Source organism: Spirochaetota bacterium (genome assembly GCA_026415295.1).
In the GTDB taxonomy this organism is placed as follows: Bacteria; Spirochaetota; JAAYUW01; order JAAYUW01; family JAOAHJ01; genus JAOAHJ01.
Genome location: JAOAHJ010000020.1, coordinates 1 through 57,671 on the forward strand (window position 1 = coordinate 1; position 57,671 = coordinate 57,671).

Here is a 57,671-nt window from a genome sequence, read left to right on the forward strand (position 1 = left end):
CTTATATTCTTATTCTATTTCTATTTATAAAAACGTTTATTATGTACCAATCCGTTTTGTAAGCTTTCTTCAAAATTAAAGATTTATTTTTTAAAAATAAAAATTGCGAGTGGAGGGACTTGAACCCACACGCATTGCTGCACCAGATCCTACGACTGTCTTGACTTCCAATTCCACCACACTCTCAAATTAATTTAAATAAGAAATATTTTATTATAAAATTAACTTTGAAAAAACTAAAATTATTAAAATAACTAATTCTAATAATTTTTTAACTCAAAAACTAATATTTTAAAAACAAATGGGCTGCAAAGGATTCGAACCTTTGGCCTACTGATTAAGAGTCAGTTGCTCTACCACCTGAGCTAGCAGCCCATTTCAATATTACGCCTGGCAGGAATTGAACCTGCAACCTATGGATTCGAAGTCCACCGCTCTATCCATTTGAGCTACAGGCGCATTTTATCAAATAAATAGAAAAAATCAATATATATTTACAAATAAAAACAAATAATTTCTCTAATAAAACATTTTTCTCCCCTTATAATTGTTGAATAACTGAAAAAAAGTATTAAAACATAAATATTTATAAAAGCCGGATCTTTTGCATAATTTGAAAGAAAAAAAATATTTTTGAATAAAATATGATCATAGAGAAGCTTTTTTTATTTTTATAATTTATCAAAATTGTTTAATTAATAATTTCATAAAAAATAATTTACAAAATTTAAAATTAAAAACTTTTAATAATATATAAAAATCAATGGGTGGATGATGGGGCTCGAACCCACAGCATCCTGAGCCACAGTCAGGCGCTCTACCATTGAGCTACATCCACCACTTCAATCACTTTTAAAAATTATTAAAATATTTTTACTTAATACAAACTAAAAGAAACAAACCTAAAAATTATTAAAATTATAAACAAATAATTAAATAAAATTATAGTTAAAAATTAAAAATAAAAAAAAATACACCTGGCAGGATTCGAACCTGCGACACTCGGATTAGAAATCCGATGCTCTATCCTGCTGAGCTACAGGTGCATTTTTTATTCGGGAAGGGGAGGCTCGAACTCCCGGCCCCTTGATCCCAAATCAAGTGCGCTCCCAACTGCGCTACTTCCCGATTATTTATTCATCTAAATAAAATAAGATATTTTCACATTATTATAAATTATTATACTAAGCATAGATTAAACTTGCTAAAAAATTTATTATATTATTTTAAAATTTTGTCAAGAAAAATAAAATAATATTTGTTCTTAAGTCAATATAACTATTTATTAACAATTTATTATCAAAGATTTAAATAAAAATTTTCTATTTAATAAAATATAAACTTTATTAATAAATTAAATTTATTTTTTAGCTTTATTAAATTAAAATTAAAAAAGTTAATTAATTTTTAAGATTAAAAATAAAAAAATCCTTATTATTAAAAAAACTATAAACTTTTTACAACTCTTCTATGAAGCATTAAAAATGCAATAAATTGATATAAAAAAGCTTGAAAAATTAAAATAATAAAAATTTTTATGTCAAAAAAATTATTTATGAGTTGTCTTAAAAAAACAATTGGAAAATATAGTGGATTTAAATAAATAATTTTTTTTATAATTGGATTAAATATTTTTTCTGAAAAATAAACAGGAGAAAAATAAATAAGAACAGTTGATGAAATTGATAAAATCAAACCAAGTTTAGTAATATCTTTAATAATTATTGTAAGAATACAGATAAAACCTGTTAATAAAATAATTTGAATTAATATTAATAAAACAATATATATTAATCTGTAATCAAAAATTTTATATAAAATTAAATTAGATAAACTAAAAGATAAAAGCCCTAAAACAAATGATAAAAAATAGGAACTTATAAATTTCATTGAAATAACTTCTTTTGAAGAAAATGGTAATGAAAAATAGTAATTAAGTGATCCTATAGTCAAATCTACTGTTAAAAAAATTACTGCTGTTGAAGAAATTGATAATAATTGAGAAAATAAATATCCTGAAATTATGATTTTAGAATATTCAAAATACCCCATCTTAGAATATCCATAATAAAACATTAGGATAGGGATAAAAAGAGAAAATAATTGGGGTATTATTAACTCAGTTTTTTTAAAATTATTTCTTATCTCACTAAATATAAAATATAACTTTCTCATATAATAATTACCTTTAAATGAAAATTATTTTTTAAATAAATTAATAATTAAAAATCTCTTATAAAGAAATATTTTTATATATTACAGATTTTCTATCTAAATAATCCATAAGTTCTAAAAGAATTTTTTTTCTTTTATCCTTTAAAATCTTTAATTTTAACAAAAACTTTTTTTGGATAGTATTTTTTAAATTTAATACCTCCATTGATTTAACCTTTTTAGGATCTATTCCAGCTTTCTCAAGAATAGTGCTATAATCATTATCTTTATCTATATTAGAAGAATCTAATTTAATAGTTATTGCATTTGATAAATCTAGATTTCCTAATTTATCTTTTAATTTATCAAAATCTTTATTCTCTTCTTCTACTTCTTCAATTTGAGCATCAAGTACTCCATCAATAAGTTTAATTTCATTTACATCAATATCTTTTGCATTTTCAATTTCAATAGAAATAATCTCTTCCATTTTACTTACCTCCCATAATTTTTTATTTTCTAAAATATATTTTTTATCAATAATTGATTCAAAATAATCTCCATGTTCAATTATTATTATGCCTTTACCTTCTGATTTTAATCTTTCTATTTTTTTTAATACAATTTCTTTATTTTTTTTATCTATTCCTGCTAATGGTTCATCAAATAATAAAAAATCACTATTTACTAATAAAGTTTTTATTAACTCCAATTTTCTTTGTGTACCCCCAGAAAGTTGATAAATTTTTCTCTTTTGATCATCAAGTGATATATTAAAAAGCTCAAAATAATGAAATATTTCATCTTTTTTTATTTCTCTTCTAAAATATTTAATATATCCATAAATTGCTTCTATAGGATATTTTTCATTTTTTAGAGTCATTTGCTGAGAACAGAGGCTAACTGTAGATTTATAAAAGCTTGAATCTGGATTTATGACAGTTTTACCTTTATCAGTTTTTATATAAATCTTACCCTTATCTAATTTAGAAATACCTGAAATACATCTAAGAAGTGTACTCTTTCCACATCCATTGGAACCATCGATTTTAATTACTTCCCCTTTTTTAATATTAAATGAAATATTTTCAAATATTATTTTATTATTGTATTTTTTTCCTAAATTATCAAATATTATTTGATTTAATGCTCTCATATAATTCCCTTATATTTTTCCAAAAAAATTAAAAAAATTAAACATTTTAAATTATATATTATAAAATATAAAAAAAATATTTTAAAAAGTAAAAAAAAATCTCCTAGGAGATTAACTACTTGTTATTATTTATTATCATTTTATCTAGTAATTACAATTATTATTATTTTATCGTCTGTATCAACAATAATAACAATGATATCCATCTTTTCCCTCCATAATAACTATATTTGTATCTTGCAAGCTTGCAAATATATATATATATATATATTTGTCAAGAAAAAATTTAACGTTTTAATTTTTAAAAACCAAAATAGTTTTTTACATAAATAAGATTATATGCAAATCTATCTTCAAAAACTTTTCTCTCTAAATATTTGAACTCTTTATCCTCTATATTTTCAGGGAAAGAGATTCTATTTGCAAAAAGAAGTTGTCCATCTATTTTTAAATTCCTTTTTAACATTTTATTCTTTTCTTTTTTACCATACTTATCATCTCCGATAATAGGATAACCTGCATGAGAAAGACTTACTCTTATTTGATGCATCTTACCTGTCTCTATTAAAATCTTAACAAATGAATAATTATCATTATATTTAATTGGTTCTACTATTGTTTTTGAAAGAATACCGCCTTTACCAACAAAAACTTTTTTTAATTTCTCATCTTTTATAAGGTTCAAATTTAATTCTATTTTTTTTTCAAGCTTTCCATAAACAAAAGCATAGTAAATTTTTTCAATTTTTTTTTCTTTAAATAAACTACTTATAAAACTATGAGATTTATAGTTTTTAGCAAAAATAACAAGACCTTCTGTATTTCTATCTATTCTATGAACGGGGGAAGGGACAAAATTATTTATCTTTGGATTATATTCATTTTTATCTATTAAATATTTTATTATAAATTCTTGAAGTATCCAATACTTTTCATTTTGATCAGAATGAACAATAACTCCTTTTGGCTTATAAACTACAATGATATTATTATCTTCATATATAATTTTCAAAAAATATTCTTCTACCTTATAGAATTCTGTAACCTCTTTTTTATTTTTCTCTAATAATTCATCTGAAATATATATTTTTATCTCATCTCCTTTCTTTAATTTATAATAAATATCAACTTTTTTATCATTTACTTTAACTTTCTTTTTTCTTATAATTTTATAAATAAAATTTTTAGATGCATTGTTAAAATATCCTATTAAAAATTTATCAAGTCTCTTTTCTTTTGTAAAATCATCTATAATAATTTTTATCATAATAGTGTCCTTTAAATATATCTAATAAAATTTAAAACAGCATTAAATTTATATTAAGAAATAAATCAAAAAAAAATAAATTAATAATATATCCTTTTAATTAAACTAAATATATCAAAAAAATGAATATAAAAAATATTTTTTAATAATAATAAAATTTAATAATTTATTTTTTCTTGAAACTTTTTACTAAACATTTAAATTTATTTAAATTATTAAAAGAAAATTATTATCAACATAGTATTTTATATATACAATCTAATAATTTTTTTAATAAAAATTTAATTATAAATATATCTTTAATTGTTAAAAAATATAAAAAATAATAAAATAGGAGTTTTTAATGAAAATAATAATAAAAAATAATTCCATGTTAAATATTGTAATTTCTCTTTTTATATTTCTATCTTCCTCCTTTTTAACTGTATCATGTACAAAAAATAACACTTCAAACGGTCCAAAAGAATTCACATATGAAGGAAAAGAGATGGAGATAAAAGGTTTAGTTGAAAAATATGAAAATGAATCTTTAAAAACTTTTTCAATTGTTGAAAATCCAGAATCAAAATCAAGGAAAACCTATATATTAATTGGCTTAAATGATAAAGAATACAAAGAACTTTCTAAATACTTAAATCAAATAATAAAAGTTAAATTAAAGATTATACAACAAATCTCACCATGGACTTTTAAAGCAAAACTTATTAAAATTTTATAAATAAACGATATATAAATAATTCAATTTTCTTAAAATAATTCTTAATAATATAATAATAAAGATATATAAGTGGAGGTATATTGGGAATGTTAAGAAAATTTTTAAGAGTCAAAATACACAGAGCCACTGTAACATTTTCTGATTTAAACTATGTTGGTTCAATAACCATAGATGAAAATATTATGAAAGAAGCTGGATTACTTGAAAATGAAGTTGTCTCAATTTATAATATAAACAATGGAGAAAGGTTTGAAACTTATGTAATTAAAGGAGAGGCAGGTTCAGGAATTATAGGAATAAACGGTGCAGCTGCAAGAAAAGTTCAAGTTGGTGATAAGATTATTATTGTTAATTATGTATATTTATATGAAAATGAAATAAACTCATTAAAACCAAAAATTTTAATTATGAATGATGAAAATAAAATTGAAAAAATTTTATAAAAAATATTTGAAAAATTAAAAAATTTAAACTAATATTTTTTAAAATAAATTTCTTTATTGTTAAAAATTATTCTTATAATTTCCGATAAGTTAAAAAAATTATATAAGGATTTAAATTTTAATAAAAAGGAGTTTAATTATGAAACTAAAAAAACTCATTTTCTTGCTAGCAATTTGTTCTTTAATTTTAAACTTTCAAACTATAAACTTAAAAGCTCAACAAAACTTACAAAAAAATGAATTATTGGTTTCAAAAGTTTTAGAAGACTTTGAAACAAACGATAAAGATTGGAAAGCTGAAGGTTCTAAATATACATCTAAAGGGTATCCTATTGTTAAACCTAAAGTTGAAAGCTGGCCTGAAGCTTTATTCGGGAGAAAAGGTGATCCAAATAACAAATATTGTTTAGGGGTTAAAACTTCATATTTTAGAATGGGATACAACGAACTTAAGTTATTTCCCAAAGAAAATATTAGTGTTCCTGGAATAGCTAAAGCTTTTTATATCTGGGTGTGGGGTGCCAATTTTGCTTATGATTTAGAAATGCAAGTTAAAGATTATAAAGGAATAACTCACACTTTACCAATTGCAAGACTTGCTTATTTAGGGTGGAGATGCCATAAAATTGTGGTACCTGATTTTATTCCTCAACTTAAACAAACATTGCCAAGAATTCAAAATTTATTATTTGAAAGATTTACTATCTGGTCATTACCTGGATCTCAACTTGAAGGCTTTAATGCATTTTTTGATCATTTTACTGTTTTAACTGATGTAGCATATGAAACTTTCGATGGTGATGATTTAAATGATCCATCTATATTTGAGAAAAAATAGAGAATAAATGTTTTACAAGAAAGAGGAATTTATTTTAATATAAATAAAAGGAGTTACAATTATGAAAAAGCTAATAATTTTACTTATAATATTTGGATTATTATTTTTATTAAATATAGTATCAATTAACATTAAAGCTCAACAACAAAGCACTTCTCAAACAGATCCTGATGTTGAAAAGGGTGAGCTCCTAACAGACATTATTGTAACTAAATTTGAAGATGCAGAAGCATGGAGCGGCCAGATGCCTCTTGACCAAGGAACAATTTTATTAATGAAAAGACTTGGTAAACCTGCCGCTTTACCAGACAAAGATCCAGTTACTGGCATTGAAAATAAATTTGTTTTGGGTATAAAAGTACAGTTTAATAAAAGGGGATCTAATAGATTTATAGTTAAACCTCCAAAACCTATAAAAATAGTTGGAATTACTAAAACTTTATCAATATGGGTAGTAGGTAGAAATTTCAGCCATACATTGTACTATACTGTTTCAGATTTTTTTAATAGATCTATAAATATAAAAGCGGCTACACTTAATTTTTTAGGATGGAAAAAAATCACAACAATTGTTCCTCCTGATATTGTTCAAGATGAATATCACTATGTTCAAAATGAAGGAATTACTTTTTTAGGACTTCTTATTGAAACTAATCCTCCTGAATCTTATGGTACTTATTATGTTTATTTTGATGAACTTACTGCAAGATCAAATGTATTTTCACAATCTAATGTTGATATGGACGATATGGTAGATACATGGTAGTATTTATATTTTAGAACTATATACTTTATTTTTTAAGATTCCTTTAATTATTTCAGATAAATTAAATTAACAAATATATAGGGAGGTAAAACCTCCCTTTTTTATTGATTAAAGAAAAAACATTACAATATTTTTCTAATATATGATTTAGATAGGGTTCTATAATTAATTTAAAAATTTATTTATTTTATGGGATTAGATAAATTAGATAAAATAGTTTATAAAGAACAAATAATTAAAACCCTCGTTGAAAAGTTTTCAATTGAAAAACTATTTTTATATTTAATCAATAAAAATTTAATAAATAATCAAATAGATGAATTCATAAATAATAAAGAAAAAATTTTAAATCTTCTAAATTTTGAATTTTTTAATAATTTAAATCTTTTAGAAGATTACAAAGAAAACATTATTTTTAGTTTATTATCATTTTTATTTGTTTTCAAAGAAGAAAAAGCACTATTATTGTTTAGAGATAATTTAAAACCACCATATAATTATTATAGTAATATTTTTTATTTTGCTCTTCTAAATAAGTTTGACTTTTATTTATCTGAAATGAATAACCTTAAAAAACAAAATATAAAAAATCCATACATGCAAATATTTCATATTTTATATACATCAATAAATGAATTAAAAATAAATTATTCTCCTTTCTTTATATTATTAGATAATAAAAATATCAATCTTCCAAAAGAAGTAACAAACTTTTTAATTAATTTTTTAATTAAATCTCTAAAGTTTGGAACATTAAGTTACTTAACTAAAGAGTTTAGTACTTTTAAGTTAATTGAAAACGATATTATAAATTCAGTAATTAATTTAACTTGTTCACTCAATATCAAGGAATTATTAAAAATAGAATTTTTATATTTAAATGAATATTTAATCAAAATTCAAGATAACCAGGTAAATGATATTATAAAAATTAATATTCAAAATTTGAAAAATATTGAAAATATTAAAAGAGAAGCAATTATTTCAAAAAATATTAATATGCTGATTTTAAATAATAATTATTTTCCAAACATTAATTATATTATATTAAAATATAAAATTATTCAATCAGAAATCTTATTTAAAGATAAAGAATTAATAAAACAATTAAACACCATTTTATTAAAATTAATTTTTAATGATCCAGGTTATGAGCTATATTACACTTTACTTATATATCTTTATTCTATAACTAATCAAAAAGAAAAAGTTTATAATCTCTTTCAAAAATTTAACAAATTGTTCAATATTAATTTAATTGAAAATGAATCAAAAATAAATTTAATAAAAGCTTTCTTTATATTAAAGGATTATAAAATATGTAAGGACTTAATTTTAGAATTTAAAGAAGAACTCCCTGAAAATATAGCTAAAATAAAAAACTTTATCTTTAATTCCTAAAAATCACTGATTTATTTGTATTCAAATTTTATTATTGACTAAATTTTAATAAAATATATTCTAACTAAGAAGAAAGGACTTAGTAATGGCTAAAAATTTTGAAGATTTTGGCACATTTATTGGAGAAAAGTCTTTTTTTTCTGGTAAAATTTTGACTACAGAACAATTAAGAGTAGATGGCAAATTTGAAGGTGAAGAGTTAAGAGTTGAGCATTTAATAGTTGGAAGAAATGGTAAAGTTAAATGTAATATTATTGCAAATACTATTATCGTAGAAGGCATTATAATTGGCAACATATATGCAAGAACAAGAATAATGTTAATGCCTACAGCAGCAATATTAGGAGATATAAAAACCCCAGAATTAATTATACAAAATGGCGTTATTCTAGAAGGAAATTGTATAATTGCACCAGATCCAAAACATTACCCAAAAGAAATTATTGAAAAAAGATATGAAGATTAATTTAATTTTAATAAATAACTGCCATAAAAATATTAAAATTTCTCTTATAAAATCCAATTAATTGTATTATATATGGATATAATTATAATCACACAAGGTGATCCTGGAGGGATATCTTCGGAAATATTAATTAAATCTCTTATTTATAAATTTAATAACTGCCAAAACTTCTTTTTTAATAAAAAATTTATTATATTTGGTTCTATTGAATCATTTATAAAAAATATTTTAAATCTTATAATATTAAATTTAGAACAATTAAAAAAAGGACTTTACATTAATAACATTAAAGAAACCGAAACAATAAATAATTTAATTAAACTTGACAACTTTTTAGAAAAAATAACTTTAATTTCAGATATTAATTTCCTTTTTTCTATTAATAAAAATAGTTTGTCTTTGTTCTCTTTTTATGATCCTTTTTTTGAGCCAGTTATTAAAAATAATATATCTTTCAAAGAAATTTTCAATAATTTTTTAGAAAAAATTTTTGATACAAACATTCTTAAAATAATAATTGATGATATTGAAAAAATCAATTTCTTAATATATAATAAATTAGAAAAAATTTTAGATAATTATAAAACCTTTCTAAATAAAAACTTTTACAACTTTTATTTAGAAGATGGATTTGAAAAAATAAAAAATTTAAGTTCTTTTAAATATTTAAAAAACTATCATATACATAGTATTAAAAAAATAATAAATAAAAATATTTTTTATGTTCAATACTCAAAAAATCATATAACAAATGGATTGATGTCTGAAATTTATCTATATTTTTCTGCTATACTTTCTATTAATATAATAAAATTTGGAATTAAACCTTCAATTATTACTTTACCTGTTTCAAAAAAATCTATATCTCTTATCTTTAATAAATTTATAGGACAGACCGAATATTTTCAAAATTTTTTTAAGAAATATTATTATAATTTCTATTTCACTAATTTAAAAAAAATATTATTAAAGTTTAATTTATCTGAAAAAAATAAAGTAAATATGATATTTTATTCTGATAATTTTTCATTATTATTGGTTACAACACATGTACCATTATTAAAATTAAAAAATTATATAAATGAAAGAACATTTTCCAAAGCACTCATAAATGGAATAGAATACTTTAAAAAAATCTATGGAACTAATGGTAAAATAGCTGTTTTAGCTTTAAATCCTCATGCATCAGATAATTATATAATAGGAAAAGAAGAAAAATGGATAAAAAAAGTTATTAAAAAATTAAATGAAGAAAATAAAAAAAATAAAAATAATTACATTGAAATATTGGGACCATATCCAGCTGATTCTATATTTTCAAAATATTCTAACAATTATGATGATATTAAATTATTTATTTCTTTTTATCATGATCAAGGTTTAATCCCTTTTAAAATACTCTCACAATCTGGAGGAGTTAATATATCATTTGGATTACCAATTTTAAGAGTTTCTCCTGACCATGGAACTGCTTTTGATATAGTTTTTAAAGATAAAGCAAATATAGATTCTACATTAAAGTGTTTTGAAATAATTGAAAAATTAAATAATTGATCTTATATTTATTTTTATAATTCTATTTACAAGATTTTATAAATTTTTAATAAATTAAGAGGGGTTTTTATGTATTCTCTTGTCGAAATTAAAGATCTTTTATCAATAGTTATTAAGAATATTCTATTTGAAGAGTTTTCTCTTGAAATTACAGAAGAAGAGATATATAATCTAATTGAGTACCCAGAAAATCCTCAAAATGGAGATATATCTTTACCATTATTTCAATTCTCAAAATTATTAAAAAAAAATCCAATAGATCTTTCGCAGGTTTTAATTAATAAATTAAATAATAATAACATAATAAAAACTCACAAATATTTTGACAAAATATTTTTTTTATCTGGTTATTTAAACTTTTTCATAAATAAAATTGTGTTCGAAAATCTTTTTAATAATTTTATTAAAAATGGTTTTACAATCAAAATAACTCCATTTTTTAAAGATTTTAAGCTTGTAATGGACTACTCTTCACCAAATATCGCAAAACCTTTTGGAATTGGTCATTTAATTTCTACATCACTTGGAGAAGCAATTAAAAGAGTATATCAAGAACTAGGAGCAAAAGTTATTGGAATTAATTACCTAGGTGATTGGGGAACTCAATTTGGGAAATTAATTTATTCTATAAAAGAGTGGACTAACCTTTCTGATTTTGAAAATAATAAATTAAACATATATGATTTGTTCAATCTTTATGTAAAATATCATAAAGAAGAAGAAATACATCCAGAAATTACTGAAAAAGCAAGGGAAATTTTCTTAAAACTTGAACAAGGAGATGAAGAATATTTAAAAATCTGGGAAAAAATAAAGAATATTTCATTAAAAGAATTTCATGATATTTATAAACTTCTTAACATTGATTTTGATTTTATAGAAGGAGAATCAAAATACAAAGAAAAGGACCTTAAGAAAATATTAAATATTCTAGAAATAAATAAAATATTAAATTTATCTGAAGGAGCAAAAGTTGTTTACCTAAATGAAGTTTATAATGATAAAGAAATGCCCCCAGCAATAATAGTAAGATCAAATGGTACTTCAACTTATCTTTTAAGAGATATATCTGCACTTCTTGATAGATGGGAAAGGTTTCACTTTGATAGAATTCTATACATAGTAGGTGTAACCCAAGAACTACATTTTAAACAGGTATTTGGAGTAATAAAAAAATTAAATTTTCCATTTAAAAATAGAACTTTTCATGTTAGTTTTGGAACAATGAGATTTCTTGGGCAAAAAATGGCTACAAGGGAAGGAAATATTATATTTTTAAAAGATGTTTTTGATAAAATTTATGAAAAAGCATACAATCTAACAATTGAAAAAGGTATATCTAAAAATCCAGAGGATACTGCAAAAAAAATCTCTATAGGAGCATTAAACTTTTCCATATTAAAAAATTCAAGAACTAAAGATATTGATTTTAATTTTGATAAAGTTCTATCATTTGAAGGCGATTCTTCAATATATATTCAATATACAATCTCAAGATTAAATTCAATATTAAAAAATTTTTTTTGTAAATATCAAATTGATGAATTTAATCAAATAAAATTAAATAATAATAATGGAAATCTATTTAAAAAAGAATTGCTCTATTTCATTAAAAAAGAAAATATTGATTTAAATGAAACTGTTAAAAGTGTAGTTAATTTTATCATCTCAAATGAGCTTTTTAATAGTATTCTAAAAGAAACTCTTAAATTTGAAGATATAATTCTAAGTGCTGGAAAAATTTATGAACCTTATATTATAACAAGATTTACATTAAAATTATGTAGTTTAATTAATACTCTTTATAATAAAGAAAGAATAATAAATGAAGATAAAAATGAAAGTTTTATAAAAATAATAATAATATATTATATTAATGGAATATTAAAAAAATGTATAAAACTCCTGAATATCCCAGAAATAGAATCTTTATAGATTTTTTTATTTTTTATTTGCAATTTTAATAAATTTATATTAAAATAAATAAAAGGTGGGGAAAAAATTTGCCTCAACCCCTTGACTTTTTCAAAGGCAAATACCCCACCATTTTTTTTATTATCTTGATATTTTAATATAATTAACAAATTTTATAAATTTAACCAATTTGAATTATTTTATCTTATTCTTATAAATTTTAACTTTAAAATCAAAAAATGGGAGATGCATGATTTGAACCTACGAAGCCGTCTGGCAACAGATTTACAGTCTGTCCCCTTTGACCACTCGGGAACCTCCCCAAAAAGCTGGCGAAGGGAATTGAACCCCCAACCTGCTGATTACAAGTCAGCTGCTCTACCGATTGAGCTACGCCAGCAATTTATCTAAAACAATCTTTACCAGTTTAAATTTATTTGTCAAGAATTTTTTAAATCTAATTATTTTAATTATAATTTAAAAAATTCTTTAAAAAAATTAAATAATAATTAGAAAAAATAAATTTTTAAATTAAATTTTTTCTTTCATATTTTTTAATTTATATTAATTTTTTTTTAAATAACCGATTATTAAAATAGATTTCCCCTCCCAATTTTCCCTTTGGTCGTCCTATATTAGTATAGGGCGACCTTTTTTTTATTTATTAATTGTATTTATTACTTGACTTTTTTTAGATTAAATTAAATCTTTATTTTAGTTAAAAGAGGTTGATATGAAATTAAAATTTATAAATATTTTAACTATAATTTTATTTGCAGGAACTATTTTGGCTGGGATAACTATTGGGGTTGTTTTTGCATCTTTTTCTAGAATAGATATAGAAAAAATTATTACTGAGAAACAACTATCAATTCCTACAATTATTTATGATATTAATGGAAAAGTTATAGACGAACTTTTTCAGGAAAAAAGAGAAATTATTCCATTTAGAGATATACCTGAAAATCTCATTAAAGCATTTATAGCATATGAAGATAAAGATTTTTACAAACATCATGGTTTTAACACTAAAAGAATCCTTATATCAATGTTATATAATATAAAAAGAATCTTAACAAAACAAAAAGGGACAATAGTTGGTGGATCAACTATTACACAGCAATTAGCAAAAAGATTATTTACAGAATCTGAAAAAACTATATATAGAAAATTAAGGGAGTTATGGTATACAGTACAAATTGAAAAAAAATTTTCTAAAAATGAAATATTAGAATTTTACTTAAATGAAGTTTATTTTGGTCATGGTGTTTATGGAATTAAAACTGCTTCAGAATTTTATTTTGGTAAAAATGTCAAAGACCTTACCTTAGCAGAATGTGCTCTTCTTGCTACACTTCCACAATCTCCAGTTTATAATTCTCCAATTCTATATCCAGAAAACTCTAAAAAAAGAGTTAAAATGGCTTTGGATAGAATGATTGAGTTGAATTTTGTATCCAAGGAAGAAGCTCAAAAATCATATGAAAAATTATGGGAAAGTTTATCTGAAAGAAATTTTGCATCAATATCTTCACCTTATTTTCTATCAAAAAGCAAAGCCCCATATTATACCGATGCTGTACTTAATGTTCTAAAGAATGATTTTACACCTGAAGATATTTATAAAAAGGGTTTAAGGATATATACTGCATGCAACCTTGATTATCAAGTAGTAGCAGAAAAATATTTAAAAGAAGCTTTAGAAAAATTAAATGCTGAATATTCAAAAAGTACTAAAAATAAAAACGACTATATAATTAATAATTATCTCGATATTATAGATTTCTTTTTTGAAATGAATAATATTCAAACAGGAATAACAAATAATAAAGCAAATATTAAATATAATAAATTCTATAAAGAAAATGTTGTTGACTTTATAAATCTCTTAACCCAAAATCAAAACTCAACAAAACTTGCCAATATTTTTGAAAATTATAAAATCTTATATCAAAAAGAACTTGAAAAAAACTTTATCCAGGGAGCTATTGTTTCAATTGAACCTTCAACTGGTTATGTTTTAGTTTTAGTCGGTGGTTATGAGTGGACAAAGCAAGATCAACTAAACAGAGCTTTAAGAGTCAGATTTCAACCTGGTTCAGGAATAAAACCTTTTATCTATGCTGGAGCACTTGAAAAAAGAATAATTACACCTTCTACTGTTATACTTGATGCCCCTATCATATACCAATTTTCAGAAAATGATATATGGACTCCTTCTAATTATGATGGTCAATTTTCTGGTTATGTAAGAGTTAGAGATGCTTTAAGAAAGTCAATAAATATTCCCGCAATCAAAGTAATGGAGGCACTAGGTATATCAGAAACATTAGAATATTTATCAAAGTTTTATTCTGTAACAAACATATTTGAAGGTAAACAGGTAAAAAACAAATCTGATTTTCCTCCCTACCTTTCGACAGCTTTAGGCACTATATCAATATCTCCATTACAAGCAGCAAAGGCTTTTTCAATTTTTGCAAATAAAGGAAAAGAAGTATATCCTATTATAGTTAGATATGTAACAGACAGAGAAGGGAGAATAATTAAAAATTATGAACAAGAATATAATCAAAAACTGCTTTCAAAATCCGCAGAAGAAATTCAGATTGTTTCACCTCAAACTGCATTCTTAATCTCAAGCATTTTAAAAGATGCTGCTGCACCTGGAGGTACAGCATATGCTTCACTTTCTCAGTTTAAATTAGATTTCGATTTTGCTGTTAAAACTGGAACAACACAAAACTGGAAAGATGCATGGATGAATGGATATACTGATAATCTTACAACAATTGTATGGATAGGTTTTGATAGAGCTTCTTCACTAGGACTTGGTTATACTGGTGGTTATACGTGTGGGCCAATATGGGGAAAATTTATGCAATATATTTATCAAATTTTGAAAAGGGCTAAACCAAAATTTTCAGTCCCATCTGGAATAATTGCACTTACTATTGATTCTTATAGTGGACTTTTATCCTCACCTAACTCCCCCAGATCTTATACAGAATATTTTATTGCTGGAACTCAACCTAAAACTTATGCCTCAACAGGTGGACTTTTTTTGCTATCATATCCAACAAGAAACTATTATAGTGGTCAGGAAAGTTCTGAATCTTCAGCAAATAGTGAAGAAGAAAGTGGATCCTTTTTTAAAACCCCATCAGATAATGATTGATCTTTTAAATAAATTTATACAAAAAATATCATATAATAATAATTAAATTTTTAATGAATAAAAAATAATTATGGTTTTTGAATTTTTAAAGAAAATATTTTCAAAAATAACATTTAAAAAGAAAAAGATTACAAGCAAAGATAACTTTTCAAAGACATGTATTATTGTTAACCCTAAGGCAGGAAGGCATTTATTATTAAACCTAATAGTAAACATTATTACAAATAAGTTTGATCAAAATAATATTAGTTATAAAGTTTTTTATACAAAAAAAGAGGGGGATGCCACTATTATATCATCTATGTATAATAAAATAGTTGATTTTTTTACAGTTGTTGGTGGTGATGGAACCATAAGAGAAGTCATTGAAGGTTTCGTTAATAATCCAAAACCCATCGGAATTATACCTACTGGAACAGCAAATGTTCTTGCTTTAGAATTAAATCTTCCATTTCTTGCTTCATCAGCTATTGATGTTATAATAAAAGGAAACAAAAAAAAAATAGATGTAGGGTTTTTAAATAGTAAACCTTTTATATTAATGGCATCAGCTGGAATTGATGCTTTAGCCGTACATAATGTTAATCTTAAAGTTAAAAAAATATTTGGAAAAATTTCATATATATTTTCAGCTATTAAATCTTTTTTAATTTATAAACCCCACTTAATGAATATCTATTTCGAAGATCTAAAAATTGAAGAAAAAGGCTATCTTATAATAGCATCAAATTCTAAATTTTATGGTGGAAAGTTTCAGATAGATGAAGAGACAAAAATAGATGATGGTTTATTAAATATTTTTATCTTTAAAAATCATGGTTTCCTTAATACTATAAGGTTGTTTTTAGGAATATTAACTAAATCCCACAAAAGTTTTAAGGATTGTTTATTTTATAAAAGTTCTTCCTTAAGAATTGAATCTCAAAAAAAAGTATTTATGCAAATTGATGGTGATAAAGCACCCCACACACCAGCAACCATTAATATAAAAAATAAATTTGTAGAAATTTTCGTTCCATAAATAATATTTATTCAAAAAAAATATTTTAAATTAAAAAAATACCTATTATAAATTCTCTATAATTGAAATTAAGCTATGGCTCATCTCAATATCTCTTCGTTTCATAACTTTTTTAGTATTTTCAATAAAAATATCTTTTCTATACTCTTCTAAACCCCACCTTAATGGTTCTATTGTTTTATTTTCTGGGGTTTTAAAGATTACTGAACCAGCACCTATAATGGTTCCACAATTGATCATTACACCAATAGCAGTTTTTACATGATCTCCAATCAAAGCACCCATTTTTATAGTCCCTGCATCTATTGTTTTATTGCCAATCTGAAATTTAATATTTGAATAATTATTTTTTAAATCCGATGTTGTAGTCATTGCACCTATGTTCACCCATTCTCCTAAATATGAATGCCCTAAAAAACCTTCATGATGTTTATTTGTATAATCCATAATATAGGATTCCTCGATCTCTCCTGATATTTTACATATATTCCCAATTACACAATTTTCTCTTATATATGCATTATCTATAAGAGAACCATTTCCTATATAAACTGGTCCACATATTACTGTAAAAGAATTTATTGTAACATTATCAGAAATTATAATTGGGCCATTTTTTGTATCAAAATCAACAAATTTAGAAATTTTGCAATTTTTACCAACAAAAATATCTTTCTTAATTCTTTTCAAATGCTTTTTTATATCAGAATAATTTCTTTCATAATCTCTAAAAAATTCTTTATTAAGATTCTTTATTAAATCAAATGAATATGCAAGAGAACTTACTTTATTTATTTTAATCAAATTACTTGATATTGTATTTGCATTTATTTCATTTGAAAAGAGTCCTTTTATATTTAGTTCTCTTTTAGAACTTTTATCAACTCTAATTGCTATTACAAATCCATCATTATCTATAATATATTCTCTCTGTTTTAACTTAAAAGCTTCATTTATATCTGTAATTCTTGAGTTTATAAATAAAATATCTTCTTCATACTCAAAGATATCATTAGTCAATTTTGTTTTTTCTAAAAAATATTCTAGTTGAAGTTTTCTTCCTATAAATGTAACACCTTTAATATTCTTATTTTTTCTTTTTATATCAATTATTTTGCTATATATTCTTCTAAATCCATAATATAGATCAAATACATTATGAAATAAGTAAAATGGAATAAAGTTTGGATAAAATGAATCCTCATATAGAACAATATGCATAAAAATCCCCCCATAAAATAATTAACTATTTTATATAATAAATATTTTTGATTTATATTTTTCCAAAATTAATAAATAAAATTTAGATAATTTAAGTAAATTATTAAAGAGAAAATATTTCCTCTCCTTCAAAATATGTTTTTATAACTTTTGTATCTATTATTTCATAAGGATTAGAAAGACTAAAAATATCTCTATCTAAAACTATTAAATCAGCATTATACCCTTCAGATAAAATACCAGAATTTTCAAAAAGAGAAGCTTTATGGGAATTATAAGTATAATTTCTAATTGCATCAAAAAGTGAAATTTTTTCTTCTGGATTAAATATTTTTCCTTTTGAAATATCAAATCCTTCCTGATAAATACTAGCAAATATTCCATAAAAAGGATTTATTTTAGCGACAGGAAAATCTGTTGAAAATGCAACTGTTACATTATTATTCATTAAACTTCTAAATCTATAAGATAAAAATATATATTCATTGAGATATTTTTGGTAGGTATAATAATCCTGATCTATATGAACAGGCTGCATAACAACAAATATATTTAAGTGTTTCAATTTTTGTATTTCATCATCCTCTAGTATCTGAGCATGTTCAAGTCTCAATAATACATTTGAATTTAGAGATCTTATATTTGAAAATATTTCTATTACTTCTCTGTTTGCTCTGTTTCCTATTGCATGGATTGCGAGACCTATATTATTTACCAAACATTTATCTAAAATTTCTTTTATATACTTAGGTGAATAATTCTTTATTCCAAAAGCATATTTATCATTTTCTTTACCATAATATGGTTTATCAACATATGCAGTTTGAGAACCAATAGATCCATCATATATTAATTTAAGTGGTCCAACCTTAAAGTAATTTGAACCTTTACCTGTAATTAAGTTTAAATCAATAAATTTATCTAATGCATCTTCTGGAATACAAACAAGATTTCTAAAAGCAATATTTTCATGTTCTATTTTTTGAAAATATCTAAAAGAAGAATCTTTAAAAAGTAGTGCACAATCTGAAACTGCAGTTATTCCAAAAGATTGTAAATATTTTACAAACTTCTTAATACTTTTAATAATTCGCTCATCATCTGAATTTAATATATCATTTACAGTATTTGATAAAAATTTTAAAGAATTTTCATAAAATATTCCATTTTCTTTATCTATTGTTTGAATTATCCCTTCCATATTATCTGCACCTTTAATAATTTTAGAAAAGAAATTATTCATAGATAACTTAATCCTTTTCAAAATAAAATTAAGCAAATTAGTGTTTACATAAGCTGAATGGTAATCTTTTGAATAAATTAAAACTTTTATGTTTTCTTTTAAATTGGGATATTTATTTTGTATATACTGATCAATAACATATTTATTTAATGATTGTTTTTTATCAAAATTATTTTTATCAAAACCAAAGCCAATAATAAACTCATTGCTTAAATTCTCTTTATTTTCAAAATAATGTTCAAAACTATCAAATATTTTTTCTAAAGTAAAACAGTTTTGCAAATCTAAAAATTCAAATGTTTTAGCTCCAAAAGAAAGATGTATGTGAGCATCACAAAAAGAGGGAATACAAGTTTTCCCATCTAGATCATAAATTTTTACTTCAACATCTTTATCCCTTAAATACCTCGAAATTGAAATATCTTCATCCGATGTAAAATATATTTTACCATTAATAGCAAGCATATTTCTAAAATAGTCTCCATCTTTTTTAATAGAATATATTTTGCCATTTTTAAAAAGTCTTACTTTCATAAATCTCTCCTACTTTATTATTAACAACTATTGTCATTTTTTTATTATATGTTTAAATTCATTTAATGAACAATAACTTTTTAATTGAAATAAACAATCTCTCTTTTAAATACCAAAATTCAGAACATTTTATACTTAAAGAAATCAATTTAAAAATAGAACAAAATAATTTTATTTCAATTCTAGGGAAAAATGGTTCAGGAAAAACAACATTAGCCAAATTAATAGCTGGAAATCTAGAAAATTATATTGGGGATATTTTAATAAATGGTAAAAACTTAAGAAATATTCAAAGAAAAGAATTATCAAAAATAGTTTCATATTTGCCACAAATTATTCCAGAAAATATACCATTTTCTGTTTTTAATTTAATTCTGATGGGAAGATATCCTTATAGAAATTTATTTGAAAACTATAATAATGAAGATATTAATATAGCAAAAAAATATTTAAAATTACTTGATTTAGAAAATTATAAAAATAATTTATTTGATCAGTTATCAGGAGGTGAAAAAAGAAGAGTTTTATTAGCTCAAACTTTATCAAGTGAATCTCAAATACTTATATTAGATGAACCTGAAGCTTTTATTGATATCCCTCATAAAATATCTCTTTACAATTATTTAAAAATATTAAATGAAAAATATAATAAAACAATTATATTGATATCACATGACTTAAATTTAGCTTTTAAATATTCTAAAAGAATTATTTTTATTGCAGAAAATAGAATTTTTTATGATATAGAAAACCCTGAAAAACTCGATAAAAATATTATAAGAAATATATTCAATATTGAAGTACAAATACTGAAAATAGATAATAGACCCTATCTGATATATTGATTTTTTTAATTTTTTAGTTATTTATTTTTTATAATAATTATTAAAAGGATTTAAAATGAAAAAAAAATTATGTTCTTTTTTCTTCTTTATTTCTATATCAATAATAATATTTTCTATTTTTAGTTGTGTTCTTTCTCCTTCTAAATTTATAAATGATCCAAATAAATATTATAATGAGAAAATAAAATTTACTTCAAAAATAGATAAAATAATATATGAAGAACCATCTTTATATTATTTATATGAGGTTAAAGATCATAAAAGTAGCATAGAAAATATAAAATATAAATTTTATGTTCTTTCAAATTCAGTATATGCAAAAAATGAAATTATTAATATTCAAGGAAAAGTCTTCTTTATTAAAGAAGGTAATTTAAAAGATGAAAATTTAAAAAACGAAATAGATTTTTTTCTTAAAAAATTTACAAATTTAAATCCTTCAATAACATCCTTCTATATTTCTAAAATAGTTGAAATATTAAACAAAATTTATAAAAATTTTAAGGAATTTTTTCTTATAATATCTTATGGTAATTATAAAGTTGGAAATGAATGAAAAATATAAAACATTTATTGTTTTTTAATTAATATTTGTTATTATTAAAATTAAAAAAATTCTTAATTCGAAATTTATTTTTTTATACTCAAAAAATCTTATAAAATTTTTGAAATATTAAATATAAGAAAAAAATTTTGGATATAAAGAGGAAAATATATGAAAAATCTGATAACATCTGCTTTAATTTACGCAAATGGAGAAGTTCATTTAGGGCACCTTGTTGAATATATACAAACTGATATTTTCACAAGAGCAAATAATCTGGCAGGAATAAAATCTGTATATCTTTCTGCAGATGATACACATGGAGCCCCCATCCAAATAAAAGCTGAATCACTTAAAATAACACCAGAAGAGTTAATAAACAAAGCTTATATTGATCATATTGAAACACTTTCTAAATTTAATATTAATTTTGGAGCTTATCACTCAACAAATTCCGAAGAAAATAGAGAGATTGCAAATTATATTTATAAAAAATTAAAAGAAAATGGATATATATATTCAAAAGAAATAGAAATAACTTACTGTGAAAAATGTCAAAGATTTTTACCTGATAGATATATTAAGGGTATTTGTCCAAGATGTAAAGCACCAGATCAATACGGAGATAACTGCGAACATTGTAATGCTACTTATCAACCAAAAGATCTTATTGACTCTTACTGTTCAATTTGTGGAAATAAACCTATATTAAAAAAAAGTGAACAGATTTTTTTTAAATTGAGTAGTTTTTCTGAAAAACTTAAAGAATATATTATAAGAGTTACTGATCCAAAAGATTCATTTAGAAACTATTTGCTTAACTGGATAAATGAAGGGTTAAAAGACTGGGAAATTAGTAGAGATGCTCCATATTTCGGTTTTTTAATTCCTGATACAAAAGATAAATATTTTTATGTATGGTTTGATGCTCCTATTGGATATATTGGAACTACAAAAAAATATTGCGATGACAATAATATAGATTGGAAAAGCATTTGGATAGATGGTAAAGCTGATATATATCATTTCATCGGTAAAGATATTATTTACCATCATTTTCTTTTTTGGCCTGCTATTTTAATGGGGGCAGGATTTTCATTACCTAAAAAAATTATAGTTCATGGTTTTTTAACCATAAATAATCAAAAAATGAGTAAATCTAGAGGAACATTCATTTTAGCAAGGGATTATTTGAATAAAAATATTCCAACAGATTACTTAAGAGCATATTACGCTTCTCTTCTTGGACCTTATACAAATGATTTTAACTATTCAGACTCTGATTTTATAAATTTTATTAATTTAACACTTATAGGTAAATTTGGGAATCTCACTTATAGGGCTACCAAATTTCTTGAAACTAATTTTGATTCAAAAACAGGAGAAAAATATAATCCAAATATATTTGATCCTCTTATTAGTTACTCTAATGAGATAATAGAATGTTTCTTAAAACTTGACAATAAAAGAGGTATAGAAATCTTCTTTAAATGTACAGACCTTATTAATAAATATTTTCAAGATAACGAGCCATGGAATATTATAAAAATTGATAAAGAAAAAGCTCATGAAATTTTAACAACTACAATATCATCTATAAATCTTCTAAACAAAATTATATCCCCTGTAATTCCTTCGATAAGTTATCAAATCTCAGAATTATTAAACAGTAATTTAAATCTTTTCGATGAAGAATTTAATGAAGAAAATAAAATAAAATTAAATAAGTTCCTTTTAATAAATCATAAAATTAATAAGACCAAATTAATATTTGAAAAAATAGAAGAAAATTTTTCTCTTGTAACTTTTTCACCCATTACTTCTTTAGAACTCAGAGTTGGAAAAATTATAGAAATAGATGATCACCCTGATGCAGATAAACTGTATATAACTAAAATTAAAATAGGAGAAAAGGTAAAGCAAATAATTGCCGGGTTAAAAAATTATTATAAAAAAGATGAACTTTTAAATAAAAAGGTTATTGTATTAAACAACCTTAAAGAAACAAATTTAAGAGGAAAAATATCAGAGGGAATGATTTTAGCTTGTACTTCAAAAGACAATAATGTTGGGGTACTAACTGTTTCGGATAATATAGAAGATGGTGAGTTAGCTATTTTTGAAGGAATAAAATATCCTGAAAAATTTAATATTATTACTTTTAAAGATTTTGAAAAATTTAATATTATCTCAAGTGAAAATGGAATATTTTTTGAAGATCTAATCCTTAAAATTAAAAATGAAAATGTTAAAGTTGATAAAAACTTAACAGGAAAAATATCATAAATAAAATAGTTATGAAATCTATAAATTTTAAAAAATTAAAAAGCATTTTTATTAAAACCTTATTTTTTTTTGAAATATTTTTTATTATAATTTTTAACCAAATATTGTTTACAAAACAATTAATTGCAGAAGACTTTGAATCAATAGAATATTTAAAAGAATTCGATTTCAAGGTAACTCTATTTTTAATTTTTTTGTCATTTTATGAAATAGAATTTTCTAAAGAACTAATATCAACAAATAATAAAAATATTTTTATAGACCCTGAATTTATTAAACATCTAAAGGAAAATCAGTTCTTTGAATTCTTAGAAAAAGTAAAAAAAAATAGTTCGTTATTTAGTATAACTAAATATCTTAATAACTCTAATGATATAAATAAAATAAAAAAAGAGTTAAATATCATTTTAGAGTCCCCCTTATCTGGAATTTTAGATATAATTAAAATTGTCTCTATTAACTTATCTAAAACAAATATTCTTTATGATATTTTAAAAAAAAATTTATCTTCAATTAACGATAACAAAGACATATACTTTTTACAAAATCTTTTTATATCCTTTGAAAAAGCTTTTAACTTATATAATAAAACCATAATTGAGAATATAAACTATTTTCAAAATGAAAACTTTAAAACAAATTTAGAGAAAATAAATAAGATCAATTTTATAATAATTCCTTTTTACAAGAGTAATTCTATATATTTTAATAATAATATTGAAATATTAAATATCGAAAAAGGTTATATCCCAATTTTCTCCTATAAAATATCATTTAAACAATTATTATATGAAATGTATCTTTTTAATTTAAATAACCATATTAAAGAAATAGGCTTATTTTCAAAAATAATAAATTTAGACAAAAATGAAAGAGAACGATATTTTGATTTATTTAAAAGAGATTTTTATTATCCTGATTTTGAATTCTTTTCAAGAAACCTTTTTTTAAACTATATTTTAGAACATTTTTCTTCTGAAAAACTTAAAAATTTTATTTCTAATAAACTTTATTACATAAAATACACCCCTATAAATATTATTTTCGATAAATGGAGTAGTATTGAAATAAATAATGATATACCATTTCCAAGAACTTTTGGAAACAAAATCATTGAAATTATTAGAAATAACATTGAATATAAAACACTAGATTATAAAAATATTTTTTCAAATGAGAAAGATACCTTAATTGTTTTTATTTCTGATTTACATTTTATGCAAAATAATAAATATAGAAATTATTTGATTATTAAAAAAATTATAAAATACATAAGTAAAAAATTTAAAAGAACATGCATCGATTTTTTTGAATATAAAAATAATTTAGAAAATTATAATGAAAAAAAAATAATCTATTTCTACTTTATCAATAAAAACAAAAATTCACCTTTAAACAATGTTTTTAATATAAATATTGAAAAAGATGGTGCAATAAATTATAACAATTACCTAATTAAAAATTATTCTCTTATAACTATTAATTTTGAAAATTCTTTTTCAGTGCTATTATTATCAGATGAAGATTACTCTATTGCTATAAGATTAATAAATAATGTCAAGAATATCTTTAATGGAGACTATAAAATTAAGAAAAGAAATATTATTCAAAAAATATTTGATAAAATAATTTTTTTATTGATATTTTAATAATTAAAAATTTTTATATTTAATAAAATGCCGGAAATCGGACTTGAACCGATATGGAACCTAAGTTCCGCTGGATTTTGAGTCCAGTGCGTCTGCCAATTCCGCCATTCCGGCACAATAAAAAATTAATAAAAAATTATTTTTTGTCAATTTTATTATTTTTAATTTTACTATTTAAATAATTTTTCAAAAAAGGGAATAAAATGAAAAAAATTAAATATTTTAAAAATAAATTTTTATATTTTATTTTTTTATTTCCTTTATTAATCTTTTTATTTTTCTTAATCTTCTCCATAATAACAACAGCTAATAACCAATATTATTTATTTCTAGGATCAGCATACTTCAAATCAAACGACATAAGTTATATTTTAATCTTTCCATATTTAAATTTTAATCTTAACAAATTTGATAATATAAATTATCTTAATTTTAATTTTTTATTTTTAAGTACTTTTAATGACAATTATTTAAAATTATTAAATAGTGAAATTAATTTAACCTATAAACATTATTTTTCTAATAACATTTTAAATATCAATTTTTTCTCCCAAACTAACGACTTTCCAAATATTTATGAAAAAAACCTTCCTTATTTTTTTACTGGATCAAATATTTCATTAATAATAAATAAAATAAATATTATAAAAATAAATTTATATACTGATTATCAATATTTTTTAGAGGAAAACTCAGACATTTTTAATTCTTTTATTAATATAAACTATTTTGGCAATGTTAATAAATCAACAAATTTAAATATTAATTTTCAACAAAAAATCTTATCAGAAAATAAATTTAGTGACAATTTTTTAATAAGTTACTTAACAATTACTCCTATTTTTAATATAAACCCTACCGTATCCATACTTTTCAATATTTATTTCAATTATTCTTATTACTTAACTGGTTATTCCAACTATTATATTTCAGCTTATTATAATTTTGATTATTACCAAATTTTAAAAAAGGATATTACACTTAAAAATTTACTACATTTCCAATTATACAAATTTTTTATTAACTTAGAAAGTGAAGATATAGACAAATTTTTACTAATTAATAAGCTTAACATTGAGTTTAACTTCATAAAAATAATATTAAATTTAACAAATAGAATTGAATGTCATTTATATTTAAATGATACATTAAATCATATTTTATTTGATAATATTATAAAAATTTCATTTAATTTAATAAAATATTTAAATATAAATTCTGAAATTGGTTACCTAATAAATTTAAATCCAATTTCAATAACAATAAATGAAAGAACAATAATTCTAAATTTAGAATTAGATTATAAAATAGACAATCTAACAATTAGCTTTTCAAATGCTATAAAATTTCTCTTAAATAAAATTTCAAATAAAAGTTCTTTAGGTTCCTCAATAAGTTTACAATATAAAATAAATGAAACTTTTATAACAAAGATATCGCTTTATTATAAAATCACTTATGACAAATTAAATAATTTAGGAGAAGAACTTTTTTATTTAATATTTGGAATCAACTTTTATTTTTAATTATTATACTTTAATTTCGAGGGAAAAATATGAATCAAAAAAAGTATTATTTAATCAATAAAATTAATATAATTATAATTTATATATTTTTTTTAGTTAATAAAACTTATGCTCAACAAGATTTTTTTAAAGATATTTATATTTCATACTTAAAAGGTAATCCTGAAATAATAAATCCTGGCTTTAATATTCCTATTAAACTATACCAAAACTATAAAATAAATGGTTATGAAAAAATTTTATCAAATAATGGTAATTTAGAATTAATTAATAATTATTTTATTTTAAGAACTGATAAAGATTCAGTTTTTTATATAATCCCAAATAATGACAAAAATATTATAAAAATTGAAAAAGGGAAATTTTATTTAAATTTTATAAACAATAAAATATTAATTAATTTTAATCAGACTGAAATACAAATAGAAGCTGGTGAATATTTTTTAGTTTACACAAATAACTACATTTTGATAATTTCTTCAAATGGGAAAATTAAGTATCTAGAAGAAGAAATAAATCTTAATAACGAAAATAATCTATTTGTTCTTTCTGAAGGAAAATATCAATTAAAAAATATAAAAGTAAGTGAAGACTTTTATTTATATTTTAATAAAGATCAATTAAAAAAAGAAATTGATATTTTAAATAATTATTCTGGATTTTATATTGATGAACTACTATTTAATCTTGATAATAATAATAAATTTATACTCACTTTCGAAGAAATTAAAAAAAGCCAAATTCAACTTGAAACTAATTATAATTCTATATCAAAATCTTTACTAAGTTTTAACGAAAATGAATATGAACCTTTTAGTTTAATTGATAATTATATCAATTATTTAAAACTATCCTCTTATATTAAAGAAAATATTAAATATATATTTAATTATTATCTTCTATTTTACTCAAAATGCAAAGTCATTATTAATTCATACAAAATACTTGAGAGCAAAATTAATGCCTTAGAAAACAGAATCAATAAAGATACTCTATTTAATAAATATTTTTTAAACAACTATTCTTTAGTCAAAAATAATTTTCAAGTCATAAAAGAGAATATTAAATCATTTGAGAAATCAATAGAAACTGGCAAAGAAAATTTTTTCAATTTTAAATCTAAAATATTCTATATCTATAATTATATAGAAGAATCAGAAATATTCTTAAAAAAAACTTTTAACAAATTTATTGATGAATCAAATAAGATAAGTTATAAGAATCATATAAAAATATTAATTGATTTATATTCTAATGCTTTTATTTCAAATTATTCAATTAACTCAAATATTAATAAAATTTTAGAAATTAAGTTTGAGATTAACTCATTTTCTTCAAATTTAAAAATAAATTATATTCCTGAAATTCATATTATTGAAGGATTATTTTATAATATTCTTAAAGAGTATTATAAAGAAATTAGTGAAGAATCAATTAAAAATTTGATTAAATCAAATAATTTAGCTAGCCTTTTTATATATTTATTTAAAAAAGAGGACATTAAAATTGATTTTTTAACAAAATATTATAAAGAATCCTCAGAATTAATACAATTAATAAATGTAAACAAAGTAGAACTTTTAAAAGTAACAAAAGAATTAGAAAGTATCACTAATAATTTATTTTTAACTTTATACCAAAAATCTTTATTTATTAATAAATTTTTAAAATCTAATCTTTATAATAATAATTTAAAATTAATCAGTTCAATTCTATACTCATTAAAGAGTGACCTTTCAAATTTATATAATATATATATTAACCTAAACGAAAATAGTTTTGAAAAAAAGGAAATTACTTTTTTAGCTAATTTCTACAATGATTCACTAACTAAAATATTAAATTATACTTTATTTTCTAATGACTTCTTTATAAAATATTACAAAGTTGATTCGATTAATTTGGATGTTTATTTTTCTGAATTCTTTAATTTAAATAAACAACTACCAACTATTTTTAACTTAAACATTTATACTACAAATATGTATATTGATAATTTTTACAATAAATTTAATACAGGAATTATATCATTAGATCAAATGATAAAACTTTTAGAAGATCTAATAATTAATTATGAAGTTTTTAAAAGAAATATATCAGAAATTTTATCTATGGAATATTATTATTTAAACTCTAAATATTCTTTAAATAATACAAAAGTCTTTTTTATAAATGAATATAAAAATAAAATTTTATTTTTAATAAATAATCTTGTTGAATTAAATGATAAGACTTTAAAAGTTTTAGAAAAAATAAGTTTATTAAAATCAAAACTTGAAATATTTTATATTAATTACAATGATCCTGCATATAGCAGAGACAAACTAATAAAAAATATTGAAGAGATAAAAAACTTTATAGATGATTTTAATCTATATTTTAATCAATTTTATTCTGAAATTTTAAATTTTGAACTAAACTTAAATTTATATAAAAACTTTTTAGATACTTATAATGGAAGTGACTCTTCAATAATAGACCTAATAAATAAATCAACTAGCTTTATAAATTCTTTTCTAACTATTATATATAAAGCAAAAAGTTCAAGCTTATTAAACGAAATAATCAAGATACTACAATAATTTTATTAATTAATTATACAAATACTTTTTTAGAAGTTTCATAACCAGCTTCATAAGCCCAAAATACTTTATCAAAGTCTTGTATACCCATATTAAATAGCAAAGGGGTTACTATTATCTCTGTTCCATCAATATCTTCTGGGCCTATTGTTTTTCTTTTATTAAGTAAATACAATAGATTATTTGAAATAGCAAATAAATCTTTCTTATTATTAACAGGAATTGGAACTTTCCCTATTTTTTTTACAAAATCAACAAAATCTTGAGATATTTTGAAAAGAAAATATACAAAAGATATATCAGAACTATAGTCTGTTGCAGCAGAAACATCTGATATTATTATATCAAGATTTTTCTCACAATTTAGTTTTTTGGCAAAATCTACACAAAAATTATCACATACTCCTCCATCCATTAAAAGCATATCATCTATTTTTATACTATCCATAACAAAAGGTATAGCTGAAGAAGCTAGAATAATATCAACTAATTGGCCTTTATTAAAAATAACTCTTTTACAATTATTAACATCTGCTACATTTAAATAAAGTGGAATCTTCAAATCTTCAAATTTCATATGATCAAGATATTTAATCAATATATTTCTTAATAAATTTGTAGCAGTTTTAGGTTTTAAAAAAAAGAATCTCCCTAATTTAACTAATTGAGAATATTCTTTTTTTAAAATCTGGTATATATTGTCAGCATTATATCCTGCTGAATACAAAGCACCAACTATTGAACCAACTGAAGTTCCTATAATAACCTCTGGCTGTATTTCTAATTCTTCAATTCTTTTAAGTACTCCAATATGAGCAGCTCCTCTTGCTCCACCACCTGATAGTACTAAGATTACTTTTTTAGTAATTAAATCACTTTTTACTGGAACATTAACATTTTTATATTCAATATCAGGATTAAAATACCTTTCTCTGATATAATCCTTAATTTTTTGTACTGTAAAAATTTTGTTTTCAAGCTTTTCTCTAAAATCTTCAAGTAAAGAATATAAATCATAATCTTTAATTTTTTTGACTTTTTCTTTAATAAAATTTAAATTATCTTTATAAAATTTAATGATATTTCGTATTTCTAAATTTTCAAAATCCTTATATTTATTTATAAAACTTAATTTTTCAAGCCTCTTTTTAATACCTTTTAAATTAAATCTTCTTAAAAACATATATCCCTCATAAAAATATATAAAAATAATATTTATTTATTTTTGTACCGATTATAATATAAATATAAAAAATTATTTTTAAACTATCAAATTTTTGATTATGAAAAAATTCGGTATTTCAATAAATCTTATTTTACATACTTTTTTATTTACATATTTATTTGCAAATAATTTAATTCTTACATTTTCTCAAAATAACATTGAAAATGTTCTTTTATTTCAAAAAGACACAAAAATATATACAATAGAATTTTTTTACAATAATGATAATGAAAAAAAAATCTCCTTTTATTATGTAAATGAATATATTATCCCAATTCTTTTAAAAAACAAATTTACTAAAATACAATATAATTCAGATTTAAGATTACCAATAGTTTCTTTCGAAAACCTAACACCAATAAAAGTTGAATATAATATTATAAAAGAACTAGATTTTAAAATTATAGATTATGGTGATTTGAATAAAAATTTTCAACTTTTAATAATTTTTTCAAAACAGTTTGAGAATGATTTTATTTTAAGACTAGTAGAGTTCAAAATATTTAACAAAGATTATAAACAACCAATATTCATATCTGGTGGAGTTCACATTAAAATTATAAACAATATGATAGAGATAGTTAATGAATTTTAAACTTTTTATTAAAATTATCTTCTAAAATTATCCCTGCTGCTACCGAAACATTTAATGAATTCTTTTTACCAAACATAGGAATATAAATAATATAATCCGATTTTTTTAAAATTTCGGGTGAAATACCAAACTCTTCATTTCCAAAGATAAAACAAGGATTTTCTATATTCAAATTTCTATAATCTATAGAACTATTTGTTTTTTCTATGCAAACTATTTTATAATTTTCTTTTTTAAAGTAATTAATAGCTTCCTCTGTATAATTAAAATATAAAACATGGATATTACATCCCATAGAAACTCTTTTTACTTTACTATTTTGCAATGATGGAGTTATTCCAGTTAATGCTAGATTTTCTACACCAAAAGCTTCTGAAGTTCTTAATATCGAACCTACATTATATGGAGATCTTATATTATCTAAAATTACAGAAGTTTTTATTATTGTTCTCTCATTTTTTTCCTTATCAAAAATATTTGATTCATTATAAAAATTATCAGAAACTAAATTCAATATTTTATGATAGAATATTTTTAAATCATAGAAACTTTGAGGAAATTCAAACTCATTTTTATCAATCTCTTTTATCCATTGTAGAATTAAGTTTATTCTACTGTAAATTTGAAATATATCATTTTTAAAATATATAAATTTTAATTCATCTTCTAATTTTATTTCATTGTTGCTCTTTTCATTAATATTAAAATTATTTCCTTTATCAGCAACCAACTCTTCATATTTAATTATAAATTCTCTTAAATAATATGCTAGTTTCTGAAGTCTTGCCCTTTTCCCAATTTTTACAAATTTATCTTTATTAAAGCTCATAATTTTAATAAATAATTTAATTAACTTTTAATTTTTTTTTTATATATTAATTAAAAAGCGAAATATTTCAATTTCAGGAATAAATAATGAAAAAAAATATTTTATTTGTTGGTGGTGGTTCAGGAGGCCATGTAATTCCAGCAATACCAATTGCAAAACTTTTTTTAGAAAAAGGCTTCAACTTAATCTGGATAGGATCAAAAAAAAAGAGACAACTTGAAGAAAACATTATTAAAAATGATTTAAAAAACTTTTTTGATAATAATAAAATAAAGTTCTATGCTATTTCATCTGGAAAATTTAGAAGAAAAGGCACAATTTTAAAATCAATTTTAAATATAGAAAACTTAGTAGATATATTTAATTTATTTTTAGGTTTTATTGAATCATTTTTCATTATAATATTTAATAGACCACTTCTAGTTTTTTCAAAAGGTGGTTTTGTATCTGTTCCAGTTTTAATATCCTCTAAAATTTTAAATATAAAATCCTTCACCCATGAATCTGATTTTTCTCTAGGACTTGCAAATAGAATAAACTCTATTTTATCATATAAAACCTTTTACTCTTTTAAAGAAACTGCTGAAAAATACAATATACTTGTTAAAAAAGGAATTTATACTGGAAATCCAATCAGAGAAACTTTTATTAATTTTAACCCCCAATCACACGAAAATGAAAATTTCAAAAAATGGTTAGAATCTTTATTTGATAACAAAAAGCCTATCTTACTTATTTTAGGAGGCTCTCTTGGTGCACAATCATTAAATGAGATAATTTTTGAAAACTTAGAATATCTTAAAAAATATTTCAATATAATTCATCAATGCGGTAAAGATAAAATTAAATATGAAAAAAATGATTCTTATTATCCTTTAGAATTTATTTACAATGATATTGAAAAATTTCTTTGGAATTCTAACCTTATTATTTCAAGATCTGGAGCTAATTCTGTTTTTGAAATTATTTATATGAAGAAACCTGCAATATTTGTACCTTTAACAATAGCAACAAGAGGGGAACAATATTTAAATGCAAAATATTTTTCAGAAAGAAATTTATGTATATTAAAAACTGAATCTGAATTAAAAAGAAACTTTTCTCAAATATTCGATGATATAATTAAGAATAATCTTATTGAAAAAATTAAAAATAACTTATTCAATTATAAGTTAGATATAGGAAATTATAATATTTATAGTGAACTTATAAAATATTTATAATGAGCTTAAAATATAGACCTTTTATATAATAAAGTTAATATTTTAAATTAATATTTGTATGTTTTTCCTTCTATGGTATCATCATAAAGAAGAGATTCATGAATTCTAAATTGAGTAATTACATCTTTTGCTCCTAATTCAAAAGCTTTTTTATGCAAAATGTAGGCTAACTTAAAGAGTTCTTCAGAATCTCCTTCAACAACTGTACTCATAGCTCCTACTTTATACTTTAGATTTGAATCTTTAATAATATCAATTATTTTATCAACTAGTTCATAAGAATTTCCATCATACTTTGCTGGTATAACAGTAATATCACAAACAGCCATATTATAATCCTTTATTTAAATTATTTTTTTATTAATTTTTATATTAAATTACATTCTTATTACAGGTAACTATTAATAGATTACAATTTAGTTATTTTATATATTATCATTTTTATCTATTTGTAATTATTATAATAATTCATCTTTATTTAATCCTTTTAGTTCTTCCCAGTAAGAATAAGCTTCCCTTAGATGAGGGATAACAATAGATCCTCCAATAATTAAAGCTATATCACATGCTTCATAAAACTCTTTATCTTCTACTCCTAACTTTTTTGCTTGAATACAATGATACATTATACAATCATTACATCTTAAAATTAATGAACCAACTAATCCCATAAGCTCTTTATATTTTGATGGAATAGCTCCTTCTTCATATGAATTTGAATCAAGATTGAAAAACCTTTTAGTTACTATTGTTCCATTTTCTAGAACAAGTTTATTTAAAATTTTCCTTCTTTCTATAAATTCTTTTATTTTACTCATATTTATTATCCTATTCATAAAATTATACAAAAAAATTTATAAAATCTTTAAAAATTTCATTAATCTTTTTTATAAATATCCTTTAATAAATTTGATAATTCATAAAGTCCAAATGGTTTATTTAATATAAAAAATTTATCTTTAAATTCTAAATAATCTGAATACCGCTCAGTTTCTAATAGTCCTGTAATCAAAATTACTTTAATATCAAAACTATCTATATTTTTATTTTTAAATAATTCATTAAGTAATTCAATACCATTCATTTCAGGCATTATATAATCTAATACTATTAATTCTACATTATTAATATTTTCTTTTAAATATTTAAGTCCTTCAGAAGGTTTTGATGTTTGAAATAAAATATTAATACCAAATTTTTTTAAAATTATAGATAATGTTTCAAGGATAAATTTATCATCTTCTATAATAACACATTTTTTATTCAATTTTATTAATCCCTTATTATAATTTTGTTTTTCCATTTCTTTTTTTATTTCATCTTTAATAGATATAACTGGAAGATAAACATTAAATGTAGTTCCATAGCCTTCTTCACTATAAACAGTAATAAAACCTTCATGACTTTCAACAACATTAAAAACAAAAGATAATCCAAGACCGGTTCCCTTTTGGTCTCTTTTTGTAGTAAAAAAAGGATCAAATATTTTATTTAAATGTTCCTTTTTTATTCCTACTCCATTATCTTCAACTGTTATTTTCCAATATTCCTTGTCTTTAACATCATCAATATTTTTCGTAGAATACATAACATACTGTTTTTGATAAAAAACTTTTCTAATTGAAATTTTAATTGTCCCACCCCATTTTTCATCACTCTTTTTCATAATAGTAAGAGCATGATAAGAGTTAATTAAAAGATTCATAAACACCTGTTCAATTTCATTTTCATTTCCGTAAAATATAGCTTTATCTGGATAATATTCTACTTCAATTATTACCGACTTATCAATAGTGACATTTAATATATCTAAAATACTTTTTAATGTTGCATTTAAATCAAACAAACCTCTTTTAGAACTCAAATTTTTAGAAAAAGATAATAATCTATTAGAAACATTTTTCCCTTTATCAATTGCAATTTTTAATAAATCAACATATTCATTTATTTTATTTTTTGGTATAAATTCATCAAATTCAGATTCAAGTTGCATCAATGAAATTATCCCATTAACTGAACCTAAAACATTATTAAAATCATGGGCTATTCCAGCCCCTAGTGTATTTAAGCTTTCCATTTTTTCAATAATAAGAAGATTGTTATTTCTTTTTACATCTTCAGTAACATCATCAATTTTAATAAAAAATTTAACTATCTCTCCATCCATAATAATTGGTATAGCAACTATATTAAAATAATTATTTTTTAATCGATTATTATTAAAAATGTAGTTATGAATTTTTAAAATATCTTTTATTTCAATAGATTTGTCAATTATATACTTAAAATCTTCAAAATATTCAAAAATATTAGTATCTATTAAATCATTGTAACTTAATTTTTCTTCAAATAACAGTTTATAATTTTTGTTTATTTTCTTTATAATGCCTTCTCTAGAAATTAAGATAAAAAGAGAGGGATTATTTTCAAATATATATTCAAGTATCTCAAGTTTTTCAATTAGTTCATTTTTAAGAATATTTAAATTATTTGCTATAATTGATATTTCATCATTTGTTTCGAAATTTAATTTAATGGAATAATCACCTTTTGAAAACCTTTCAAATATATCAACTAATCTTCTTATGTTGTTTATAAATACTCTATCATTTGTAAATTTAATAATATAAAAAAAGCCAGAAATTAAAATTATGTATGAAATTATAAATATTAACCTTACTATAAAATTATTTTTATTTAATAATTCTTTAGAAAAACCAACAGTTAATTTATATTGAAATTTATCGTTAACTATAAATGTTTTATTTACCTCATAAATATAATTTTTTTGAATTAAATAATTCTTTTGCTGAGTAATATCTTTATATTTATAAAATAAAATTATATCATTAGAATCATATATTATTAAATAATTAATATTTTCTTCTCTTATAAATCTACTCAATAATGAATCCAACTCATTATATTTATAATAATTTAAATAAGGTTCTATTAATGTTATCAAAAATTCTGTTAACCTATCGGTTTGATAACTAAAACTTTTACTCAAATAAAAACTAACTAAAAAATTTAAAATAATAAATAAAAAAATAAGAAATAAACTTAAAAGAATATAATAATTCAAATAAAGTTTAACTCTTAAAGAAGCTTTTATTTTGTTATTTCCATTCATTTTTTTGTAAACATAATTATTTATTTTCTAGATAGTACTTATTTAATAAATCAAATTTATCTTGTAGATCTCTATCCAATTCAAATATTCCAGAAGACAAAATATTAAAAGAATTTTCCTTAATCCCAAAAACATAATTAGTATTTTTGGCAATTCCTTTAATTACCTTATTTATAAGTGCAATTAAACATACATCTATATTTCTAACTATTGAAAAAGCAACATTATCTTCATAAAGTTTTATTTTATCTATTGAGTCAAAATTTATAATATAAAATTTTGAAACTTTTGAAAACTCATAAATACCTAAATTACTATTGCCAGATCCACCAACTATAAAATCAACCTTATTTTCATTTATAAGTTTCTTAGCAAAATAAGATCCTGCTTCAGGATTAGAAAAAGGTGATTTATCAGTTTTAATTGGATAATCAACTATATAATATGAGAAAAATTTATTAGATTTGTTAAATAATAAATTATATATTTCAGTAGAAAGTTTTATTCCTTCTTCAATTTTGCTAATTGATTTTATCTTCATACCACCGATAAAACCTATATTCCCACTTTTTGTAAATAAATTACAAATATTGCCAGCCACAAAACCAAGATCTCTATAATTATATGTAAGAGAACAAACATTTTTTGGATAAATTTTTAGTTCAGTATCAACCAATATAAAATATACTTTTTTATAATTATTTGCAAGTTTTTCTATAAATTTACTTGCAACTGTTCCATTAAAAAAAACTATAATTTTATTACCATTATTTATAGCTTCTTTTGCCTTATTTTCCTGTTCCTCATAGGTTTTAGTAATAATAAAAGAAAATATTAAGTTTAAAGCTGATTGAGATTTTTCAAGTTTAGATAATATAAGTTTTTCAAAATCTCTTGTACCATAATCTCTTATTATAAAGGCAACTTTATTTTTTAGTAATTTATAAAACAAAATATCTTTAATTTGATGATAAAATAAAAGAAAAATTAATAAAATAATAGGTAAAAATAATATTATATAAATCTTCTTCATAAATTTTTTCCTTTTAATTATTTTCTTCTTCTTTTGGAACAACAAAAAGATATTCTTTATTTAATTTTTTAGCAATTTCTATAAAAAATTGTTGCTCATCATATTTTAATTTACTATTAAAATACCCTGCAAGAAAAATATTCCTAATAAGATTATAATTTTCATTTTTAAAAGCATATTGTATAGAATCAAATAATCCAAGACAATTATCTATATTTAAGTAAAGTAGATACTTGAATATTTCAGAATAATTTAAATATGAACTAAGTGATAAAGAAGTAAATGTAGTTCCTTGATACATACATATTGCTTTTATTTCGGGAAAATTAGGATCTCTTTTTCTATGTTCCTCAGTAATTAATTTTACCATATTTAAGCTATTTTGAATTATAGCAAAATGCAAAGGCAATAAATCTCTATTATAATTGTCATAATTTACTTTGAAATTAATATTCGAATTATTTTTTAACAAAAAATAAACAAGATCATAATTTTCACTTTTTATAGCACTAATTAATAAAGATTCACCCTTATTATTTATGTAATTAATTTTATTTTTATCAATATTAATTATATAAAATAATCCCTCATTAAATCTTTTTTCCAAACACAAGTCAATAGGATAAATGAAATTAACTTCACTATTTTCTGGATTAATATAAGGAAACTTAATAGTATCGATATTTACTATACTATAAATTTTTCTAAAATAAAATATATTATTTTTATGAATCGAGATAAAAATCGGATGAATAAATCCTCTATATGTATCAATTCCATCATCTCCAAAACCTATTAATGAAGGATCAGCTCCAAGTAATAGCAAATATTCAAAAGAATTAACTAGATCAAGATTCATAGAAACTCTTAAAAGAAAACTTAGAATATATTTTGAATATTTTTCTTTATCTAAACAATTTTTAATATTAAACCAATCTTTATTTGCCATGAACTTAATAATGTTAAGGTACTTATAGATATAGTTAGAAATTACCATCAATCTTTTATTCAAATCCTTTAATTTTATTATTTCGTCATTATTTAATTTACTAAAAATTGAGTTTTTAAAAATTTCATCTCCATAATTTCTATACAATATAAATAGATAATCATTTTTTTTAATAAAACTCTCATTTGATTTATATAAGGTTTCATATTCATTCATTAAACTATTAGTTAATAGTTCCTTTTCAAAATAATGCTCAAGTTTAAAATATTCGCTCTTTTTTTCTTCCTCATTTGTGATATTCTCAATAAATAAAAGAATATCTGATAAAAAAGCCCCATTCTTAAGAAGAAGACTTATTATTTCTTTATTATTAATTTTCCATGAATATTCAAGAGGACTAATATTATTTTTATCTTTTAAGTTTGGATTAAAACCATTTTCAATAAATAATTTTACAAGCTCAATATTTGAATTTTTAACTGCAAATGTCAATAATGTATTTCCATCAGGAAGATAATCAATCCTTTTAAGTTTTTTTATATTTGATTCGATTTTATTAAATTGATTATTATTTAAGTAATAAGAAAGCTTTTCTATATTTTTATTAATATCAAAATAGTTTAGATAGAAAATATAAAAAAGTATAACAAAAAATGAAATCACAAAAATATATTTTAATAATAAAAACCTTTTCATAATAATACAATAAATTAAAATAATATAATACTTTTAATAATATTATTTAAAATAATTTTTTGGATAATAAATAATAAACGGTTTAAAATATTTATCCAATTTTAATTTATTTTTATAATAACTGAGTGCACTCTCTTTATCTGCAAATATACCAATATTAACTCTAAAATAATATATATTGTCAAGTAATTTTATAACTATAAAAGAATAATATCCTTTTTTTTCAAGTTCTTTCTTTAATAATATTGCATTTTTAAAATCTTTAAATGAAGCTATCTGTATTGTATAAAAACCCCCTTTATAAATAGTATCAATAGAGCTTTTATCAAAATTTGATAGATTTGAAAGTTCCTTTTCTTTATTAGATTTATTTTTAGTTGAAGTATTAATAAGTTCTGGTTTTATATTATCTTTTATTTCATTAGTTTTTTCTTTAACTTCTTGAGATCTATTGCTATTTGAAAAACTTAAATTCTTTGTATTTGATGATTTCTCAATATTTTCATCTTGATTTAAGTTTGAGTTCTTACTATCACTTAACTCTTCTACTATTTGTTCTTTTCTATTAATTTGTTCTTTCTCTTTAGTTAAGGCTTCTTCCTTTTTTTCTATATTTTCATCTATTATCTTATCTATAATAATATTATTTTCTTTTGACTCTTCATTAGAAACATTAGTAAATATCTTATTGTTATTAATATATTTAATATCATTATCATTTAATATAATAAATTTATCATTTATTATAAAATTTCTTAAAAGATTTTTTGCCTCCAAATCATAATAAAAAAACATTATTAATGATAAAGATAAAAAAAATATAGAAACTATTATCAAAACATTTTTAACATTGTTCATAAAATAAATTCTTCTTGCTTGTGATTATTAAAAAATATGAGTGTTTTATCTTTAATAAAATTATAATATAAATTAAAATTTTTTAAATATTCTAAAAAATTATTTAAATCGTGTGAATCTGAACCTAAAGTAATTTTTTTACCACCTAATAAAAAATAATTGTTCCATAATATCTCAAATATCTTCTTAAAATTCTTATAGTTACTATTAAAATTATAATAATTAAATTCTAAAACAATATCTTTTTTTATAACATTTTCAAGCATTTTCAAAATTGTCTTTTCAATATCATTAAAGTTACTTAATTCATTAATATTATCTATAAACCTAAAAGGGAAATCTATATGACCTATTACATCAATATTCATATTAGAAATTATAAAATCATTTAATTCTAAATAATATTTCTTAATATCTTTTTCAAAATTATGATTTGACCATATTATATAATCTAATTCATTATAAATTTTTTTATCATATAAAATATTTCTTTTTTTAATAGAAGCCTCAATTCCTTTCTTTATATCAGCGAATAATTTATATTTAAATTTTAAATAATTTAATTTTTCAATATATCTTTCAAAATCAAAATTTATCTCATAATGCTCACAAAAACCAATAACAGAAGAAGGAATTTTTTTACATAAATCAAGATATTGTTCCATATCTACTGAAGAATCAAAAGAAAACGAGGTATGAATATGTAAGTCTAATATTTTCATATAGTTAAATAATAAACAGATTTTATATATTTTCAATTTATTAAAAATAATTTTATTAGTTGAAATTTTAATTAAATAAATTAACTTAAATTAAAAGAAAAGGAGGTTTTATGAGTATGACTATAAAAGTTGTTCAATGGGGTGTCGGAGCTATGGGATCAGGGATGATTAGAATGATGTTAAATAAAAAGAATATTGAGATAGTAGGAGCCATAGTTAATCATAATCCAAACAACTATTCTGATGTTGGGGAATATATAGGAATCGGCAAAAAAAATATTCCTTTATATATGAATCCAAAAGATATTTTAAAAAAAGGAAAAGTAGATGTTGTTTTACATGCTACAAAATCTTTTACAAAAGAGGTTTTCGATGATTTAGTTTTATGTATGGAAAATAGTATAAATGTTATAACAATAGCTGAAGAGATGTCATATCCATATGCACAAAACCCTGATCTAGCAAAGAAGTTAGATGAAATAGCAAAGAAAAATAATGTTGTATGCATAGGAACAGGTATTAATCCTGGTTTTGTACTAGACACTTTAATAATTACCTTAACAGCTCCTTGTATTAGAGTTGATAAAATAGAAGCTCAAAGAATAAATGATCTATCTCCTTTTGGAAAAACTGTAATGGAAACTCAAGGAGTAGGAACAACAGTAGAAGAGTTTAATAATGGTTTAAAAAGTGGCAAAATTGTTGGACATATTGGATTCCCAGAATCAATACATTTAATTGCTAAAGCTTTAAATTGGGAAATCTCTGAAGTTAAAGAGTTTAGAGAACCAATAATATCTAATGTTTATAGAGAAACACCAGTTGTAAAAGTTCAACCTGGAATGGTTGCTGGTTGTAAACATATTGGAATAGGTTATGATAGAAATGGTAATGAAAAAATTAAATTAATACATCCTCAACAGATACATCCACATCTTGAAAAAGTTGATACTGGGGATTATATCCATATATATGGAGAACCAGAAATTAAGATGGCTATTCAACCAGAAATTCCTGGAGGAAAAGGAACTATGGCAATGGCTGTTAACATAATTCCACAAATAGTTAATTCTGAAAAGAAAGGGTTACTAACTATGCTTGACTTAAAAATCCCACATTCTATACCTGATAAAGATTAAATAATTAACAAGCTATTTTTATTAACAAAAAATCTATAATAAAATAAAATTAAATATTTTATTAATTTGATAAATATTTGGGGCTGTTTTATATGAATAAACAGCCCCATTTTATTTAATAATACTTTATTTTTTTATAAATGATTATAAAATAAAAAAGATTATAAAATATATATAAAATCTTTAATATAAAAAATTTAATTTTTTAAAATGGAAACCATAAATATAAAAAGGTCAAATATAAAAGATATAAATGATATTTATTTAATCGAGATTGTATCTTTTAAAAAACCATGGAATTATATATATTTTTACTCCTGTTTTATCCACCCAAATATTAAAATTTACAAAGCTTTACTTAAAAACAAAATAGTAGGTTTTATTATAATTAATGAAGAAGAAGAAGCTTCTATACATATACTAAACTTAGCTGTTCACCCGGATTACAGAAATAAAAAAATAGCTTCAAATCTACTAAATCATGTCATTGCCTTATATAAAAATAACTATAAAAAATTTTATTTAGAAGTTAGAATATCAAATGAAATAGCAATAAGTTTATATAAAAAATTTGGTTTTAAAATAGAAAAAATAATTAAAAACTATTATGGTGAAAATGAAGATGCATATCTTATGATATTAGAGATATATTAAATTTTTCATATATTATTTTAATAATTTATTAATCATAAATCTTCTAAAATATTTATAGTAAAATAATTTTTAATATATTTAATTAAATATTTAATAAATATTTTTAATTATTTATTTTCATTTCTTATTATTAATTATTGAGAATTTATTTGATTTTATTTTATTAATTATTTTAGACTTGATTATTTTTAAAAAATATTTATATTTCATTATATATCAGAAACATTTATTAATCAAAGGGTTTATGAGCAGAAAAATCTTTTCTGCGTAAGCCATCATAGGCCACCCAGGACCCTTTTTTAATTTAACATTTATTATTATTTTTTACGAACACTATATTTTAATACTTTATATTTAAAGATTTTTAACTTCTAAATTATTTTTTATTTAGGTTTTTCCTATTTTATTCTGACCAGTTTATAATCTGCTATTATACTAAAATCTTAAAATAAAAGGGAGGCTTTTATGATTAAGGAATATTTAACACAAATAGCTAATTATCCTAATATCTCTATTATTCTATTTTTATTTATTTTTTCAAATCTCTTATTTATATCATTAAAAAAGTCTAGAAACTATATGGAATTTGCATTAAATAATAAAAATATTAAAACTTTACCTCTTTTTTTTACAATAATTGCAACAAACTTATCCGCATTCACAATATTTGGAGTTACTGGTGCTTCTTATAAATATGGCTTTGCATTTTTTCCTATTATGGGTTTTGGAACAGCATTTATGACCATATCTTTTATAATCATTGGTATACCTTTAAGAAAAATAGCTTTAGAAAATAATTATATTTCTGTCTCAGAAATTATACAAAAAAGGAGTAGTTCAAATCTACTTGCACTTATTTTTTCTCTCTTAACTTTGTACTTTACTCTTCCTTATATTTCAACCCAAATATTTTCTGCAGGTAAATTAATATCTTCAGCTACAGGTTTAAGTTATAAATTATCCTCTTTTATTTTCGTAGTGATTATTACTTCCTACATAGTATTCGGTGGTATGAAATCTATAATAAAAACAGATATTTTCCAATTTATTGTGCTATTAATTTTTTGTTTAATATTTTTCTTTATTGGTTTTAACTTAATATCAAAAAGTAAGTTTTCTTTATTATCAGAAAATTTTATATATTTAAACAGAAATGGTATTGATAACTCAATAACTCCAATAAAACTATTATCATATTATATATTATGGTTTCTTGCTGATCCAATGTTCCCCCATATTAATCATAGATTTATAGGAAGCAAGTCAGATAGTAGTCTAATAAAATCTATGATTTTATATCCTTTTGCACTACTTATTGTCTTCCTTTCTATGAATTTTATTGGGGTTTATGGAAGAATTATTTACCCTAATCTGCAACCTGGAGAATATGATAATATTATCAAAATTATAATAAACAATAATTTTATTTTTTTGCAACCATTGTTTTATTTAGCTTCTATTGCTGCAATTATGTCTACACTTGATAGTCAAATTCTTTCATGCTCAATCATAATTGTTAATGACTTAATAAAAACTAACAAAATTAAAATCTTTAAATACTTATCAAATAAAAAAAATAGAAAAATAAAAGAAGAAAATTTAAATTTGGATAATACAAAAATAATAATATCAAAATTTATAATTATTATTTTATCTTCTATTGCTTATTTAATATCTCTAAATCCTCCGGCAAGTATATTAAATTTCCTAACCTCATCTTCTTTTGCTGGATATTCTATTCTTTTTCCAATAGTATTTTGCATCATATATTTTCCATTTTTAAATAAAAATATTTTAATTATCAACATAATAACTATGTTTATTATACTTACACTTCAATCATCTAAAATATTATCTATTCCAATACCTCAAGTTATTTTTAATTTAATTTTACAAATTATTTTAATAATATTAGGATTTTTATTTCAAGTACTCTTTGAAAATTATAAAAGTAAAAAAGTTAATAACTCTGAAAAGGTTAAATTCAAAAAAATTAATTTCGAATTTACAAAAAATAAATATTTAAATAGAAAAACAATTCTAATTATGATTTTAATATTTATCCTAGGCTTTGATCTATTTAACTATTTTATTAAACCATTTAGTTTATATGGGATTCCTATATGGGTTTATTATCACATTATAATTTTAATAATTACAGGATTCCTTTTTTATGTTATATATAAAATAAATTTTAAAAATATTAAAAAAGAAATGTTTGAAGATTAATTTTCAATAAAAACTAAACCTTTAATTTTGATATATAGATTACCCGAATTTATAATATAAAAAGGTTGTTCAGTAATTATAAAACTACCTTTAATATCTAACATAAAATTTTTACCGAATTTAATTAAAATAGCATTGTTTATCATGTCAACAATGGAATTTTTAAATACTTTTATAAAAAAATTATCCTTATTATCAGATAAATTTTGAGTCTTAATTTGCAGATCCTTTTCTATTAAAGAATCTGAGGCTTCTCCTGAAACCAAAAATCCTGAAATTTTCATAAAATTAGAAATTCTTTCCCTTCTATTATCATCAATCGGTATATTTATCTTAAAAAGATAATAAAATCCATCTATGTTTTCATAAGATTCAACTTTATAATCTATCTTTATCTCTTTAATATCAAGATAAACATCTCTAACAAATCCTTTCCTTTTAGATTCTCTTGAAAATAAAAAAGAGTTTGTGTTAAATACAACAGAATTAAAAAACTTTACATTTTTATCCAACTCAGCAAATATATCTTCTTTATTACTTTTATTTAAGATATTTAGTACTGGTATATAATAATTAATTTTACTATAAGAATTTATTTTAAAAAGATCAAAAGAAAGATATAAAAAGTTAGTAAATAAAAAAAGAGTTATAATAAGTATAAAAAATAACTTTTTTATTAAATTCATATTTTTTATTAAATATATCCTCATTAATTATTCTACTTTTTATCTATATAAATAATCTCTAATTTTTTGAAAATTTAATAATAAAATATTTATTTCCAATTTTTTTTAGTCTCCACCATGTTGTTTCTAAATGCTTCCCACTCTTATCCATTATCATAAATTTTATTGCTAATTCATCATCAGGGTATTCCTGATATTCAAGAAAATTAAATTTGCTTATATTCTTATTATAATTTACAAACTCGGAATAATAATTCTGATCTTTTGTGACATCCTTCAGAAATTCAACAAACTTTTCCTTGCTTTTTCCATATAAAATTTCTTTATCTATCTTTTCAAACTTTTCTTCTTTTAAATATTTAAAATATAATTTTATAGTTGCTTCTGGTGTTCGACTACAAGATGTTAATAGCAAAAATTCTATAAAAACCAAAAAAATAAATAAAATATTACATTTTTTTTTCATATATACCTACTTTTGTTAATAAAAAATTTTTTATAATATTTTTTATTTATAATTTTCTAATTTTATTTTCGAAATATGGTAAAAAAGATAAAATAAAATTAGACAGTATAAAGTAAAAAATAAAAAAACTAAATAGTAAAATTTTCCAAAATCTTATCAATTAGAATACCTTTGAGTGGAATCTCACAATCAAAAATAAAAATAGCAACATTTTTATATTTTCTTATATTTAAAATTTTTTTTAAAAAATAAGAATTAAATTTTCCATTTTTATTAAGTATAGAAATGGAATATTTCTTTCTTATTAAAAATCTTTTATTAATACTAATTTCCTCTTTTTTATCTAATTCTTTATTTTTTTCATTGATAAAATTATCATTTTTTTTAATTTTAAAATTAATTTCTTCTATTAAATTATCATTAAAAGAAATAAAAATAATTTTTTTATTAAAATTAATATTTTCATTTATTTCTTTAATATATAAACAAATTAAATAAAAAAATGTTTTATTAAAAAACTCACCATTAAAAATAAAAATTTCTCTTTGGAAATCTTTTTTTAATTTTTTTAAAATAAAAAAAGACAACTTATATAAAAAACCATTTACAACCCCATTCAATATAGATTCAGAAGTACTTTTACCAATACACTTATTAGAAAAACAAAAATATATGTTATTTTTATCAAAAATAAAATTTAAATTTATTGAATTTTTAATAAAATAATCAATTGCTGATTGAAAATTATTTAAATTCAATTTTTCAGTAATATCTGGAAGTTTATCTGTGAATATTTTCAATGTTTTAAATTCATTAAAGGGTGAAATTGAAATTGAACCTCCTAAATAAGATACCTTACTGATTTCATCAAGAACTAATGCTGTTCCACAATTAAATATACATGCATAGTCAAAAAAGAAATCAAAAAAAAAGTAAGATAAATAAAAATAATATAAAAGACCTGCTATTCTATCTTTACCATATGATTCAGGTGGATTATAATTAAAATTAATTTTGCTGTCTAAGCTTTTATAATTTATTTCTATAAAACTTAAATCTCTGCTGAAACTTTCATTAAATAATTTTTTTATATGAGAAAAAACTCTTTCGTTTACTTCTGAATAAACAACTAATGAAAGTTTATGGTTTATAAATCTTTTAATTATTTTTAATATACCATAAAAAATTTCTAAATTTAAAATTTCATTATTTAATATTTTAATAAACAAATAATTGTTAGTTTTGCTTTTCTTAATATTTAAAAATTTTATAATATCTTCAAAAAAAAGAAAATTAAAACAATAATTATTATTAAACTTTTCAAATTTTATCTTTTTTTTTATTTCATCTATATTTTTAGCTACAATAAATTTAGTATATGTGTTTCCTATATCTATAATTATCAAATTATTTGAGTAAAATAATTTCTTCTTCTGGTATAAATCCATATTTTTTATTTACTTCATTTTTCAATAAATTTATAATAGTTTCTAAATCTTGAAATTTACCATCTTTTAAATTTATAATAATATTTCCATGATATGGAGAAACTGAAATTTTATTTATTTTATATCCTCTATAACCAAGCTCATCTATAATTTTACCTGTAGGGATTCCAAACTTATAATTATTTTTAAATACAGATCCAGCAGAAAAATATTTAAAATGCCTTTTATTTACTCTATCATTTTCTATATAAAGCATTTTATTATAAATACTTTCTCTTTCTTTTAAAAAATCCTTTATATTAAAATTTTTGTTTTGCAAAAAATTCTTCTTAAACTTTTCTAATTTACAAACTCTTTTCACTATTTCTAATATTCTTCTTATTTTATAATTATTATAAAAATACTTTAAATTAGAACACTTTTTTATTGAATTAAATTTTTTAATAATATATTTTTCTAAATATTTGGAAAAAATAAAAAATAGATCTTTTTCATAATCATTTTTAAAATAATTTATAAATCTTATCCTATAGATAAACTCATTATTTTTTTGAAATATTGAATTTTTATAACTAAAATCACATTCATTATTTTTTCTTTTATTAAATATAAATTCTAAGTTTTTATTTTCAGCATTAAATTTTATAGCCACACTTTCGACTTCAAAATTTAAACCTGAAACTTCTCCATCATAACACCTAGCATTCATAAAAATAGCTCCACCTAATGTACCAGGTAACAAATGTAAAAATTCAAACCCTTTAATATTCAAAATAAAAGAAATTAAAGAGAGAAAAGAACTCATTAAACCAGCACAAACTATTAGATCATTTTTTTCAATAAAAAAACTGTTCATAAATATTGTATTTATTACTGATTTTGAAAAGTTATCACCAAATATTATGTTTGAACCTCCACCACATAGTATATATCCCGTGTTATAAACTCTTTTTATAGCATCAATAAATTCTCCAATATTTTTAGGAAAAAAAACATTTAAAGTATTTTGCCCAAGCCTCATGGTGTTTAAATATTTTGATAACAATTTTTTACTCATTTATGTGAAAATACATTTATTCTTTTTTTTTTCAACTCTGATAAATAAAATAAATTTGAAATTTTTTTTTATTAATGTATTTTTATTATTAGTAACATCTTTAATAAAATAGAAATAATTTAATTATATCTTAATAAAATTAAAGTATATATGAATTTTATTTATAATTTTAAATTAAATTATCTTTTTTTAGCTTTAGATGTTGAACTTAAACCTGCAGATACAAAAAGCATTTTAATATTTTTAATTATTATAACATTGGTTTTCTTAATAATATTTTTATTTGGAAAACTTAAAAATTCAAAACAGTTTCAAACATTTCTAAAATTAAGATCTAAAGATTTTAAGGTTTTTTTTGATTTTTTTAAAGAAAAAGGGTTTACTCCCCCTGAAATAAATATAATGTTTAAATACTTAGATCAAAGTCCATATCCCAACCCCTTTGTTCTTGCTTCAAAAAAATCAAATATTGAATCTTTTATTAACAAAATTTTAAACTATATACCATCAATACCAGTTGATGTTTTATCAAATGTAGATAAAGAAAAAGAAAAAAATATATGTTACAATATTTTAAACAAGCTTGATTTTATTTATAGTAAAACTCAACCTTTAACATCAACTAGAGGTATTCCTGTTGGAAAAAAAGTTAGAATTTTTATAAAAGAATATGGTTACTTTTATACGGAAGTTATATTAAATGTAGAAGGTGGGCTAATTGTTTCTAAACCTCCAAGAGAAGACATTAAAGATTGGCTTAAACCTGTAACTGTATTTTTCTTTTTAGATAATGATGCAGGATACTCTTTTAACTCAACTATTGAAGAAGAAATCTCAGAAAAGCATTTAAAAGGACTTTTTATTAAACACACTGATTTACTAACAAGATACCAAAAAAGAAAATTTTTAAGAAAAGAAGCACAGTTTTACATAACTTATTCATTTGCCTATCAAAAAGTGTCACCTGATAATAAAACTAAAATTATTATTGACACTGCCGAATATGATGGAACAGTTATAGATATTTCAGCTGGTGGAGTTAGCTTTGAAACAATGAAGGAATCAAAAGCAAACCAACTTATAAAGTTAACTATTTACATGCAAAGAAACAACATTAATGCAATTGGTAAAATTATTAGAGTTACAAAAAAGAATAATAAATATATATATTATGTTAAATTTATTAAAATATCACCACAAGAACAAAATTTAATTCATGAGTATATTTTCACAAGTAAAGCTAGGAAGGTTTAAATAATTTTTATGATAAAAAGGATACTTTATATTGAAGATAACTATTACAATATTTTACTTGTAAAGAAAATACTTGAGAAAGAAGGGTTCTCATTCTATGAGGCAAAAGATGGAATTTCTGGTATAGAACTTGCAAAAAGAATTAAACCTGATCTTATACTAATGGATATCAATTTACCAGACCTTTCTGGTTTAGAAGTAACAACAAGAATTAGGTCGATACCAGAATTACAAAATGTAAAAATAATTGCCTTAACTGCTGATATATCTGAAGGTTCAAGAGAAAAATCATTAGTAGCAGGATGTGATGGTTTTATTTCAAAGCCAATAAATAAAAATTTTATAAATCAATTGTTTAAATACCTTACCGGTGAAAAGGATGAGATTGGGGACAAAGACGAACAAATAAAGTATTTAAAAGAATATTCAATAAGTTTAGTTGAAAAATTAGAAAACAAAATTAAAGAATTAACTAAAGCAAATGAAGAACTTGAGAAATCATACAAGGTTTTACAAAATATTAACAAAAAACTACTTTATTTAAATAAGATGGAAGAAAATTTTATATCAATATCCTCCCATGAGCTAAGAACACCTATAGTAGTCTTAAAAGGATTCATAGACTTAGCTGTGGATGGTTCGTTCGGTGAAATATCTCCAAAACTTTCCGAAATATTAAAAATATGTCAAAATAATATAGATAAATTAATTTCTATAGTGGAAGATATAACTGATTTTGCAAGACTTAGAACATCTAATATCAAAATAAATGTTAATGAAATTAATATTGAAGAATTTTTATCGACAATTGCAAAGGAATATAAATCAATTTTTGAATCAAGAAATTTAAAATTCTCTTATATTATAAACTCATCAACTAAAATAATTTATGCCGACAAAGAACTTCTTTTCCAAGCAATTCATAACTACATATCAAATGCCATTAGAAATACACCTGATTTTGGAGAAATAATTTTAGGATTTGAAGAGAATGACAATGAATATATATTTTATGTAAAAGATACTGGAATTGGAATTGAACAACAATATTTAGAAAAAATATTTGAAAAATTTTTTGTTATAAGAGAAGCAACTCATCATTTTTCTGGAAATTTTGAATTTATGGCAGGAGGAAAAGGGCTAGGTCTTGCAATTGTTAAAAATATTGCAAAAATACATGAAGGTAAATCTTGGGCTGTATCAGAAGGCTTAGGGAAGGGATCAACATTTTATCTTACTATTTCAAAAAACTTTAAGAAAATTGCAGGTCAAGTATCAATTCAAGTATCTGAAAAAAGATTAATATATATTATTAATTATAAAGAAAATATAAAACCATATATATCATCCATCTTTGAAGAATTATTTTTCGATTATGATTATTTTAAATCTAATATTGATAATCTTGAATCACCTTTGTTCGTATTAATGGATATTTCTGAAATAAATTTTGAGGATATTAAACTAACAATAAATAAAATTAAAAGCAACCTTAACTACTCTGATGTTCCTATTATTGTTGTAGATAAAGAAGAAAACATATTAAAAAAAGGTGAACTTTTTTCACTAGGAGTTGAAGAGTATTTAATCAAACCTATAGATAAAAATAAAATAAACTCTATTATTTCAAGTTTAATTTAAAATCAAAGTTAATTTTGATTATTTCTTTTGGAAATTTTCTCTTTAATAATATTTCTTTTTAAAATCAAATATTGAATAATATTATTAATATCAGTTTCTTTATTTAAATATTCTTTAATTTCTTTAGATTCAGGAATATTTTTTAATAATTTATGAGCTATTTTTCTATATAATAAAATATTATTTTTTCTTTCATTTTCCGGCAATAATTCAATTTTTTTGTATAATCCTATTAAAATAGCAATATTTTGTAAAAAAATATTATTGAACCAGAATATTGGAATTTTCTTATAATTAAAATTTTTTAAATTTGAATTATTACTATTTCCATAATAAAATAAGTTTGAAGATCTAACATTTTCTAAATATAATTTTATTCTCCAAAAAATAAATGGATCTGATAAAGAAGCTCTTCCTATCATTATACCATAAGGGTTATATTTATTAATTATAAAATAAGCTTTTTCTTTTGAATCAATATCTCCATTAAAAATAAATCTAACCTTTTGATCATTAATTATATTTCTATATTTATCCTGTATCAATTGAATATATGAATAATCAACATCTCCTCCAAACAACATAGATGCTGTTCTTAAATGAATAGTAATAAATGAAACCCCAGACTCAATAATCGAATCTAATAACTCAAATATTTGAATTTTGTCAAATCCAAGTCTCATTTTAACTGATACAGGTTTTTCAATACTTCCTTTAACAGATTTAATTATTCTATAAAGATATTCTGGTTCTTTTAATAAAAATGATCCACCTCCTGATTTAATAATCTTTTTAACTGAGCAACCTGCATTTATATCTATACCATCACAATATTCTGATAAAAGCTCAGAAGTTAAAGAAAAATTATCTCCATATTTACCAAAAATTTGAATTATATATTTAAAATCTTTTTTATTAAAAATAAAATTTAATCTATCTCTATTTTTAATAATTTCATTTACATTAAACATTTCAGAATATATATAATCTGCTCCACCAATATGAAGATAATAAATAAAATTGTCATTAGTAAATCCAGCCATTGGAGCTGAATAAAGTTTTGTTGAAAATTGAGAAAACATTTTTTACTATTTGCTCCTTTAATATATTTTCACTAATTTTTTTTAGTTCACTACAATATTTATAAGTATAAATAATATTTACCGGAACATTTTTTTCTCCTCTCTTTGGAACTGGAGTTAAAAATGGGGAATCTGTTTCAACTAGTATTTTATCGAGTGGCAAATAAATAAAGGCATCTTTTAAATTTCTTGCTTTGGGATATGTTATATTGCCTGCAAAAGAATAATAAAGTTCAAGATTCAATTTTTCAAATTTTTTTATAGTTTCTATATCACCTGAAAAACAATGGAAGATAATTTTATTATTAAATATTTCTATATTATCTTTAATTAAAACATATAAATCATCAAAACTATCTCTAATATGTAAAATAAGTGGTAAATCTAATTTTTTTGCCTCTTCTACTTGAATTAAAAAAATCTCTTTTTGAACTTTAGAACTATTTTTATTCCAATAATAATCAAGACCAACTTCACCTATTCCAATAATTTTATTTTTATACAATTTGAAAAAATTATTAATATTTTCAACTAAATAATTCTTTAATTTTTGACTACTTATTTTATTTACATCCAAATTTAATTTTTCCAAAGTATTAATGTCATTAGGTGACAAGCCAATAGTATAATAAATTGAGTTAATATTTCTAAATTTCTCAGAAAATTTTTTAAACTGTGAAAAATTAATAGAAACATTAAAAATTAAATTAATATTTGATCCTTTACATTCATTTATTAATGCTATAATATCATCATAATTATTAGATATAATGTCTAGATGAGCATGTGTATCAATATAAAAATTATAATTTTCCATATTAATTTTTTAAATTAGATTGACTTTTTTAAAAAAAATATTAAAAATTTATCTATAAACAAAATGATTTAAATTATTTTTTTTTCAACTATCATTTCATATATGTTATTTTAATCGGAACAATGATATATTATAGGTTGAGGTTATTTAAAATGAAGACATATAAGGCATTAGAAAAAAAATTTTTTAACACTATTTATGAATTTTTCTTAAAAGTTAAATCAAAAACAGAATCAAAATGGAAAGAATTTATAAGGAAAGGTAATGAAAAACTTACCATAATGCTAATACCTCATAATCATAAAAAAATAAAAAATATTCATCTATCAAATTTTACCTTAGCATTTTTCATTATATTTATAATTATTATTATTATATTGGTGTTTATTTCGATTTCTAGACTTTCAATATATTCCCAAGAAGTTTCTGAATATAAAATTAAATTATTTAATGCTGAATCTGATTTTAAAAATTTAGCTGAAAAAACAAAAAATACCTATTTTGAAATTTTAAAACTATTTAATTTATATAGCAAAATATCTAAATCTTATAGACTTGGGCAATTTGAAGATGTTGAAAATGCTGGTGGAATTGAAATTAATCCAGATGAAATAGCAAATATTAGCAGTTTCGATCAAGCTAATAGCATATTTAATAAAACCTTGATTTTGCAAGGTTTTTATAAAGAGATTTATGATAGAAGGGAAGCACTTGCTAAAATGGCTCAATGGATTCCTTCGAGACATCCCTTCTATGATCAAAAAGCAATTATTACTTCTACATTTGGTACAAGAAGAGATCCATTTAATGGACTAATAAGATTCCATTCTGGCTTAGATTTAAATGGCGGTTATGGAGCTCCTATAGTTGCAACTGCCGATGGTATAGTTACATTTGCTGGTTCAAGAATGGGTTATGGTTTATGTATTATTATCTCTCATACTGATGGGAATAGAATAAATTATGGCTATTCAAGCCTCTATGGTCATTTATCTTACATAGCCGTTAGAAAGGATCAATATGTAAGAAAAGGACAAATAATTGGAAAACAAGGACAGACTGGAAGAGCAACAGGTTCTCATTTACATTATGAAATTCTAGTTAATGGTAACCCTATAAATCCTGCTATTTATTTATTTTTCTTTACAAATAATTTTTAATTTATTATTATTATTTTATTTTTATATAAAAAATTATAACAAATATCTATTTCATAATTATTTTTAAAAAAATAGTTCTATAATTTTTTCAAATGATTAATAGGAGCAAATTATGGAAGCTACAAAACAGTTATCTCTTAAAAATATTCAATCTGATAATGTCATAAGTAACTTTATCTTTGAAAATACTAAATTAAAAGGTGAATTTGAATTAAATACAGTATTAAGAATTGATGGTGAATTTAGTGGAAAAATAAAATCAACTTCTAAAGTCATCATTGGTACTAAAGGTAAAGCTTTTTGTGATATTGAGGCAGATATTATTGAAATAGGTGGAGAGTTTATCGGCAATATTATTGCCAAAACTTTTGTTAAAGTATATTCTACTGGAAAAGTTACAGGTAATATAATTACTCCTAAGATCTTAATAGAAGAAGGTGTAAAATATAATGGTGAGATTAAAGTAAAAAAAACCAATGAAAAAAATATCTAATAATGAATAGAAAATTAATAAATATTATATTTGAAGGAATAGATAAAACTGGAAAATCAACTCAAGTGGATCTAGTTTATAACTTTTTGTCACAAAATTATAATAATTATGAAATAATTAAAACAAAAGAACCAGGTAATACAAAACTGGGGAAAAATATCAGAGATATTCTTTTAAGTAATGATTATAACATAAATATATTATCAGAATATTTTCTATTTATTTCAGATAGAATAGATAACATTTTTAATATAAAAAAAAGTATTGAAAAGATAGATAAAAAATTGATAATTTTGTATGATAGATCTCACTTTTCTACTTTTGCTTATCAAATATATCCTTTTATATATGAAAATAAAAATTATTTTAATATTTTAGACAATTTAAAACTAAAAAAAATAAAAGCTATTGATAAAAAAATTGGGAAGTTAATTTTTTCCATAATAAAACCAGATATTATATTTTATTTTGAAAAAAGAAATTTAATTAAAGAATTTAATGAAGATAGAATAGAAAGTAGAAAAGAAGATTATTTCAATATTGTTTTAGAAGGTTATAAAAAATCATTTAATTATTATTATAATTTTAATAAAAAGGTCATTAAGTTATTTTTTGAAGATGGTATAGAAAATAATTTTAATATTATAAAAAATAAAATCATTAAAATAATAAAATAGAATTTTAATAGTTAAAATTTGATTAATTTTAATATATATTATTAAAAAAGAACTGAAAGAGGACAAAAATTTATGATAAACAATTTAAATCCACTTTTAAACAATTTAAATAAAAAACAACAAAATAACACTGATAATATTAAAAATAAAAGCAAAACAAAAATAAATTATAAAGAAGAAAATATTTCTAATAAAGATTTCTCTATTCTATTTAATGATATACTTTATGAAAATTTAATCGATGAATTTATTAATTATGAACCAGAAGAACTTATTAAAGAAATTATAAAAAAAGGCAATGATTTTCTGAGTAATAGAAATGAAGATACTTTAGAAGAATATAAACATTTTTTAGGAGGCTTTTTAGCATTAACTATAAACAAATCTTTAAGATTAAAAATTATTAAAGATAAAAAGAAATTTAATGAAATTTCTGAAAAATATTATTTATTAGTAAATACTATAAATGAAAAATATTTAGCTTTACTTAACTCTTTTTTATTATCGCAACAACAAATATTTAAAGTTATTAAAGAAATTGAGGGGATTCTCCTAAATATAAAAATTTAAATTCAAAAATTTTTTATTAAAAAATAAAAATAATTTTAATCCATAATATGAAATAGAGAGGATAGTAATGGAAATAAATTTAGAAAACTCTATATATTATTTATATAAGTGTAAAATTATTCATAATAATACAACTTACTTTTACTTTTCAAATGAAAAATTTAACATCAATTTCAATGAGATAGTTAAAGTTGAATCAAAACATGGTCTTGACCTAGCCTATTTTATTAATTTTGAAAGAGAAATAACAAAAGATGAACTAGATAACCTAAAAAATGTTGAGCCCCATACAAAAATAGCTGAAGAAATCGATGAAAGTTTACTTTCAAACTCTGATTCTATTAATATTGATTTTAATATGTTAGAAAAAAAAGAAGAGATTAATCTTAATGAAGAAAGTGAGCCAAGTTTTTTTAAAATAGATGGAATTCTAATTGGAGTTGCTAGCCAAGAAGATTTAAATAAATTTTACTTATATAGAGAAAAGGCTAAAGAAGCTATAAACATTTTTAAAAAGGAAATAGAAAAGTTTAATTTAAAAATGAAACCTATAAATGCACACTATTTCTTAGATGATAAAAAAATTATTTTTTATTTTATTTCAGATGGTAGAGTTGACTTTAGAGAATTAGTAAAATCTATGGCAAGTATTTTTAAAAAAAGAATTGAACTCCATCAAATTGGGGTAAGAGATGAAGCTCGATTTATAGGTGGATTTGGAATCTGTGGGAGAAAAATCTGCTGTAACTCTTTTTTACATTGTCTTAAACCTATTTCAATTAAAATGGCAAAAATTCAGAATGCCCCCCTCAATACTTTAAAAATATCAGGATATTGCGGAAGACTACTATGTTGTCTTTCATATGAGTACAAAAATTATGAAGAAATAAAAAAATTCTATCCTGAAGAAGGAACTATTGTTAAATTTGAAGGAAAGAATTGTATACTTTACGAAATAAATATTATAAAAAAATCTATTAAATTAAAAACTCAAGATAATAACTTTATCAAATTAAAACTTGAAAATTTTAAATTTATTCAGGATAATATTGGGAACATTATAATAACAAATTATTCATTTTATTAAATTAAAAATTAACTTATATTAAATTTGAATATAATAATAATAAAACTCAAATTAAATAAAATTAATAAATTCTATAACTAATTTACTTTTAATTAAAAAATCATAAAAATATTATAAAAAAATTGGGAAGCATCCAAATTGCTTCCCAATTTTTTATTTTATTTCAATTAAAAATAATTTTTTATTATTAAAATCTTAATTATTATTGATTTGAACCTACAGTAATTGCATGATCAACAGTTGGTGGTGTATTATCTACTACAACTTTAATTTCAATCATTTCCGATACATTATTTACAAAATCTATCGCTTGAACTACTATAGAGTGATCCCCTTCAGATGCAAAATTTATTTCTCCAGAATATGGTAAAAATTCTTTACCATCAATTGATACAAGAATTATTTTAACCCCAGAATCTTTATCAAAAGCTTCTATAGAAAATTTAGTTTGAGAAGTAACTATCAATTTATTGTCCTTTTTGATATTAGGACCTATAACATTAATTTTAACAGAAGGTGCTGTATTATCAACTATAAAACTATAAACATAAATATCAGAAAAATTACCTACATTATCTATAGAATAATATTTAATAACAAAACTTCCACCCTGATCAAATTTAATTGGATCTTTATATTCAG

The 57,671-nt window shown here is 21.3% G+C and carries 49 protein-coding genes and 8 tRNA genes (1 of these 57 running past the window's edge); 28 read left to right on the top strand and 29 right to left on the bottom strand.

Features of this window, described 5'->3' with window-relative positions:
- Window positions 1-302 precede the first annotated feature (302 nt).
- The 8 genes from N3A58_04435 to N3A58_04470 all read right to left on the bottom strand — a co-directional run bounded on the left by N3A58_04435 (window position 303) and on the right by N3A58_04470 (window position 4,577).
- Window positions 303-375 (bottom strand) — tRNA-Lys (locus tag N3A58_04435).
- A 10-nt stretch (window positions 376-385) separates the two neighbouring features.
- Window positions 386-459: transfer RNA gene (locus tag N3A58_04440), tRNA-Arg, on the bottom strand.
- 307 nt (window positions 460-766) lie between these two features.
- Window positions 767-838, bottom strand: a tRNA-His gene (locus N3A58_04445).
- 134 nt (window positions 839-972) lie between these two features.
- Window positions 973-1,046: transfer RNA gene (locus tag N3A58_04450), tRNA-Arg, on the bottom strand.
- 9 nt (window positions 1,047-1,055) lie between these two features.
- Window positions 1,056-1,128 (bottom strand) — tRNA-Pro (locus N3A58_04455).
- A 318-nt stretch (window positions 1,129-1,446) separates the two neighbouring features.
- Window positions 1,447-2,175, bottom strand: coding sequence for an ABC transporter permease (locus N3A58_04460; protein MCX8058646.1), 729 nt, complete (start codon window positions 2,173-2,175; stop codon window positions 1,447-1,449).
- A gap of 58 nt (window positions 2,176-2,233) precedes the next feature.
- Window positions 2,234-3,310 (bottom strand): ATP-binding cassette domain-containing protein, encoded by a 1,077-nt coding sequence (locus N3A58_04465; protein MCX8058647.1) that lies wholly within the window; start codon window positions 3,308-3,310, stop codon window positions 2,234-2,236.
- 301 nt (window positions 3,311-3,611) lie between these two features.
- The gene (locus tag N3A58_04470; protein MCX8058648.1) at window positions 3,612-4,577 is read right to left on the bottom strand and encodes an RluA family pseudouridine synthase; all 966 of its coding nucleotides are present in this window, start codon (window positions 4,575-4,577) and stop codon (window positions 3,612-3,614) included.
- A gap of 343 nt (window positions 4,578-4,920) precedes the next feature.
- On the opposite strand from N3A58_04470, the gene N3A58_04475 reads away from it, so the two are divergent.
- From N3A58_04475 to argS, 8 genes are all read left to right on the top strand, one after another.
- The gene (locus tag N3A58_04475) at window positions 4,921-5,295 is read left to right on the top strand and encodes a hypothetical protein (GenBank protein ID MCX8058649.1); all 375 of its coding nucleotides are present in this window, start codon (window positions 4,921-4,923) and stop codon (window positions 5,293-5,295) included.
- Between the two features lie 86 nt (window positions 5,296-5,381).
- Window positions 5,382-5,738 (top strand): aspartate 1-decarboxylase, encoded by a 357-nt coding sequence (locus tag N3A58_04480; GenBank protein MCX8058650.1) that lies wholly within the window; start codon window positions 5,382-5,384, stop codon window positions 5,736-5,738.
- A 139-nt stretch (window positions 5,739-5,877) separates the two neighbouring features.
- Entirely contained in the window at window positions 5,878-6,576 is a 699-nt protein-coding gene (locus N3A58_04485) for a flagellar filament outer layer protein FlaA (protein ID MCX8058651.1), read from the top strand.
- A gap of 61 nt (window positions 6,577-6,637) precedes the next feature.
- Window positions 6,638-7,342, top strand: coding sequence for a flagellar filament outer layer protein FlaA (locus N3A58_04490; GenBank protein ID MCX8058652.1), 705 nt, complete (start codon window positions 6,638-6,640; stop codon window positions 7,340-7,342).
- Window positions 7,343-7,531: 189 nt separating this feature from the next.
- Complete coding sequence (locus N3A58_04495; GenBank protein MCX8058653.1) at window positions 7,532-8,743, top strand: hypothetical protein; 1,212 nt, start codon at window positions 7,532-7,534, stop codon at window positions 8,741-8,743.
- A gap of 85 nt (window positions 8,744-8,828) precedes the next feature.
- Window positions 8,829-9,209 (top strand): polymer-forming cytoskeletal protein, encoded by a 381-nt coding sequence (locus N3A58_04500; GenBank protein ID MCX8058654.1) that lies wholly within the window; start codon window positions 8,829-8,831, stop codon window positions 9,207-9,209.
- Between the two features lie 72 nt (window positions 9,210-9,281).
- The gene (locus tag N3A58_04505) at window positions 9,282-10,763 is read left to right on the top strand and encodes a 4-hydroxythreonine-4-phosphate dehydrogenase PdxA (protein MCX8058655.1); all 1,482 of its coding nucleotides are present in this window, start codon (window positions 9,282-9,284) and stop codon (window positions 10,761-10,763) included.
- A 69-nt stretch (window positions 10,764-10,832) separates the two neighbouring features.
- Window positions 10,833-12,698 (top strand): arginine--tRNA ligase, encoded by a 1,866-nt coding sequence (gene argS, locus N3A58_04510; GenBank protein MCX8058656.1) that lies wholly within the window; start codon window positions 10,833-10,835, stop codon window positions 12,696-12,698.
- 219 nt (window positions 12,699-12,917) lie between these two features.
- Here the strand turns inward: argS and N3A58_04515 are convergent.
- Together N3A58_04515 and N3A58_04520 are read right to left on the bottom strand one after the other, a co-directional pair.
- Window positions 12,918-12,999 (bottom strand) — tRNA-Tyr (locus N3A58_04515).
- 5 nt (window positions 13,000-13,004) lie between these two features.
- Window positions 13,005-13,077, bottom strand: a tRNA-Thr gene (locus N3A58_04520).
- 333 nt (window positions 13,078-13,410) lie between these two features.
- Here N3A58_04520 and N3A58_04525 point away from each other — a divergent pair.
- Window positions 13,411-15,855 (top strand): PBP1A family penicillin-binding protein, encoded by a 2,445-nt coding sequence (locus tag N3A58_04525; protein ID MCX8058657.1) that lies wholly within the window; start codon window positions 13,411-13,413, stop codon window positions 15,853-15,855.
- Window positions 15,856-15,925: 70 nt separating this feature from the next.
- Window positions 15,926-16,876, top strand: coding sequence for a diacylglycerol kinase family lipid kinase (locus N3A58_04530; protein ID MCX8058658.1), 951 nt, complete (start codon window positions 15,926-15,928; stop codon window positions 16,874-16,876).
- Between the two features lie 45 nt (window positions 16,877-16,921).
- Here the strand turns inward: N3A58_04530 and N3A58_04535 are convergent, their stop codons facing one another.
- Complete coding sequence (locus N3A58_04535) at window positions 16,922-18,097, bottom strand: putative sugar nucleotidyl transferase (GenBank protein MCX8058659.1); 1,176 nt, start codon at window positions 18,095-18,097, stop codon at window positions 16,922-16,924.
- 103 nt (window positions 18,098-18,200) lie between these two features.
- Window positions 18,201-19,874: an amidohydrolase family protein gene (locus N3A58_04540; protein MCX8058660.1), complete on the bottom strand. Its 1,674-nt coding sequence runs from the start codon at window positions 19,872-19,874 to the stop codon at window positions 18,201-18,203.
- 65 nt (window positions 19,875-19,939) lie between these two features.
- On the opposite strand from N3A58_04540, the gene N3A58_04545 reads away from it, so the two are divergent.
- From N3A58_04545 to N3A58_04560, 4 genes are all read left to right on the top strand, one after another.
- On the top strand, window positions 19,940-20,719 hold the full coding sequence (locus tag N3A58_04545; protein MCX8058661.1) for an ABC transporter ATP-binding protein: 780 nt from the start codon (window positions 19,940-19,942) through the stop codon (window positions 20,717-20,719).
- A gap of 55 nt (window positions 20,720-20,774) precedes the next feature.
- Entirely contained in the window at window positions 20,775-21,275 is a 501-nt protein-coding gene (locus N3A58_04550; GenBank protein MCX8058662.1) for a hypothetical protein, read from the top strand.
- Between the two features lie 159 nt (window positions 21,276-21,434).
- Entirely contained in the window at window positions 21,435-23,549 is a 2,115-nt protein-coding gene (metG, locus tag N3A58_04555) for a methionine--tRNA ligase (protein ID MCX8058663.1), read from the top strand.
- A 104-nt stretch (window positions 23,550-23,653) separates the two neighbouring features.
- A complete protein-coding gene (locus N3A58_04560; protein ID MCX8058664.1) occupies window positions 23,654-25,198 on the top strand; it encodes a hypothetical protein in 1,545 nt (514 codons plus the stop codon).
- Between the two features lie 28 nt (window positions 25,199-25,226).
- On the opposite strand, the gene N3A58_04565 is transcribed toward N3A58_04560, so the two are convergent.
- A tRNA-Leu gene (locus N3A58_04565) sits at window positions 25,227-25,312 on the bottom strand.
- 89 nt (window positions 25,313-25,401) lie between these two features.
- On the opposite strand from N3A58_04565, the gene N3A58_04570 reads away from it, so the two are divergent.
- The gene (locus N3A58_04570; protein ID MCX8058665.1) at window positions 25,402-26,724 is read left to right on the top strand and encodes a hypothetical protein; all 1,323 of its coding nucleotides are present in this window, start codon (window positions 25,402-25,404) and stop codon (window positions 26,722-26,724) included.
- A gap of 29 nt (window positions 26,725-26,753) precedes the next feature.
- Complete coding sequence (locus N3A58_04575) at window positions 26,754-29,306, top strand: hypothetical protein (protein MCX8058666.1); 2,553 nt, start codon at window positions 26,754-26,756, stop codon at window positions 29,304-29,306.
- Between the two features lie 13 nt (window positions 29,307-29,319).
- Here N3A58_04575 and N3A58_04580 read toward each other — a convergent pair whose 3' ends face one another.
- Window positions 29,320-30,489: a patatin-like phospholipase family protein gene (locus N3A58_04580; protein MCX8058667.1), complete on the bottom strand. Its 1,170-nt coding sequence runs from the start codon at window positions 30,487-30,489 to the stop codon at window positions 29,320-29,322.
- Between the two features lie 100 nt (window positions 30,490-30,589).
- On the opposite strand from N3A58_04580, the gene N3A58_04585 reads away from it, so the two are divergent.
- Window positions 30,590-31,126 carry a hypothetical protein gene (locus N3A58_04585; protein ID MCX8058668.1) on the top strand — a complete coding sequence of 179 codons (537 nt, stop codon included), beginning with the start codon at window positions 30,590-30,592 and terminating at the stop codon, window positions 31,124-31,126.
- Here the strand turns inward: N3A58_04585 and N3A58_04590 are convergent.
- Entirely contained in the window at window positions 31,113-31,955 is an 843-nt protein-coding gene (locus N3A58_04590; protein ID MCX8058669.1) for a hypothetical protein, read from the bottom strand. The genes N3A58_04585 and N3A58_04590 overlap by 14 nt on opposite strands.
- A gap of 86 nt (window positions 31,956-32,041) precedes the next feature.
- Between N3A58_04590 and N3A58_04595 the strand changes: the two genes are divergently transcribed.
- Entirely contained in the window at window positions 32,042-33,178 is a 1,137-nt protein-coding gene (locus N3A58_04595; GenBank protein MCX8058670.1) for a UDP-N-acetylglucosamine--N-acetylmuramyl-(pentapeptide) pyrophosphoryl-undecaprenol N-acetylglucosamine transferase, read from the top strand.
- Window positions 33,179-33,225: 47 nt separating this feature from the next.
- On the opposite strand, the gene N3A58_04600 is transcribed toward N3A58_04595, so the two are convergent.
- From N3A58_04600 to N3A58_04630, 7 genes are all read right to left on the bottom strand, one after another.
- Window positions 33,226-33,507, bottom strand: coding sequence for a thiamine-binding protein (locus N3A58_04600; GenBank protein ID MCX8058671.1), 282 nt, complete (start codon window positions 33,505-33,507; stop codon window positions 33,226-33,228).
- A gap of 129 nt (window positions 33,508-33,636) precedes the next feature.
- Window positions 33,637-33,996: a carboxymuconolactone decarboxylase family protein gene (locus N3A58_04605; GenBank protein MCX8058672.1), complete on the bottom strand. Its 360-nt coding sequence runs from the start codon at window positions 33,994-33,996 to the stop codon at window positions 33,637-33,639.
- 59 nt (window positions 33,997-34,055) lie between these two features.
- Entirely contained in the window at window positions 34,056-36,311 is a 2,256-nt protein-coding gene (locus tag N3A58_04610) for an ATP-binding protein (GenBank protein ID MCX8058673.1), read from the bottom strand.
- Between the two features lie 16 nt (window positions 36,312-36,327).
- Window positions 36,328-37,344, bottom strand: coding sequence for a BMP family ABC transporter substrate-binding protein (locus N3A58_04615; GenBank protein MCX8058674.1), 1,017 nt, complete (start codon window positions 37,342-37,344; stop codon window positions 36,328-36,330).
- A gap of 13 nt (window positions 37,345-37,357) precedes the next feature.
- Window positions 37,358-38,989: an ankyrin repeat domain-containing protein gene (locus tag N3A58_04620; protein MCX8058675.1), complete on the bottom strand. Its 1,632-nt coding sequence runs from the start codon at window positions 38,987-38,989 to the stop codon at window positions 37,358-37,360.
- 42 nt (window positions 38,990-39,031) lie between these two features.
- The gene (locus tag N3A58_04625) at window positions 39,032-39,847 is read right to left on the bottom strand and encodes an SPOR domain-containing protein (GenBank protein ID MCX8058676.1); all 816 of its coding nucleotides are present in this window, start codon (window positions 39,845-39,847) and stop codon (window positions 39,032-39,034) included.
- Window positions 39,844-40,569, bottom strand: coding sequence for a PHP domain-containing protein (locus N3A58_04630; protein ID MCX8058677.1), 726 nt, complete (start codon window positions 40,567-40,569; stop codon window positions 39,844-39,846). The genes N3A58_04625 and N3A58_04630 overlap by 4 nt, the downstream gene beginning before the upstream one ends.
- Window positions 40,570-40,685: 116 nt before the next feature.
- Between N3A58_04630 and ord the strand changes: the two genes are divergently transcribed.
- The 3 genes from ord (at window position 40,686) to N3A58_04645 (ending at window position 44,591) form a co-directional block, all read left to right on the top strand.
- A complete protein-coding gene (gene ord, locus N3A58_04635) occupies window positions 40,686-41,708 on the top strand; it encodes a 2,4-diaminopentanoate dehydrogenase (GenBank protein ID MCX8058678.1) in 1,023 nt (340 codons plus the stop codon).
- 210 nt (window positions 41,709-41,918) lie between these two features.
- On the top strand, window positions 41,919-42,362 hold the full coding sequence (gene rimI / locus N3A58_04640; protein ID MCX8058679.1) for a ribosomal protein S18-alanine N-acetyltransferase: 444 nt from the start codon (window positions 41,919-41,921) through the stop codon (window positions 42,360-42,362).
- 465 nt (window positions 42,363-42,827) lie between these two features.
- Complete coding sequence (locus tag N3A58_04645) at window positions 42,828-44,591, top strand: sodium:solute symporter family protein (protein ID MCX8058680.1); 1,764 nt, start codon at window positions 42,828-42,830, stop codon at window positions 44,589-44,591.
- On the opposite strand, the gene N3A58_04650 is transcribed toward N3A58_04645, so the two are convergent.
- The 4 genes from N3A58_04650 to N3A58_04665 form a co-directional block, all read right to left on the bottom strand.
- On the bottom strand, window positions 44,588-45,277 hold the full coding sequence (locus tag N3A58_04650; GenBank protein MCX8058681.1) for a hypothetical protein: 690 nt from the start codon (window positions 45,275-45,277) through the stop codon (window positions 44,588-44,590). The two genes, N3A58_04645 and N3A58_04650, sit on opposite strands and share 4 nt — an antisense overlap.
- 58 nt (window positions 45,278-45,335) lie before the next feature.
- Window positions 45,336-45,743, bottom strand: coding sequence for a hypothetical protein (locus tag N3A58_04655; protein MCX8058682.1), 408 nt, complete (start codon window positions 45,741-45,743; stop codon window positions 45,336-45,338).
- Between the two features lie 128 nt (window positions 45,744-45,871).
- Window positions 45,872-47,191, bottom strand: coding sequence for a type III pantothenate kinase (locus tag N3A58_04660; GenBank protein ID MCX8058683.1), 1,320 nt, complete (start codon window positions 47,189-47,191; stop codon window positions 45,872-45,874).
- The gene (locus N3A58_04665; GenBank protein ID MCX8058684.1) at window positions 47,151-48,248 is read right to left on the bottom strand and encodes a hypothetical protein; all 1,098 of its coding nucleotides are present in this window, start codon (window positions 48,246-48,248) and stop codon (window positions 47,151-47,153) included. The genes N3A58_04660 and N3A58_04665 overlap by 41 nt, the downstream gene beginning before the upstream one ends.
- Before the next feature lie 150 nt (window positions 48,249-48,398).
- Between N3A58_04665 and N3A58_04670 the strand changes: the two genes are divergently transcribed.
- Window positions 48,399-49,502, top strand: a complete 1,104-nt coding sequence (locus N3A58_04670) for a PilZ domain-containing protein (GenBank protein ID MCX8058685.1) — start codon at window positions 48,399-48,401, stop codon at window positions 49,500-49,502.
- Between the two features lie 9 nt (window positions 49,503-49,511).
- The gene (locus N3A58_04675) at window positions 49,512-51,143 is read left to right on the top strand and encodes a response regulator (GenBank protein MCX8058686.1); all 1,632 of its coding nucleotides are present in this window, start codon (window positions 49,512-49,514) and stop codon (window positions 51,141-51,143) included.
- 8 nt (window positions 51,144-51,151) lie between these two features.
- Here N3A58_04675 and N3A58_04680 read toward each other — a convergent pair whose 3' ends face one another.
- Complete coding sequence (locus N3A58_04680; GenBank protein ID MCX8058687.1) at window positions 51,152-52,225, bottom strand: tRNA-dihydrouridine synthase family protein; 1,074 nt, start codon at window positions 52,223-52,225, stop codon at window positions 51,152-51,154.
- Complete coding sequence (locus N3A58_04685) at window positions 52,170-53,042, bottom strand: TatD family hydrolase (protein ID MCX8058688.1); 873 nt, start codon at window positions 53,040-53,042, stop codon at window positions 52,170-52,172. Before N3A58_04685 ends, N3A58_04680 begins: the two co-directional genes overlap by 56 nt.
- A gap of 152 nt (window positions 53,043-53,194) precedes the next feature.
- Between N3A58_04685 and N3A58_04690 the strand changes: the two genes are divergently transcribed.
- The 5 genes from N3A58_04690 to N3A58_04710 all read left to right on the top strand — a co-directional run bounded on the left by N3A58_04690 (window position 53,195) and on the right by N3A58_04710 (window position 57,029).
- Window positions 53,195-54,202 carry a M23 family metallopeptidase gene (locus tag N3A58_04690; GenBank protein MCX8058689.1) on the top strand — a complete coding sequence of 336 codons (1,008 nt, stop codon included), beginning with the start codon at window positions 53,195-53,197 and terminating at the stop codon, window positions 54,200-54,202.
- A gap of 112 nt (window positions 54,203-54,314) precedes the next feature.
- A complete protein-coding gene (locus N3A58_04695; protein MCX8058690.1) occupies window positions 54,315-54,695 on the top strand; it encodes a polymer-forming cytoskeletal protein in 381 nt (126 codons plus the stop codon).
- Window positions 54,696-54,697: 2 nt separating this feature from the next.
- A complete protein-coding gene (locus tag N3A58_04700; GenBank protein MCX8058691.1) occupies window positions 54,698-55,372 on the top strand; it encodes a hypothetical protein in 675 nt (224 codons plus the stop codon).
- A gap of 72 nt (window positions 55,373-55,444) precedes the next feature.
- On the top strand, window positions 55,445-55,942 hold the full coding sequence (locus N3A58_04705; GenBank protein ID MCX8058692.1) for a DUF327 family protein: 498 nt from the start codon (window positions 55,445-55,447) through the stop codon (window positions 55,940-55,942).
- A 67-nt stretch (window positions 55,943-56,009) separates the two neighbouring features.
- The gene (locus tag N3A58_04710; GenBank protein ID MCX8058693.1) at window positions 56,010-57,029 is read left to right on the top strand and encodes a hypothetical protein; all 1,020 of its coding nucleotides are present in this window, start codon (window positions 56,010-56,012) and stop codon (window positions 57,027-57,029) included.
- A 202-nt stretch (window positions 57,030-57,231) separates the two neighbouring features.
- Here N3A58_04710 and N3A58_04715 read toward each other — a convergent pair whose 3' ends face one another.
- Window positions 57,232-57,671, bottom strand: partial view of an Ig-like domain-containing protein gene (locus N3A58_04715; protein ID MCX8058694.1) — the 3' portion only. It continues 559 nt past the right edge of the window; only the last 440 of its 999 coding nucleotides appear in the window; the start codon falls outside the window, past its right edge; its stop codon occupies window positions 57,232-57,234.

Bases quoted from the DNA above. Each gene is read 5' to 3' on its own strand.
- N3A58_04500 (MCX8058654.1), top strand. From the start codon at position 8,829: ATGGCTAAAAATTTTGAAGATTTTGGCACATTTATTGGAGAAAAGTCT.
- N3A58_04670 (MCX8058685.1), top strand. From the start codon at position 48,399: ATGAATTTTATTTATAATTTTAAATTAAATTATCTTTTTTTAGCTTTA.
- N3A58_04525 (MCX8058657.1), top strand. From the start codon at position 13,411: ATGAAATTAAAATTTATAAATATTTTAACTATAATTTTATTTGCAGGA.
- N3A58_04660 (MCX8058683.1), bottom strand. From the start codon at position 47,191: ATGGATTTATACCAGAAGAAGAAATTATTTTACTCAAATAATTTGATA.
- N3A58_04530 (MCX8058658.1), top strand. From the start codon at position 15,926: ATGGTTTTTGAATTTTTAAAGAAAATATTTTCAAAAATAACATTTAAA.
- N3A58_04625 (MCX8058676.1), bottom strand. From the start codon at position 39,847: ATGAACAATGTTAAAAATGTTTTGATAATAGTTTCTATATTTTTTTTA.
- N3A58_04655 (MCX8058682.1), bottom strand. From the start codon at position 45,743: ATGAAAAAAAAATGTAATATTTTATTTATTTTTTTGGTTTTTATAGAA.
- N3A58_04470 (MCX8058648.1), bottom strand. From the start codon at position 4,577: ATGATAAAAATTATTATAGATGATTTTACAAAAGAAAAGAGACTTGAT.
- N3A58_04705 (MCX8058692.1), top strand. From the start codon at position 55,445: ATGATAAACAATTTAAATCCACTTTTAAACAATTTAAATAAAAAACAA.
- N3A58_04490 (MCX8058652.1), top strand. From the start codon at position 6,638: ATGAAAAAGCTAATAATTTTACTTATAATATTTGGATTATTATTTTTA.
- N3A58_04550 (MCX8058662.1), top strand. From the start codon at position 20,775: ATGAAAAAAAAATTATGTTCTTTTTTCTTCTTTATTTCTATATCAATA.
- ord (MCX8058678.1), top strand. From the start codon at position 40,686: ATGACTATAAAAGTTGTTCAATGGGGTGTCGGAGCTATGGGATCAGGG.
- N3A58_04540 (MCX8058660.1), bottom strand. From the start codon at position 19,874: ATGAAAGTAAGACTTTTTAAAAATGGCAAAATATATTCTATTAAAAAA.
- N3A58_04610 (MCX8058673.1), bottom strand. From the start codon at position 36,311: ATGAATGGAAATAACAAAATAAAAGCTTCTTTAAGAGTTAAACTTTAT.
- N3A58_04650 (MCX8058681.1), bottom strand. From the start codon at position 45,277: ATGAATTTAATAAAAAAGTTATTTTTTATACTTATTATAACTCTTTTT.
- N3A58_04665 (MCX8058684.1), bottom strand. From the start codon at position 48,248: ATGAGTAAAAAATTGTTATCAAAATATTTAAACACCATGAGGCTTGGG.
- N3A58_04620 (MCX8058675.1), bottom strand. From the start codon at position 38,989: ATGAAAAGGTTTTTATTATTAAAATATATTTTTGTGATTTCATTTTTT.
- N3A58_04685 (MCX8058688.1), bottom strand. From the start codon at position 53,042: ATGGAAAATTATAATTTTTATATTGATACACATGCTCATCTAGACATT.
- N3A58_04575 (MCX8058666.1), top strand. From the start codon at position 26,754: ATGAATCAAAAAAAGTATTATTTAATCAATAAAATTAATATAATTATA.
- argS (MCX8058656.1), top strand. From the start codon at position 10,833: ATGTATTCTCTTGTCGAAATTAAAGATCTTTTATCAATAGTTATTAAG.
- N3A58_04710 (MCX8058693.1), top strand. From the start codon at position 56,010: ATGGAAATAAATTTAGAAAACTCTATATATTATTTATATAAGTGTAAA.
- N3A58_04480 (MCX8058650.1), top strand. From the start codon at position 5,382: ATGTTAAGAAAATTTTTAAGAGTCAAAATACACAGAGCCACTGTAACA.
- N3A58_04645 (MCX8058680.1), top strand. From the start codon at position 42,828: ATGATTAAGGAATATTTAACACAAATAGCTAATTATCCTAATATCTCT.
- N3A58_04580 (MCX8058667.1), bottom strand. From the start codon at position 30,489: ATGTTTTTAAGAAGATTTAATTTAAAAGGTATTAAAAAGAGGCTTGAA.
- N3A58_04675 (MCX8058686.1), top strand. From the start codon at position 49,512: ATGATAAAAAGGATACTTTATATTGAAGATAACTATTACAATATTTTA.
- metG (MCX8058663.1), top strand. From the start codon at position 21,435: ATGAAAAATCTGATAACATCTGCTTTAATTTACGCAAATGGAGAAGTT.
- rimI (MCX8058679.1), top strand. From the start codon at position 41,919: ATGGAAACCATAAATATAAAAAGGTCAAATATAAAAGATATAAATGAT.
- N3A58_04485 (MCX8058651.1), top strand. From the start codon at position 5,878: ATGAAACTAAAAAAACTCATTTTCTTGCTAGCAATTTGTTCTTTAATT.
- N3A58_04630 (MCX8058677.1), bottom strand. From the start codon at position 40,569: ATGAAAATATTAGACTTACATATTCATACCTCGTTTTCTTTTGATTCT.
- N3A58_04590 (MCX8058669.1), bottom strand. From the start codon at position 31,955: ATGAGCTTTAATAAAGATAAATTTGTAAAAATTGGGAAAAGGGCAAGA.
- N3A58_04695 (MCX8058690.1), top strand. From the start codon at position 54,315: ATGGAAGCTACAAAACAGTTATCTCTTAAAAATATTCAATCTGATAAT.
- N3A58_04535 (MCX8058659.1), bottom strand. From the start codon at position 18,097: ATGCATATTGTTCTATATGAGGATTCATTTTATCCAAACTTTATTCCA.
- N3A58_04690 (MCX8058689.1), top strand. From the start codon at position 53,195: ATGAAGACATATAAGGCATTAGAAAAAAAATTTTTTAACACTATTTAT.
- N3A58_04615 (MCX8058674.1), bottom strand. From the start codon at position 37,344: ATGAAGAAGATTTATATAATATTATTTTTACCTATTATTTTATTAATT.
- N3A58_04595 (MCX8058670.1), top strand. From the start codon at position 32,042: ATGAAAAAAAATATTTTATTTGTTGGTGGTGGTTCAGGAGGCCATGTA.
- N3A58_04505 (MCX8058655.1), top strand. From the start codon at position 9,282: ATGGATATAATTATAATCACACAAGGTGATCCTGGAGGGATATCTTCG.
- N3A58_04700 (MCX8058691.1), top strand. From the start codon at position 54,698: ATGAATAGAAAATTAATAAATATTATATTTGAAGGAATAGATAAAACT.
- N3A58_04460 (MCX8058646.1), bottom strand. From the start codon at position 2,175: ATGAGAAAGTTATATTTTATATTTAGTGAGATAAGAAATAATTTTAAA.
- N3A58_04600 (MCX8058671.1), bottom strand. From the start codon at position 33,507: ATGGCTGTTTGTGATATTACTGTTATACCAGCAAAGTATGATGGAAAT.
- N3A58_04570 (MCX8058665.1), top strand. From the start codon at position 25,402: ATGAAAAAAATTAAATATTTTAAAAATAAATTTTTATATTTTATTTTT.
- N3A58_04605 (MCX8058672.1), bottom strand. From the start codon at position 33,996: ATGAGTAAAATAAAAGAATTTATAGAAAGAAGGAAAATTTTAAATAAA.
- N3A58_04680 (MCX8058687.1), bottom strand. From the start codon at position 52,225: ATGTTTTCTCAATTTTCAACAAAACTTTATTCAGCTCCAATGGCTGGA.
- N3A58_04545 (MCX8058661.1), top strand. From the start codon at position 19,940: ATGAACAATAACTTTTTAATTGAAATAAACAATCTCTCTTTTAAATAC.
- N3A58_04585 (MCX8058668.1), top strand. From the start codon at position 30,590: ATGAAAAAATTCGGTATTTCAATAAATCTTATTTTACATACTTTTTTA.
- N3A58_04465 (MCX8058647.1), bottom strand. From the start codon at position 3,310: ATGAGAGCATTAAATCAAATAATATTTGATAATTTAGGAAAAAAATAC.
- N3A58_04495 (MCX8058653.1), top strand. From the start codon at position 7,532: ATGGGATTAGATAAATTAGATAAAATAGTTTATAAAGAACAAATAATT.
- N3A58_04475 (MCX8058649.1), top strand. From the start codon at position 4,921: ATGAAAATAATAATAAAAAATAATTCCATGTTAAATATTGTAATTTCT.